Raw genomic sequence first — 57,671 nt, 5'->3', positions numbered from 1 at the left:
TAAAAAATCAAGTTTTTCGTTTCCGTTCCCTGCCAAACAGAGACTATTAAGTAGCGCCCGTCTTCGGTGACGCCGCCGCTAAATCCCCACTCTTTTTGGTCTGGTCGCTCGTAGATTAATATGTCTTCAGATTGGGGCGTACCAAGTTGGTGGTAAAACAGTTTTTGGTAATAATTAACGTCTTCGTGCTTGCTTTTTTCGTTAGGTTCGTCGTAGCGACTGTAAAAAAAGCCTTTGCCGTCGTGAGTCCAGGATGCTCCTGAGAATTTAATCCACTTTAAATGATCTGATAAATCTTCGCCAGTGGCCACATCGCGGACTTTCCATTCCTGCCAGTCGGAACCGGAAGTTGACAAACCGTAGGCCATAAGTTTGCCGTCTTCGCTGATAGCTACACCGCCCAAAGCAACGGTTCCGTCTTCTGAAAGAGTGTTGGGGTCAATTAATACTTTGGGTTCGCCGTCGAGGGATGTTAACGTGTAGAGTACGGATTGATTTTGCAGGCCGTCATTCTTGTAGTAGAAATAGCGGTCGCCTTCTTTGAAAGGTATGCCGTATTTCTCGTAATCCCAAAGTTGAGTCAGGCGCTGTTTGATTTTTTCCCGCGCTGGAATTTCGTTGAGGTAGGCAAAAGTGACTGCGTTTTGGGCTTCCACCCAAGCTTGGGTTTCCTCAGAGTCGGGATTTTCCAGCCACCTGTAAGGGTCTGATACTTTGACGCCGTGGTAGTCGTCTGTTTGGTCGATTTTGCGGGTTGTGGGGTAGGTGAAAGGTCGATCGAATTGGGTCATGATTTTTTACTCTCGGTAACTTTGTCCAGTTTAGCCTTTCGCGGCAGTGACAGGGGAGAGTCGCTTAATTGGGGATTTGAGATTTTATCCTAAATCTGGGTTAAATAAGTAACCCCACCTCAAAAAACATAAGACTTAGATACCTGAATCCTTTAAAATATTGGGTGTATAACATAGAAACTATCGCCAATAAAGACTATTTTAAAATGAGATATAATTAATGTGTTTTTTTCGGAATAAAGTGCTTCCCAAGAATGACTAAATTTCCCCATGACCAGTTTGCCAAAGAATACCTAAGAGAGTTATTGTCACCTCTAGGAGAAGTAGAAACAAGTAAAGATGTTTCTGCTCAAGTCCGAGAAATTGATATCTGGTTTAAACCCACTTCTGTATCCCCTGAATACGTAGAGAATTTAGGTTTATTAGGTCAAATGACTGCGACTGTGGCTGCGATCGAACCATTTCGCAATGCCGTCAATACAGAAGATATCTTCAGTTGTGTTGTCAAACTTTTAAATACTAGGGCAGAATTACTGCGCCGTGCTAATCGAGAAGAGCAACGTTTAGAATCTCAACAATTACCCAGGTTGTGGATTCTGACTCCCACTGCTTCGGAGGCTTTGTTAAGCAGCTTTAATTTTATGATTCCACAAGAGTCAGAAGGTTGGGGGAGGGGGGTTTATTTTCTATCGGAAGTTTGGCGAGTAGGATTGATAGCTATTCACCAGCTACCGAATGTTCCAGAAACGATGTGGTTGCGGATTTTAGGTAAGGGTAAAGTACAGCAAGGGGCGATCGCGGAATTAACAAGATTGCCTGTGGATAGTCCCTTACGAGCTAGTACGCTAGAATTATTGTACAACCTGCAAGCGAATCTGCAAGTAAATTTAGCAGCTAGTACCCCAGGAAATCAGGAAGATAAGGAGTTAGTTATGGCGCTCGTACCTCTGTTACAACAAAAAATAGATGAGGCCACACAACAAGGAAGAGAAGAAGGAAGAGAAGAAGCACAGCGGTTGATTTTGCAGAACTTTCTGCAAGTCAGATTTGGAGAGTTAGACGCTAAGACAATTGCCTTGTTTTCCTCTGTCTCGGCTTTACCTGTTGGTGAATTCACTATGTTGTTAGTGCAATTATCCACATTGCCAATCGCCCAAGCAGATAGACAACAAGTACAAACTTTAATCGCCGAAAATGTCTTGAGAAAGCGCTTTGGTCAATTAGAAGTAAACACCGTCAATCTCATCCCAAATTTGCTCGCATTGTCTCCAGAAAACTTATCGCTATTGCTGTCACAACTGCCGGATTTGTCAATAGAAGAACTAATGGCTAGATTAGAAAAATCTTCCCTTTGAGTAAAAAAAAGAGCGATTAAGCTGGATCAAGTTCTTGTGGAAAGTAGGGGTTGGGCGTCCCGCCCGCCCGAAAACACAATTTAGATGCGGGACAACTTATAACTAATCCAACTCCCTCCTTCCTTCCAAAGCACGAGCCAATGTAACTTCATCGGCATATTCCAAATCTCCCCCCATCGGCAAACCAAAAGCTATGCGCGTCACTAGGGTAAAAGGTTTTAATAAGTGACCGATATAAAGAGTAGTAGTTTCGCCTTCCACGCTGGGACTAATAGCAATAATTACTTCCTTAACCTTTTGCTGGCTGACGCGCCGCACTAACGGTTGAATGTTCAATTGTTCCGGGCCAATTCCATCCATCGGCGAGATAACGCCGCCAACAACGTGATATTTACCCATGTATTCCCGCGTTTTTTCTAAAGCGATTACGTCGCGGGATTCTGACACTACACAAATGGTATGACTGTCGCGGTTGGTATTGCGGCAAATTTCGCAAACAGGGTCAGCAGATAAGTGAAAGCATACTTGACAGAAACCTACTTGTTGTTTGGCATCAATTAAAGATTTAGCTAGGGCTTGCACTTCTTCTTCCGGCCTCTTCAAAATATGTAAAGCGAGCCGCTGGGCTGTTTTTGGACCGACTCCGGGCAAGCGCTGCAATTGTTCGATTAAACGAGCTAAAGGTCGAGTGTACATTAAAAATTGGCGGTAATTGGTAATATCATTTCTGGTTGATTCGCGACAATATAAATTGTGCGATGTAGGGGCGGGTTTTACCAACCATCTATGTTGAAAACTAAGTATATCATAAACCCGCCCCGCCCATACACTGAGGAATATTGACTAATTTACCCTCCACTAATTTTAGCTTTGTAGCCTAACTTTGTGATAATTTCTAGCAGCTTTTGCTTGTGTTCGCCTTGAATTTCGATTTCATTATCTTTGACTGTGCCGCCAGTACCGCATTGGGCTTTTAGCTGCTTGGCTAAAGTTGCTAATGTTTCGGGTTTTCCCTGAAAGCCGCTGATGACTGTAACTGTTTTGCCACCGCGTCCTTTTCGGGATGCTTCGATTTTGAGGTTTTGTTGATTGGGGGGAACTTCGGCAACTCCCCGTTGGAGGGCGGCGGAGTTGTCAACGTTGCCAAATTCGGAGTAAACTATTCGTTTGCCCTCGGTTGTTTTACTGTCAGAATCTTTGCGTTTGGATGCTGCCATAGGTTAAGATGCTTGAACTTTTTTTACGGGTATTTCTAGTTTTAGCGGATTGGGGTATGGTTGCGATCGCTCGGAATGCCATCTATCTTCTACTTATTGTATTAGCCCGTCAATCGATTTTAGATTTCAGATTTTAGATTTTAGATTAAAGAATTGAAGGATTGACCCCACGGATAGATTCGGGGGGCAAGTTTCTCGGATACAGGTTTTTTATTTCTGGACGGATGAATCTGGGGGCTTGTATCCTGGATGCTTTCGGTCAAGGGTTCAAGGAATTATAATGAAATTTGTTCGATCGCCTCAAGTCCACAACCGATTTGGTACGATCGACATCAAGCCTCTAGCTTACCCGCGAATCTAAAAAATCTAAAATCTAAAATCTAAAATCAAATGACAGTCACCCCCCTGCATCTCACCACCGAAACCAGCACTCAACGCCCCGACTCCCTCGGCAGATTTGGCCAATTCGGCGGCAAATACGTCCCCGAAACCCTGATGCCGGCTTTATTTGAACTAGAAGCCGCTTTCCACAAATACAGCAGCGAAGCGGAATTTCAACAGCAACTCCAACAATTACTCAAAGATTATGTCGGCCGCCCCAGCCCGTTGTATTTCGCAGAACGCCTCACCGAACACTACGCTAAAGCAGACGGAACTGGCCCGCAAATTTACCTCAAACGCGAAGATTTAAACCACACGGGTGCTCACAAAATCAACAATGCTTTAGCTCAAGCATTGCTGGCAAAACGTATGGGCAAAAAGCGCGTAATTGCTGAAACTGGTGCCGGTCAACACGGCGTTGCTACCGCCACAGTTTGCGCTCGTTTCGGTATAGAATGCGTTGTCTACATGGGCGTTCACGACATGGAAAGACAGGCTTTAAATGTGTTTAGAATGCGCTTGATGGGTGCCGAAGTGCGGCCGGTGGCGGCGGGTACGGGAACGCTGAAAGATGCGACTTCCGAAGCGATTCGCGACTGGGTGACAAATGTCGAAACAACTCATTACATTCTCGGTTCCGTAGCGGGCCCGCATCCTTACCCAATGATGGTGCGCGATTTCCATGCGATAATCGGTCAAGAAACGCGGGCTCAGTGTCAGGAAAAGTGGGGTGGTTTGCCGGATATTTTATTAGCTTGCGTCGGCGGCGGTTCTAATGCAATGGGTCTTTTTCATGAGTTTGTCGGGGAAGAAACTGTCAGATTGATTGGTGTTGAAGCGGCCGGCGAAGGCGTGGATACAGACAAACACGCTGCTACTTTGACTAAGGGAAGTGTGGGAGTTTTGCACGGGGCGATGAGTTATTTGCTGCAAGATAATGAAGGTCAAGTAATCGAGCCGCATTCAATTAGTGCGGGTTTGGATTATCCGGGTGTGGGGCCGGAACATAGTTATTTGAAGGATGCCGGCAGGGCTGAATATTATAGCGTAACTGATGCAGAAGCGCTGGGAGCATTTCAGCGGCTTTCGCAGTTGGAGGGGATTATTCCGGCTTTGGAAACTGCTCACGCGATCGCCTATTTAGAGACTCTGTGCCCGCAGCTAACAGGCAATCCGCGCATTGTGCTTAACTGTTCCGGACGCGGCGATAAAGACGTGAACACTGTAGCGAAGGTTCTGAATATCTAGGTTAGCGGAATGTGGGGCGATCGCTCTGTAGGAATTGGTAACAATTAATTGGTGTCAACTTAAGACTAAAATCCTTTGTATCTCTCGTTTGTATCGAAGTCTAGATCCCCCCTAGCCCCCCTTAATAAGGGGGGAACTGGAAGCGATCTTTTGTCCCCCTTATTAAGGGGGAGTAGGGGGTATGCGAGGGGGATCTAGAGGCTTATCCTCAGACGGTATACTCATACTACTTTTGGCATTAAGTTGACACTAATGGTAACAATTAACTTTATTTCTCGTTTGATTTCATGTCCAAAGGTTTGATTTCGATTTGCTTGGGATTGTTGACAATCCTGCCCAAGTGTGATACCTCCATTCCTACGCGATCGCTGCCACAAACATCCATGAATACTAATGTTGCTTCGAGTGCTATTACTGACTTAGAAAAAGCGGTTAACCAACAGATAAATCTATACCGAGCATCTAAAAAGTTGCCGCCGCTGAGTATCGATCCGCGAATCACTCAGATAGCCAGAATTCACAGCGAAAATATGGCTAAGGGTAAAGTAAGTTTCAGCCACGATGGATTTGAAGGGCGGGCGAAAGCAATTACTATTCCTTATCAAAGTGTAGCTGAAAATCTTGCTTACAATTTCGGCTACAGCGACCCGGTACGCAATGCTGTTGAGGGTTGGATTAAAAGTGACGGCCACCGCAAAAATATGGAAGGTCAGTTTAATGTGACAGGTATTGGGATTGCGAAAAATGCCAAAGGCGAGTATTATTTTACTCAGCTTTTTGTCCGCAGTCGGTAAGCGGAAGGAAGAAGGAAGAAGGAAGAAGGAAGAGGGAAGAGAGAAGAGGGCAGTCAACAGTCAACAGTCAACAGTCAACAGTTAACAGTCAACAGTCAACAGTCAACATTCAACATTCAAAAATTACTAATAATGGAATTTGCAGATTTTCAAGTGTGCGATCGTGATATCCCCGATTCTCTCTTATCTTATTATTTGACAGCAGAGGCGATCGCCGTTGATACGGAAACAATGGGTTTGCTGCCGTGGCGCGATCGCTTGTGTTTGGTGCAGTTGTGCAATCCCGAAGGTAAAGTTGCAGTGGTGCGGATTGCCAAAGGCCAGACAGCAGCACCGAATTTAAAGAAGTTAATGGAAGCTGAAAATATTGAGAAAGTATTTCATTTTGCGCGCTTTGATATGGCAACAATGCGTTACAATTTAAGTATTGACATTGCACCAGTTTTCTGCACCAAGCTAGCTAGTAAACTTGCTAGAACTTATACCAACAGACACGGATTGAAAGAATTAATTCTAGAACTCGAAAAGGTAGAATTAAATAAAACATCTCAAAGTTCCGACTGGGGAAATGCGACTAATCTTTCGGACGATCAACTAAATTATGCCGCTAATGATGTTCGCTATTTGCTGAGCGCTAAACAAAAGTTGACTGCTATGTTGCAGCGAGAAGAACGCTGGGAAATTGCACAGCAATGTTTTCAGTGTTTGCCAGTTTTTGTGAGTTTGGATTTATTGCAGTACAACAATGTTTTCGAGCACGGCTAATACCATTTTAGATTTTAGATTTTAGATTTTAGATTGGGAATGAATGATGACTACCAGGGTTTAGATGACGGGCATACAGTTGCATTCTTTTTGGGAAATTGTATAATATTGTGTCACCTCGCACAACTGCCATCAAATTGTTTTGTAGTGAAGACTTGAGTTATCATAAAACTCGCTTGGACTTGAGTCCTCACTACAAACGTAATTATTATTATTTGACCCGACTTGATGTGATATCAAATCCGGTAGCATTGGAATTATTCCTCTCTGTATTCTCTCCCTCTGCGTTCTCTGCGCCCTCTGCGGTTAAATCATTCCGATACAACCGGAAACGATATGAGTTAAAAAAAATTCAAAACAGTGATCTATTGCTGATTATGGCTAATCGAGATTATGTTCGTGCAGCAAAGCTTCAATTTGGTCGTCAACATTTCTAACCACCTGTTCCAAAGCGGGCAACCCCTCTAAAGGCACAGGAGAAAGGCGAGTTCGATCGCGAATTTGATTCACTTTCCGCTGCAATTCTTCGGCCAGCCGCAGCGCGTCCCGACTCAAAGTAGACAACTGCTGCTGCTGGTAAAACCTCAAAGCTGCCCCCCGCAAAACTTGCAGGGTGGCTTCTTCCTTGCCACCCACCGTCATTACCCGCAAGCGCAACAGCAAATGAGTGTTTTGATATATGCGCTCAACTTCGACTTGTTTGGGCTGTTCCACCGGGCAAACAGGCATATCTGTCAGCCGCTTCAACTCGTCAATGACCTCTTGGAAAAGGACGATATCGATACCTTCGAGCATCGATTTCAAAACGCCATCTTGACTCCAAAGAATGCGACCTTGGGACTGGTGCCGCTCAAAAAACAGGCGGCCGATACCCTCTCGCAGCACTCTACCGAGCAATTCTTCCAGCAGTTGGGGCGCGGGCAAAGTTGTCAAAACTTCGACTGGGCTTGACAAGTGCAAGGCCTCGACATTCAAAACCGATAGCTGTGTCGGTGTCGGGGGAACCTCAGCGATAGCAGGTTTAAACCGCTCAGGAGCGGCGGGCATCGAGGGTTCTGGCAAAGACAGCAGCGTTGCTGCATTGGGGCCTGAAGTTGCTGATGCGGGATTTTTGGGTGTTGGGGGTGCGGCGGTTTCTGTCTGGCTCGGTTCTCGGAGCTGGTTCCCGTGCAGCAAGTAAGCTGAGAGCATCGAGCGCTGAGTTTCCGAGGCAATTGGCTCTGTTGTGACTGAGCAATTCATGTAAGCTAAAATCCGCTGCACGTAGTCCAAGGCGGAGTCATCTTGGGCATCGACTACGCCCAATTTAAACAGATTACCTTCTAGAGATAAAGGCAAAACTTGATAGTAAAGGCAAGCTTCAAAGGGGACAACTGTATCGATTAGGTGAAATATTCGATCGGAGTCCATTGTAGCTGCGGAGTCTGTTGAAGATGTATATACCATTAGCTGCTTTGTAGTTGGAAGCGCGATCGAGCGCGACGCACCAACCTGATGCGATAAAATTAAACGCTGCAACTTCCCTGACGGAGGAATTGGCATAACAACCGGAAGCTTTTATTAAAGAAAAATCCTTAGTCCCAGAATTTTCTCGCTTCTGTATTGCAGCCTTAAATTCTACCTAAAGATTGAGAACTAGATGATGACTAGCGCAGTCTAGACCCACTATCATCGATCGCCCGATATTGATGCCCGTGGCTGGCAACAATAGAATTATATCTTTAATGCACAAGTATTAGAGATGCACCACAACCGATAATTTACGGGCAACCGCTGAATTTAGGATTGGTTAAAAAATCCTCAAAAGTCGATCGTGCTGTTAGTATCTTACCTCAGAGAGTGGGCTGTGATCGTCTCCGATCGCGATCGTCATGCCAGCGCTACAATATCTCGATCAATCTAACCTGATTTGATACAAGGGGCATCGCGCGGTTTTCCACGGTGAAACTCGGAGTCATCTGTTGCTGTGAGGGAATTGATTTGTAGCGGGGATTCTGAAAAATGCTACTGCCAATTAACAATTAGCAATTGCCCGCCACCCATTACCAATCTACTCGTTGCGGAGGGATTGAGCTGCTAAATAGAGTTTGCTCCACTCGCCGATGACTTGATTGGTTTTCAGCTTTAATTCAGATGCGATCGTCTCTACACTTTTCCCTGCTTTCAACGATTCTAGCAATTGCCGCTGCACCGGCGTGAGGTTTTCTAAATATTGCTGCCACTGAGCGGGAGTCAAGCCCAAACTGTGTTCTTTGAGCGAAGTTTCCAGCCAGTTGGCGACTAATTCCGGTGCTTGTTTGACCGCAAAAACCCGAATCGCGTGGTAACTGACTTTTTCTCGCAAGCGGTAAATTTGCTTGATCGGAACCTTCAAATCCTCGGCAATTGCCTCTTGGGAACGACCTTGCAGGTAAAGCTGCAGCCACCGGGAAGCCAGCGGATCGACTTCAGCGGCCAAGTAATTCTCAAATTCTTGTTGGACAATCTGCCGCTGAGTTTGCTGCTCTTCCCAAGCTTGATTTTCTCGATACTCGGACATCGCCTGTTCGTCTAGCAGACTAAGCGGTTCGTCTGTATCGTCGGGTAGAACCTGTTCCGACACCAGCCGCACCCAATCTCCCGCAGGCACTTGGGTCAACCCCCCCCGCTGAGCACGCCGCAGGTAGTTGACAAAACGGTACACCAGCAGCGGCTGGTTGCGGATCGGCCGCAAGCAGTATTCTTCTGTGCTCGCTAGCAGCAAAGCATTTCGCAGGCGTCTGTCTGAGGTGCATTCGGCTATCCAGGCGACTTGCTGCTGCAGGTAGCGATCGGAATTGAGCATTTCCTGAATCACTTCTTGCAGTACCTCCACCGCACTCCGCTGTCTGTCGCGACTCAGCGAAACCCACGCTTGGATTTTTTGCCGGAGCACAACCAAACCGCCCAGCCGCCCGATCAAGTTGCGGTAAGCTTTTTCTGGCGGTACTCCCAGATACCGAGAAATCAAAATTCGATATAAAAAGTCGATCGCCCCAGAGGCGACAGACAATTGAGTTGGGCTAAGAGTGTCAAATCTTTCGGGCTTGTCTCCCAACAGCCAGCGGACAACACTCTCGCGGGTGCTAGAATTTTCGTCCGGGCAATCTTGTTCAAGTCGTGACTTCCAATCTTGTGCCAGTCTTTCCGCCAAGGTCATGAGCTGTTGAGCTATTTGTCTTTCACCCCCGATTTTACGTGGTATCCTGGATTTTTGAGTATTTTTCAGATATTTGAGATATACGATCGCGCGATCGGATAAATTACCTTAAATTACCCTAAACAAAATTCCATTACGGTGCGATATGCCTAACTTTTTATTAGAACTCGGTACAGAAGAATTGCCCGCCTCTTTTGTCGTAAGCAGCGTCCAGCAGTGGCAGCGACTTGTACCTGCAACGCTGGCAGAAGAATCCTTGACAAATGACTCTATTAATGTATACGCTACTCCGAGGCGTTTGGCCGTTCTCGTGAAAGGACTGCCAGTTCAGCAATTAGATAGAGAAGAAGAGGTAAAAGGCCCACCCGCGAGTTCGGCTTTTAAAGATGGCAAACCGACGAAAGCAGCCGAAGGTTTTGCGAAAAAGCAGGGCGTAGAAATTGATGCTTTGGAAGTTCGCGCTACCGATAAAGGCGATTTTGTGTTTGTGCTCAAAAAGATTCCGGGGCGGATGAGTGCGGATATTTTGACAGAACTTGTGCCGCAGTGGATTAATAAGTTAGAAGGCAAAAGATTTATGCGGTGGGCCGACGGAGATTTGAAGTTTCCGCGCCCGATTCGATCGATGGTGGCACTGTTAGATGATACTGTACTGCCAATTACATTGGTGAGCGGTTCGGATACGGTCAAGAGCGATCGAATTTCCCAAGGACACCGGGTGTTATACACCCCCCCTACACCCCCCCTTGGCAAGGGGGGGACGGGGGGGGTTTCGATTCCCCAAGCCGAGGATTATGTCGAGTGTCTGCGGGCTGCTTGCGTGGAGGTCGATCGAACCCAGCGCAAAAATCAAATTAAAGCACAAGTAGAAGCCGCAGCAACAAAACAAGGCGGTTACGCCGACATTACCGAAGATTTGTTAGAAGAAGTCACCGACTTAGTAGAATGGCCAAACGCAGTTGTCGGTAAATTTGACGAGGAATTTTTGATATTGCCGCCGGAAGTAATCACCACAATTATTGTTACAAACCAGCGGTATTTCCCCATCCTCAAAAGCCCCGATTATCCCGAACTTCTGCCCTATTTCATTACAATTTCCAACGGAGAGCCCGCTAAAGCCTCGATTATTGCCGCCGGTAACGAGCGAGTAGTGCGGGCAAGATTGGCAGACGGTCAGTTTTTCTACAAAGCAGACTTAGTAAAGCCTCTAGAGGATTATTTGCCCAAGTTGGAAAAAGTTACTTTCCAGGAAGATTTGGGGACAGTGCGCGCAAAGGTCGATCGGCTGTGCAAGATTGCCAGTTTAATTGTCAATCAACTGCAAATCCCAGAGGAAGAGCAAGGTGATATAGCCAGAGCAGCCTTACTTTGCAAAGCCGACCTCGTAACCCAAATGGTTTACGAACTTCCCGAAATGCAAGGAATCATGGGGCAGAAATACGCCTTAGCAAGTGGCGAATCGGAAGAAGTAGCCACAGCGATTTTTGAACATTATTTGCCCAAAGGTGCGGGCGACAATTTGCCCCAAACTCTCACAGGTCAAGTTGTCGCAATAGCCGACAAATTAGATACATTAGTCAGCATCTTCGGTTTGGGAATGTTGCCGACTGGTTCATCCGATCCCTTCGCTTTGCGCCGCGCAGCCAATGCAATAACTAACATTATTTGGGCGGCTCAGTTGCCACTCAACTTGCACAAGTTGCTCGCAGAAGTTGTTGCAGAATTTACGGCAGCCCGCCCGCAAACCTCGGCGGAGTTGCTGGATCAGTTATACGAGTTTTTCTTGCAAAGAATTCGGACTTTGTTGCAAGAAGAAAAGAATGTAGATTACGATTTGGTAAATGCAGTTTTGGGAGAAAACGACCCAGAATATACTGAACGAGCATTGAGAGATTTGTTGGACGCACTGGAAAGAGCACTTTTCCTACAACAAATCCGCAATAACCAGACTTTGGATCTGATTTACGAAACAGTCAACCGTTCAACTCGTTTGGCGGCTCAAGGTGATTTGGATAAAGTTGAATTGGAACCGAAAACGGCGGTGAAACCGGAGTTATTTCAAAAGTCGTCCGAACAAGCTTTTTACGATGCAGTGGTGCAGTTAGTGCCGCAAACTCTGCTATCCAAACAAACTCGCAATTACCAGCAGTTAGTAGATAGTTTGACGGAAATTGCTCCGACTGTCAGCAACTTTTTCGACGGGCCAGAAAGCGTTTTGGTGATGGATTCTGACCCGGAAATTAAGCGCAATCGGTTGAATTTACTGGGTTTGCTGCGGAATCACGCGCGGGTGTTGGCTGACTTTGGGGCGATCGTAAAAAGTTAAAATTGACAAGATTTGAGTCCGCCTGGGATTGAACACCTCCGCTTCAGTCCGCCGGGGGTTGAACACCTCCGCTTCAGTCCGCCGGGGGTTGAAACCCCCGTCTCAAAGCGAAAGTCCTCGCTATGAGGACTGAAACCCTGACATACCATACTTTTCAGTCCGCTGGGGGTTGAAACCCCCGTCTCAAAGCGAAAGTCCTCGCTATGAGGACTGAAACGCATACATACCAAGCTTTTCAGTCATTTTTAACTGACTTTAGCTGTTAGACAGGGGTTTTCAACCCCTGGCGGGTCTGGGGAAAACGAGGGGGCCAGCGGGCAAACCAACTTGAGAAACGTACTTATTAAAAATCTCGATCAAAATAACATTAAAGCTTTCCAATTAGGCTTAATTGCCAATGAGTGATGGCAAACAAAAGGTTAAGATATAAACTTATAAAACCAGGTAAGTTCGCTCCATCACACACAACTTATGCCGATCGCTCATATCATTGGACTAGGAAAATCAGGAATTGCCGCCGCCAGACTGCTAAAACGCGAAGGATGGGAAGTAACGCTGAGCGATCGCTCATCTTCCCCAAATTTGCTCGAACAGCAACAGGAATTTGCTAACGAAGGCATTAAAGTTGAGTTAGGTCAATCTTTTGAACCAGTCGAATCTATAGAATTAATAGTAGTAAGTCCGGGCGTTCCCTGGGACATTCCAGCATTAGTGCGCGCCAGAGAGTTAGGCATTGAAACAATCGGAGAAATGGCTCTCGCGTGGCGTTACCTCAAATCTCCTTGGGTGGGAATTACCGGCACTAACGGCAAAACTACTACTACTGCTTTAATTGCTGCTATTTTTGCAGAGGCCGGGCTTTACGCTCCCGCTTGTGGCAATATTGGTTATGCTGCGTGCGAATTAGCTTTAGCAGAAAAACAGCCGGATTGGGTAATCGCAGAAATCAGCAGCTATCAAATAGAATCCTCGCCGTTTGTAGCGCCGCGCATCGGAGTTTTGACGACTTTGACGCCAGATCACCTCAGTCGCCACAAAACTTTAGAAAATTACTACAACATTAAAGCGCATTTGCTGAAAAAGTCTGAATTGCAAGTAATTAACGGCGACGATCCTTATTTGCGGCAGCAAGGAATTGACGTTTGGCCGGATGCGTGCTGGACGAGTGTGAAAGGTGAAAAAGAACTGTTGGGCGATCGCACTTTTGGAGCGTACATCGAAAACGGTTGGGTAATAGCTCAAACCGAGAAAATTCTGCCTGCTGATTCTTTGCGGATGGTGGGAGAACACAATTTGCAGAATTTGTTAATGGCGGTGGCGGCGGCTAATTTGGCGGGGATAGATAAAAGTGCGATCGCCCGGGCGATCGCTAAATTCCCCGGAGTTTCGCACCGCCTCGAACACATCTGCACTTGGGAAGGCATAGATTTCATCAACGACAGCAAAGCTACTAATTATGACGCCGCCCAAGTCGGGTTGGCTTCTGTAAGCGCACCGGCGATTTTAATTGCGGGCGGCGACGCCAAAGAAGGGGACGATCGCGCATGGATTGATACAATCAAGGCGAAAGCTGCTGGGGTGTTGCTAATTGGGGATGCGGCAGGTATTTTTGCCGATCGGCTCGAACAAGCAAATTACAACGCTTGGGAAATAGTCGAAACAATGGAACGAGCAATCCCGCGAGCAGCAGAATTAGGCAAACAAAATCATGCTAAAGTAGTGCTGCTTTCTCCAGCCTGTGCTAGCTTCGATCAATACCAAAACTTCGAGCAACGGGGCGATCATTTCCGCCAACTCTGCCTCGAATCCCTAGTTTAGAAATGTCATATCATTTCCGGTAACACCGTCAGGTGATGTTGACGGTTGACTGTTGACTGTTGACGCCGTGAACAGTCAACAGTGAACTCGAATTTACTATTCCGATGCTAACGGATTTGATATCATTGTTCGCTGTGTACAAATTAAGATTGTTCTACACAGCGAACACTAACAAAATTCAATCTGCGTTCATCTGCGTCTATCGGCTTACATCTGCGGTTAAAAATTAAAACCTCTGATTTTGGCCAATCTACTTTAACTAACAGTCTTCCAAATATCTTTAATTCTAGCCTGCTCTTCCCATTCTAGCTCCTGAAAAACTATCATTATTTCCTCATGAGTGTAATCAATAATGATTGCCGCCAAATGAGCAACGGTTTCCGCTTCCAGCATGACTGTTTTTAACTTTGCCATTGCCTCTTTATCCATTAGCACTAAACTTTGAATATTGACCTCACTTTCATTTTAATTTTCTCTGCAAATGTCTTTTAATTGGGTCTGAAAATCAGCAATCTGAGCAGCACTTATTGTATCAGAATGCGACGACGATATTTTAAATTCTTGTCTGCAAAGCTGAGGGCGCAATTTTTCATCAATCTCCAGAATCCGGTCTTCGGAAGCGACATTTTTTTGCAACAAAATTGCGATTTCTCTTTCCAGTTGGCGATTTCCTTGCTGAAAGAAATCTTGAGAGTTAGAACGAAACAAACCGCTATTGACTTGCTGAATTTGGCTGGTTGTCAGCGATTGAGCCGAGACAGCAGCCGGAAATCCCAAAGATGCTGCTAGCCACCAGCTAGAAATTATCTGTTTGAGAGTGCTGTTCATCACTGTCGGGAGGATTTTGTACCTCAGTTGGTTTCTCGTTTTCTGACTCGCTTACTAATTCATCTTCTCGTTCAAGTTTTTCTTGCCACTCGACAAGCTGCTGAAAAAGTTGCGGGTTAATTTCAAATACGGGTTTGTTGGTTTCTGACATATTGACTCCTAACATTTATTACATTTAACTGGTTCCCAGACTCTGCCAGGGAACCGCTGTCGAGAGGCTCTGCCTCGCTTTTTCAGCAGGAAAATTGGAGGCAGAGCCTGCGGATCTGCGTTACCAGGCAGAGCCTGGAAATGAGTAAAAAAACAATTATGTCGATCGGAAGTTACGCTCAAACCTTAAGCAGCGACATAATTATGCCAGTTAAAGACCCACCAAGCAAAACTAAAGTAGCTAAGGTACTAATGCCAAATCCTGCCGCTCTTTTTTCGGCAGCTTGATAGTAACCCCAAGCAAACAAAATGCGTCCAATTATCCAAACTGCACCGATACCTGCGCCCCAAATTGGGCTGATAAATTGCGAGAACAGCCACAGCGAGGGCAAAAATAGAATCATTTGCTCTAAGGTATTTTGCTGAACTCGCACCACTCGCTCAAAGTCGGGGTTTCCTGTCATCTGCGGGGGAGAAACTTTGTATTTGAATCTAGCTCTGCCGACGTTGATGGTAACAACGAAGTAGAGAATTAATGCTGAAACAGTAATTAGACTAGGCCAAAGTGTCGCGTTTGCTTCTGCGAGCATGATTCGGTATGATTGGGGTGGAGTATATATCTTGATTATAAATCAATTATTGCCGATCGCGTTATTCATCGCGATCTTGTCATTCAAGGCAGGGGATTTGATGCAACTGCTGGGTATTACTGGGGCGGCAATTGCTTTAGAGTTCTGGGACATCATCGAAAACTTGTGGGCTGGGATTTTGATTCTTTTGACTGCACCTGCACAGGGATACAAGCCCCCGACTCTTGTCGTGAGTAGCCCAAATTTTAGACTCTTATTCTACCTCCCAGATTCATCTGTGGAGTAAATTGAAAATCTCCCATCTAAAATATCGAGTCTAAAATCTAAAATCTAAAATTTGGGGAGTAAATCTAAAATCTAAAATCTCGAATCTAAAATCTAAAATCTAAAATCGACTAACCGCACCTGCATAGAGATACAAGCCCCCGATTAAGGAGATTATTTTGCTCAACAATATTCGAGACCGTCTTAAATATTTCACCAGGAGCAGGATTCCTCGAGAGCATTTAAAGCAAATACGAGTTGACTTGTTGGAAGAATCAACTCTAGATATTAACTATCTTGTCTTAATTCTCGGTTCCTGTATAATTGCCACCTTTGGACTGCTTGCCAACAGTGCAGCCGTCATTATCGGTGCTATGATCATTGCGCCTCTGATGTTGCCAATCCGAGGGTTAGCATTTGGAGCGGTAGAAGGTAACGTTATCATCTTCCGCAAAGGTTTAGTTGCATTAGCAGTCGGGACGGGGCTAGCAATTTTTCTAGCTTGTTTTTTGGGCGCTTTGGTACAAATTCCCGACTTTGGGAGCGAAGTTTTAGCTCGTTCTAAACCTACATTACTAGACTTAGGAATTGCGATCGCCGCTGGGGGAATCAGTGGCTATGCAAAAGTTCAGCCCAAAGTTTCTGCTACTCTGGCGGGAACTGCGATCGCCGTGGCTCTCATGCCACCAATTTGTGTTATAGGTTTAGGCTTATCTCAAGCTAATTGGTCGCTCAGTTTGGGAGCAAGCCTCCTGTATCTTACTAATTTGCTGGGAATTACTCTCTCCTGTATGCTAACCTTTTTGATGGCCGGCTACACCCCCCTGCATCGCGCCCGTAAAGCCATATTTTGGGCGCTAGCATTGACGGCTATACTTGTAATTCCTCTGGGCGTGAGTTTTGCGGAATTGATCGAGCAAGCGCAACTTGAAGCCAGTCTGAAGCGGGCTTTGCTTAACCGAACTATTACTTTTCAACGGGTGGAACTGATTGCAACTGATACTAACTGGTTGACGAAACCCCCGGAAGTGCGTCTGATTGTTCGCAGCAGCGAAGCTTTGACACCCAAACAGGTTCAGCTTTTAGAAGCATTTGTCGAAAAAGAAATGGGTCAACCATTTACCTTGATTTTTCAAGTGAGTCAAGTTGAAGAAGTGCGGCGATCGACGCTGAATAAGTCCCGCTCCAAACCGAATCCTTAACTATTTTATTCCTAATTATATGACCCCAGAAACTCTAATTAACCAAGTGACTATAGAGGGCAATCTGAAGCAATTTCTCTTAGTGCTATTAGTTTCCTTAAGTGTGGCGGTGCTGCCGCAAATATGGGGCTGGTTGCGCCAAATTCCCTACACGCTGCTTTTAGTAATTGTTGGGTTGGGTTTGGCTTTTATAGATGTGCGATTGGTGTCGCTCTCGCCAAAACTGATTCTGTTGATTTTTTTGCCACCTCTTTTGTTTGAAGCTGCTTGGAATTTGGAATGGCCTAAACTCCAGCGGGATTTAGTGCCGATCGCTCTTTATGCGGTTGTGGGTGTTGTTATTTCTGTTGCTGGCGTGGCTTTTGCTCTCAACCAAATAGCGGGAGTTTCTTTAGCGATCGCTCTGTTGGTAGGAGCTAGTATATCTGCTACAGATCCTGTTTCTGTAATTGCATTGTTCCGAGAACTGGGAGTTGAAAAACGCCTAGCTTTGCTGGTGGAGGGAGAGAGTTTATTTAATGATGGCATTGCTATTGTTGCCTTTAGTTTTTTGGTGGGATTCTCTCTAGGGACTGATGAAGTTGGCATCCCAATTCTGATTGCGCGTTTCTTAGCTTTTGTGGGAATTGGGGTTGTTGTCGGCAGTTTAATCGGTTTTGGAGTTTCTTATCTGACTCAACCATTTGATTTACCTTTGGTGGAGCAATCGTTAACCTTAGTTTCAGCCTACGGCACTTATATAATAGTTGAGGAATTGGGTGGTTCTGGGGTGATTGGTGTGGTGGTGATGGGCTTGATATTTGGAAATTTCGGCTCTCGTATCGGTATGCAACCCAGTACCAGACTTGCGGTAACACAATTTTGGAATTTTTTGGCGTTTTTTGTAAATTCGATCATGTTCCTGCTGATTGGCGATCAGATGAGGTTTGCTGATTTGGGAACGAATTTAGGAGTGATTGGCATAACTGTAGTGGCGATGTTTGTGACGCGAGCGATCGCTATTTTTGGTTTAGGATGGTTGAGCAATTGGTTAGGACACTGTGAAATTTCATTGCCCGATCAAACTGTAATTTGGTGGGGAGGATTGCGGGGTTCTGTCTCGATTGCTTTAGCTTTGAGCGTACCCCATGTTCTGCCCGATCGACCAAAAATTATTGCGATCGTGTTTGGTGTAGTTTTATTTACGCTGCTAGTACAAGGTTTAACCACCAAGGCGCTGCTGGAAAAACTGGGGTTGTTGAGCAACCAGGAGTTCCGCCAGGAGTATCTGGAGGCGATCGCCCAACGTGTTGCTCTCAATCGGGTTCTCAAGCATCTATCTGAAGTATCGAGTGATCGTAAAATCGAGCCTGAGTTTTCTAATCATCTCGTGAGTCAGCTTCAAGAAAAATTAAACTTGCTGCAAGCAGAAATCAATCAAATGTACGATCGATCTCCTGAACTGCGGCAGATGACTATCCACAAACTCGAAGGGGATTTGGAGGCAATAGAGGCTGATACTTATGCTGAATTTGTGCGATCGGGTCAATTGAAGGAGCTGCCTGTTTCTGTGTTGCAGCAATGTTTTAAAGAGCGGAATGAGACAATTGTTTCTTAATCGGATGTTTGTAGGGATAATCCCCGTGATTGTCCCGCTGATGTGGAAATTTTGCGTAAGTCCTAAAACCATCAATTTTTTCGTTGGTTGTTAGATTCCGTGTTGGTAATCAAAAACAGTCCGAATTGTTGAGGGGCGGACATGGTATAATTCCTGATATTGTAGGGTTCGTTAGCCTACGATAATTTGAATATGAGCTAGATCATAGAAAGATTTGGGAAAATTTGGCAAACTGAGAGTAAGATTAAATAGGAGGTCAATTTAATGACCAATACTGCTCTCAATTTTAAGACTGCACCGGGACATGAAGTTCTGGCCGCGGCGGGTAAGAAAATGCTGAGGCCGGGGGGGAAATTTGCTACGGAACAGTTATTTGAATGGGCGGATTTTCAGCCTGGGGAGACTGTTTTGGAGTTGGCTGCTAGTTTTGGATATAGTTCGATCGCCCTTGTTGAACGTTTTGGCGTAAAAGTAGTGGGAGTTGAGAAAAATCCCGACAGTGTGGCCCGCGCTCGTGCTAATGTTGCAGCAGCAGGTTTGAGCGATCGAGTGGAAATTGTGGAAGGAGATATTTTTCACTTGGATCAGATTTCCCAACAGTTTGATTGGGTGTTGGCTGAAGCTATTCTGACAATGCAGTCGCCGTCGGGGAAAGCTAAAATTGTATCGGGAATTTGCGATCGCTTAAAACCAGGCGGCAAGTTTCTCTCTCACGAACTTTTAGTTAAAAACCGAGAATCAGAAATTCACAAAGCTTTATCAGAAGTGATTCGCGTCAATTCAACGCCTTTGTCTGAGTCTGGCTGGATTGCTGTTTACCAAAACGCAGGTTTGCAAGTAGAAAAGTGTCAAACCGGGGCGATGGGGCTCCTCAACTTGTCGCGAATGCTGCAAGATGAAGGGTTTGTCGGTACTGTGCGGATTTTGTGGAATATATTAAGTCGATCGCAAATTCGCGATCGTATCTTAGCAATGCGCCGAGTTTTCCAGCATTACCAACAGGATTTAGGCTACATCGTTATCTCTGCCAAAAAACCATCTTAACCGACTCAATCGATTTTCGATTTTCGATTTTTGATTTTCGATTGAAGAAAGTGAATCCACTGATAAATCCGAGGGTTCCTGACTAAATTAATCGATTTTTGATTTTCGATTGAAGAAAGTGAAGCCACTGATAAATTCGAGACTTGTGACCAAATTAATTAATTGTCAAAAACTATGACTACTACTCTTTTACCGCTACAATCTTCAGCAATCCAACTCCGAGACGCAATTGAATATCCCGCCGCCGGAGTGCTGAACAAAATTTTAGTCAAAGACAAGAATTGTCAGTACAGTTTATTTTGTCTGGCAGCAGGAACCGAAATTTCGGAACACTCTTCAGCAAGGAATGCCACAGTTAATGTACTCGAAGGAAAGGGTATTTTGACTCTTGAAGGCAAGGATATTGTTTTGGAACAGGGGGTATTTGTCTTCATGCCCGGTCAAGCTCTTCACGCTTTGAAAGCCGAAGAAAATTTGGCGTTTATTTTGACACTTTCCGAGGCGAATTAATTTCCTCAATATTGCTTGGGGGGCGGGTTTCATACTTGCCTAAAATCAATAATCTCATAAACCCGCCCCGATTCACAGATTGTGGGGGCGGTTTTATATAGTGAGTAGCAGTCAAATATTGTTTGTGAAACCCACTCCTACAAGAATGGGGATTTTAACATTTAGTCTATTTCATCTCCAGAGGCGATATCCTCCAACTTTTCCCAATCCAATACAATAATTTTACCGCCTCGACTATAGGATACAAACGGCTTCATTTTCTTAAATAACCGCACGCATTCTTCGTAGGTAATGCCAATACTGCGAGCGATTTGATAGTAGGGAAAACGTTTTTCTAAACATACACTATTATCCGCAATCTTCGTACCTTGCTCCACGCCAAAGTAATGAATAAATCGGGCTAGTCGCACGATCGCCCTTTCCGATACCAAACCGTGCACAGTCTCGTGCAGTTGCTGCAACCGCTGATTAAACACCGCCAATATTCGCAAGGCAATCTCAGGATTTTCCCGAATTGCTGCTAGCAAAACTTCCCGTTCTGTGGTAAGAACTTCCACATCAGTTTCTGCAGTCACCGTTGCGGGGGCAATGCCGTTGCCTAGCAAAGCAGGTGCAGCAAAAATATCTCCCTGAAATAAAGTGCGGAGAATTGTTTCTTTGCCCGCCGCCGCTGTTTTTGCAACCCGCAGAGAACCGCTCAAAAGAGTGTATAATTTTTCGGGTATGCGATCGCCCTCATACATCACAACTTCTCCCTGTCGGTAAGTCCGAATAGCTGTATGTTCTTGCAATCGCTCTAATTCAGTTTGGTTTAAGCTGGCAAATATTCCAATTTTAGCCAGTTGCTCAACAGTTGATTTCATACCTTTAACTCTACCCGATCCGAGTCCATTGAGAGTATAGTAACGGTGAATTCAGAATATATCGAGACAAGCAGAGCCATCTACGAAAATGCCGACCCAGAATATCGGCGATATTATTTTGATGAGATAGCGGGCGGATTTGTGCTCGTCCACCAAGACCATAATCTTAATAATTCCGAAAGTTTTGTCGCTGAAGTTTTGGCTAAAATGGGAAAGAGAGTTAGACTTTTGAGCGAGCAAGCACCGTCTGGAACGAAAACTCCAGATGCTGAGATTGACGGTCAAATTTGCGAATTTAAGGAATTAACAAAAGAGTCGAGTAATTTAAAAAATAGAGTACAAGAAGGCTTTGGAAAAGCCAAAAATCAAAGTGCAAATGCAGTCATTTTTCACGTAAATATAGAAATTTACGACATTCGAGAGATAGACGAAGGCATCAGGCAAGCAATATATTGGGATGTTAAGCATCTCATGCAAACTATCATTTTGGTTTTCAACAACCAATCTGTTCTAAAAATTACTAGAGAGGAATGGGAAAATGGGCAGCGTTTTTCAAGAATTTGAAGAAATCGTAAATAGCGGTATAAAAAATAATATGCCGCGGGATGCAAGATTGATTATTGTTGGAGAGATCCTCTACGCAGTAACTCGGGACGAACTAACCAATAAAGAAGGTTGGCTGCTAGAAAATATGCTCGGAGGCAGAGAAGAATGGGAAAAGGGGCTAGAATATGCTATTTTTGGAGACCCAAAACACGGACACATAGCGCCACCCCTAACTATCTCCGATCAACCTCTGGTTATCGCAGGCAAAACTTTTCATTCTCGCTTGATGACGGGGACGGGAAAATATCGCAGTATTGCAGAAATGCAGCAAAGCGTCAACGCTAGCAGGTGCGAAATTGTTACCGTGGCTGTGCGGCGAGTGCAAACAAATGCTCCCGGCCATGAAGGATTGGCAGAGGCTCTCGATTGGACTAAAATCTGGATGCTGCCAAATACTGCAGGTTGTCAAACTGCGGATGAGGCTATTAGAGTAGCTCGTTTAGGGCGGGAAATGGCGAAACTTTTAGGGCAAGAAGACAATAATTTTGTCAAATTAGAAGTGATTCCCGATGCTAAATATTTGCTGCCAGATCCGATCGGCACTTTGGAAGCTGCAGAACAATTAGTCAAAGAAGGTTTTGCCGTTTTGCCCTACATCAATGCCGATCCCCTGCTGGCAAAACGCCTCGAAGAAGTCGGTTGTGCGACAGTCATGCCTTTAGGTTCGCCCATCGGTTCCGGGCAAGGGATCAACAATGCTGCCAACATTCAAATAATTATTGACACGGTAAATGTTCCTGTGGTTGTCGATGCGGGAATCGGAACGCCCAGCGAAGCAGCCAGAGCAATGGAAATGGGAGCCGATGCACTCTTGATTAATTCCGCGATCGCCAATGCCCAAAATTCCCCGGCAATGGCAAAAGCAATGGGAATGGCAGCAGAAGCGGGGCGGATGGCGTACTTAGCAGGCAGAATGCCGATCAAAGATTACGCGATCGCCTCTTCCCCCCAAACAGGCACTGTCACATCCAAATAAATTCCTGAATTTTCCTGGGCGCTTTTTTGGTAGAGTTGTAAGCATCAAAAATATTAAGGATTGTGACTGATGCCTTACATCAAAGATGACGATGGACGCCTGAACAACTTTGCTAAAGAGCCGAAGGTGTATGAAGCCGTACCTCCCAACAAAAATCAGCAACGCAACTACATCATCATGGGTATTGCAGCAGCCATGTTGGTCGCTGGTTTGGTGTTTGTGGCTGCCTCCGTCTGAAAACTGGGCTGAGACTCAAAGCTGCTTCAAATCGCAATTTTAAATAATCCTTCGAGAAACCATGTTTTCCTTTCCCAAGGAAACATGGTTTTTGTGTTTCAATAAAAGCAGGTAGTTGCGACAATCCTGAAGCGTGCCGAGCGAGCTGGAAAGCTAAATAAGACAAGCATAAATTTGGTGTTTTCCTCTTGGCTGTCGGGTTCAGGGACTTGGGTTGCACTTAATCACACTGGTTCGCCGCCCACATAAAATTGCCAATTGAAAATCTACAATCCTTTAGTCATCATCGGTGCGATTGACAATCAAGCATCCAGGATACAAGCCCCCGGATTCATTCCGAAAGCCGACTCAGGATCCAGAAATAAAAAACCTGTATCCGATAAAGGAGCCCCCGAATTTATCCGTGGGGTCAAGGCTTCAATCTAAAATCTAAATTCTAAAATCTAAAATCGATTGACTGCCTTCGGGGCTTAGTTGTGAGGTATGAGCGATCGAGATTTCAACTCTCAACTCTACAATCTACAATCCAAAATCTAAAACCTAAAACCTAAAATCTAAAATCTAAAATCGGCTGATCCTGATGTCTATTCCTTCCCAAAAAGTTTCTAGCTCAAACAAGCTGATCTATCAACGCTTGAAACAGGCGATCGACCTCAATTTACGCCGTCAAATTTTTATTGCCGCCTGCGACGACTTGTGCTTGCGGGACTGTCTGGCAGCCCGCTTGCAGACAGAATTAGCCGCAGAGAGCGCAGGCTCAGATCCTCGCTCCCCGATCAACTACCCGCGATTTGTCAGTTTGGAACTCGACTTGAGCGATCCAAATCCTTGGGCTTCGATCGCCGCGTGGCTGACCCAACACCCACCGCCGCAAAACAGAGGCAGCTACAGCCCTTTGCCGGGATTTCAAATTATCGGGGCAGAACACCTGACCAGGCAGTCAGCAGCCGTGCAGTGGTCATTCCTCAGCTATTTGAGGGACATCGAAGCAAACCTGCAAATGTGCGAGTCTACTCTGTTGCTGTGGGTGTCGCGTCCCTGGCTAAGTTCGATCGAACAATCGGCCCCGGAATTTTGGCACTGGCGAACCGGAGTATTTGAGTTTGAAGGCGAACCAACTCCAGCTAAGGAAGACTTCGGGCACTTTGATGACTTCGGGAACTCAGGAGACTTGCGAAACCTGCGGGACAGCGGAGACTTTGGCAACAAACTTTTAATCCCTTCTTTGTCTGGACAATCCCCAATTCCCGACGAACAATTCCCAATTTCCTATCCCCCGTCCCCAGCGTCGGATTCTAAATCCGTCCCATTGGCAGATGATGAACAATCCCCAATTTCTCATCCCCCGTCCCCAGCGCCAGATTCTAAATCCGTCCAACTGGCAGATTTGGTGCTAGCAGCGGCTTCTGAGGATTTGGAAGCCGAAAATAATCCCGCATCAGAGGAGAATTTTCTGCCGCTGCAAACCCTGCAATACATCGAACTGCTGCAAGAACATCAGTGTTGTTCCGAAGCATTGGCTTTGGCTTATCACGGTTTGGGAAATTACTACCGCGATCGCATTTTGGGCGGAGACATTTCAGAGCAAAACCTGACAATCGCCATTCGCGCGATCGAACAAGTGATTGCGTATCTCGAAGTTGACGCCAACTCGCAGCAAAATCAACCACTAACTGAGGAATGCGCGCGGCTGATTGCTCAATTGACAGAAAACTTAACTCAGTACGCCCAGGAGTCCAACAGCCTACCGCCAATTTCCGATCTGCTTAACGATCTCGGCACTCTCTACTGGATGCTATCGCGCGATCGCACCAATGCGCTCAACGCCTCAGATCCGGTATCCTGTCTTGAACGCAGCATCGCCCTCTACCTTGAAGGTTTGAACCGAACAGATGCCGAAACCGTACCCCAAACCCGCGTTAGATTAAACAAAAATTTGGGAATCGCCTCTGCCGATTTAGCCCGCTATCGAGACAAGACAGAGAACTTGCAGCACGCAGTTGCAGCTTACCAACAAGCGCTGCTGGATCTAGACCCCGCCGAGGAACCTCAGCAGTACGCTGCTGCTCAGAATAATTTGGCGACAGCATACTGGAATTTAGCTCAAGATGGTGAGCCGATCGTATATCTCAAAAGTGCGATCGCAGCTTACACCCAAGCCCTCTCCTGTTACAGTCCCGAACGAGAACCCCTCAACTATGCCGGAGTACAAAACAACCTCGGTACCGCCTGCTGGAACCTCGCCCAGCACGAACCCTCAGAACCCCTGCTAGTCAGGGCGATTTCCGCCTACCGCGAAGCATTGAAATACCGCACCCGAGAATTAGTACCCGCAGCAGCCGCCGCCACCTACAATAATCTCGGTACTGCTTATTGGCATTTGGCTAACCAGTTTCAGCAGAAACGAGCGCGGACGGAATCATTGCAGCAGGCGATTACGGCCTACGAAGCCGCCCTGGATATCGCCGGAGAGATCGATCGCACCCAACTCACCTTTGACGCCTTGGCCGCCCGCAACAATCTCGGACTAGCCCACTATCAACTAGCCACCGACCCAGATTTCGCCGCTAACAAAGTCGCACAGACAAGCCATCTAGAAGCAGCACTGCACCACCAGTTGCAAGTGTGTGCCGAATGGGGACAACATCTCAATGACAAAGGGTTAACATATGGGGATAAACTCAACTTGCAAGCCGCGGCAAACTCCCAAGCTGCTGATTCTCGGCAAACAGCATTGAGCTATATTGTCAAAACGATTAGAGCTTTCTATAGTGAATGTGGGCTGCCAGGCCAAAATTTAGCCTTATCCAAAGTTCCTGGAGATTTATTGCCTGAAATTTTGCGTAGGTTATAAATAGGGCTATAACTATTAAAAGCTCAATGTTTTCGAGATTTGTATCCAGTTTTCTATTATTATGGCTGAATATTCTTGCCTAATTCTTCAAGCAAACTTGTGGTCATGGCCCCTGTAAAAATCCTTGTGGTTGATGACGACCCGGCAATCCGAAATTTAATTCACCGTTTTTTGAGCCAGCAAGGTTATCAAGTTGAGTCTGGCGAGGACGGTCAGACTGGTCTGGAATTATTTGAGCAACTCAATCCTGACTTAGTAGTTCTAGATGTAAATTTACCTGATACAACTGGTTACAAACTGTGTCAAGAAATGCAAAGACGCACGGGCGTGTTTGTGTTGATGCTGACTGCCCGAACCGATGAAGCTGACAAAATGAAAGGGTTTGCCGAAGGTGCTGACGACTACATTACTAAACCTTTTAGTCTTGTAGAGATTGGAGCTCGCGTTGCAGCAATTTTGAAGCGCAAACGCATTGTTACTCCCGCCGAACAACAAACTCTTACTTTTGGAGAGCTACTAATAGATCCGGTTCGCCGCGAGGTAATTCTCGGCAGTCAGATAGTTGCTTTGACTGCTTTAGAATTCGACCTGCTGTACTGTTTGGCCAGCAAACCAGGTCGTGTGTGGAGGCGATCGGAATTGCTGCATGAAGTGTGGGACTACGAGTATGTAGGAGCCGATCGCGTGGTGGATGTCCATATAGGTCAAATTCGCCGCAAAATTGAACCAGATGCCACTCAAATTTCGATGATTCAAACCGTCCGGGGGGTGGGTTACAAGTTTGAACCCACAACCTAGTAACATTCGGCATTGGGCAGCGGATATGAAGGCAGAAGGCTGTAGGTGCGGGTTCACCAATATCTCGGATTAACATACTCGATATTGGTAAACCCGTCCTCCCCACACAATCATTCAGATCGATCGAGTATCTGATTGTTTGTTCTGCAAATACTCGCCCACTTCTCGTGCACGCTCAAAACCCCTTCGCACGCAATCTCCCAAAGCCACGCCGCCAACGTAGTTGCTGCACAAATACACCCCCGGCAAAGATTTTAAGCCCTCATCGATTTGTTGCAGGCGATCGAAATGCCCCAAATTGTACTGAGGAATCGCCCGCTTCCACAGCTTCACCGCTAAAACTTTCGGCTGTGGAACATTTGGTTTCAGCAAAATCCGAGATACATCTCGGTGCACTTCCCGAACGATTTCTTCTGAGTCGAGATTGCCAATTCCCCAATCAGTAGCCCCGCCGATGTAACTCGTGAGAGTTTGCCAACCAGCAGGCGCGCGATCGGCAAATAAACTTGATGTCCAAATCGTCCCCAGAGTGCGAATGCCCTGTCCCCTCGGAATTAAATTTCCAAAACCTACTAATTTACCCTTGATATCAGACTGCGGATATGCTAATACAACGCAGGCAACCGTAGGATAAGTAAAAGCTTGTAAAGCATTGCTAACTTCCGGTTGCAGAGGCTGCAACAAATCGGCTGTAACATAAGCGGGCGTTGTCAAAACCACGCTGCGCGCCTCAACTTGTTGCTGCCCGTCGGGCGTGGAGAATTCAGCAATGTAAGTTTCGCGTTCTGTGCGCTGGAGGCGAGTCAGGTGCCAGTTGAGTTTCACTCGATCGCCCAATTCAGCAGCGATCGCCTCTGGCAAAGCCTTCAACCCCTGTTTAAACGAACCCAACTCCCCCGGCTTAGTTTTAGGAACATTCGGGTCTGCGGGCATTTTCTTCGGTCTGTTTTTAGCAGAAAGCAGCGCCCCCGCCACTAGCCCGCCACCCAGATCCGCCATCTTTGCTACCCTACCAAAAGCCGCCGCCGCGCTAAGTTGTTGCGGATCGCCCGCATAAACCCCAGAAACAAAAGGTTCCACCAACCGCTGCATCACTTCCGTACCGAGATGACGGCGGAAAAATTGAGAAACAGTTTCCTCGTTACCCTGCTGCGAAAGTCCAGCGCCCATTGCCGGCGCGACAAACCCCAAAGCCCCGAACAACGCCCGCAGTTTTCCCGGAAAACTCAGTAACTGAGACTGAATCATCGCCGGTGGAGTCATCGGCACCGGTTGCAGCTTTTTTTGCCAATAAACAAAACGAGGCAATTTGCGATCGGCCAAAATCAACTCTTGCTTCAATCCCACATCCACAGCCAACTTCATCAATTCCGGCGTCGGCGAAAAACTGTTCGGGCCCTCCTCCCAGAGAAACCCTTCGGCTGTCACAGTGGTGATGTTCCCGCCCACACGTCCCTGACTCTCAGCGACTAAAATCTTCAGCGGCGATGCACTCGTTGCTTCCTTGTGAAGTGCGTGCGCCAAACTCAAACCGCTAATACCCGCACCCACAATTAAGGTATCTAATAGTTCCATATTACATAGAAAAATATCGCAATCTTTATGTTACATGGCTTTGCACGGCTTGCGTTCTTTGCTGGGCGTACTCCCAAACCGCTTTCAGATTACCGAATTGGGAATTGGGAATTGGGAATCGGTAAGCTGTCCGGCATTTCTTAAGCATTTTTCTCGCAGGTTGTGGATTAACCTCTGCCCACCTCCCCGTCTCCCCGTCTCTCCATCTCGCTTTTGTATCCGCTGGGTCTGGTTTAAAAAAAGAGTATCTGCTGTTATTAAGCTCTATTCCCAAAAATACTATTTCTTTAAAATTTTTGTATGATAGGGAACAGCGCCGAAAATTGCACCGGGAAACGCAGCAGTACAGTGCCCAAAAAGATTTGAGTGGGTTAAACTTATATGTTGCACCATTCTCAATTAGCCTTTTATGAACAGGCAAGATGCCTGTTCCACAAAATATAAATTTTATTGTGGAACAGGCATCTTGCCTGTTGCTGACAAGGGTGCAAGATTTCAGTTAAACTAACTTTAGGAAAATTTTACAGCTTAAGCAAGTCAGCACCCCGCTCTGAAGATATGGGGCTTTATGCCCTAATCAAAAGAGAGAGTTGACTAGCTATCGTCTTAACTGATTAGATTATCAAAAATATGGGTGTAGGCCCACGCTGCTATGCGATCGCGCGTGAAAAATTTGAAACGGTAATTGTTCCGTTGAAAGTAGATCATAAAAGTACCAAGTGACGAAGTAGCCCCCTGTAGCAATAATCAATATTCAAGGCGGTTAAAACTGCCTGATGAGTGTTTCCTCGATCGGTCTTTAGACACGAGGTTTCCACAATACTAAGCTTTTCTCATGAAAAAATACCCATGCAGGAAGTTATCAACTCGTTTCAGTCTTTTTTCTCTAACTCTGTTGATGCTTTCCTAGAGTGCGATCGACAGCAAAATTATTTATCGATCAATCCTATTGCTGCGGCTTGGATGGGATTGGAGCCTGCTGAAATACTCAACAAAACTAATCAGGAATTATTGAAATTATATCCTAATAATCCGGCGGTAAAAAATATAATTTCGCAGATTGATTCCTGCCTGCAACAAGTATTTATAACCGGGGAAAAACGGCTGGCAATTCATGAGGTGACAACGGCAGACGGCGGGATTAAAATTTACGAAACTGCTTACACGCCAGCGGTGGATGCCTCTAGCAAGCAGATGCGGGTTTTGGGCATCGGTAGAGATATCACCAGGCACTACCGCTGGCAGCAGCAGAAAACTCAAGAGTTACGCCGATCGAACCATTTACTGTGGTTGAATGCAGCTAACAGTCCGCTGGCAATGGTGGGCTGGGATGAAGATTTTCGGATAGTTCAGTGGTCGAAACGTGCCGAAGAAATCTTTGGCTGGACGTGCGATGATATGATGGGCAAGCAGTTCGGCGATTTGGCTTTGGTTTGCGAAGAAGATAGAGAGGCTGTAAGCGCGATCGAGCTTGAACTAGCCACCGGCAACGGCAATACTTCAATTAACCGCAACTATACTAAAAGCGGACAGGTAATTTGGTGTCGCTGGTTCAACTCGATTATTCGCAGCGGCGACACTTTTACTGTGCTTTCTTTGGTGGAAGATATCACCGATCGCAAACGGTTGGAAGCAGAAAAAGCCCAAGCTTCTCGCCTCACAGCAATGGTAGCCGATGTGGGTATTGCCCTCACCAGACACCCTCAAGATATCCTGCTTCCCTGCTGCGAGGCAATGGTGCGAAATCTCGATGTTGCTTCGGCTGAAATTTGGACTTTCAACTCTCAACATAATGTTTGGGAATTGCAAGCAGCATCGGGCATCTACAGTCGCACAGGCGATCGGGCTAGATTTATTGAAAGTAAGGTTAACTCGATCGCCAAACAGCAAAAACCGGAATTTGACTGCGGATTTGAACTGAACAATTTTGGACTCCCAGAGGAAGAATCCGCAAAAGCAACAGAGGCGCAAAATTCCCAAGTAGCAATTATCAACAGCAGTCAAAATCCGACAAATTGCCCAATCCCCAAGCAAATTCTCACCTTTGCCGGCTACCCTTTGATAGTCGAAGAACGGCTGGTGGGAGTCATGGTAATTATCAGCCGCCAGCCGCTGACAGCACCTTTTCAGGAAACTTTAGCATCGGTTGCTGATGTCATTGCTTTAGGCATCGAACGCAAGCGTGCAGAAGCCGAATTAACATCAGCTAGAGGTTTCCTCAATTCCGTAGTAGAAAATCTGCCGGTGGGTGTTTTTGCTAAAGATGCTTCTTCGCTGAAATTTGTGCTGTGGAATAAAGCGGGAGAAACGATCGCAGGTGTTACCTCTCAAGAGGCGATCGGCAAAAATGACTACGATATTTACCCCAAAGAACAAGCTGATGTTTTTACTGCTCAAGACAGGGAAATATTGACAGGTGATCACAACCAATCTAATGTTAAAGACATAGCCGAAGAGCCGATACAAACTCGCCACAAAGGTATGAGAATACTGCACACCCGCAAAGTGCCAATTCTCGACGCTGCAGGCCGTCCTCAGTACGTTTTAGGGATTACTGAAGATATTACCGAACGCAGGCAGGTAGACGAAAGCGTGCGCCTCTACGACCAAATTGTCGAGAATATGCAAATTGGTTTGTACGTCTACCATTTAGAAAAGATAGACGATGACAGCACTCTCAGGGCGATCGCCTCTAATCCTGCAGCTACCCTATTTACCGGATTAGAAATGGCTGATGTTTTGGGAATGACAATCGACGAGATTTTTCCCCAACTGCGATCGAAAAACATTCCCCAAGCATTTGCTTCGGTAATTCGCACCCAGAAAGCCGTAGAACTTGAAGATATTGACTGCGATGAAGGCGGCCGCATAACTCGCGCTTTTTCTATTAAAGCTTTTCCATTACCCAACAACTGCGTCGGTGTTGCTTTTGAAAACATTACTGCTCGCAAGTGCCTAGAACTAGAACTGCAGGCGTCTTTGGAAAAAACCGAACGTTCCGAACAACTACTGCGTACAGTAATAGACAAAACCAGCGACTGGATTTTTGCCAAAGACAAAAATTTTCGCTATATTCTGGTCAACAGGAGTTTCGCTCAAGCGATCGGCAAAACAGTCGAAGAGATAATTGGTCAATCTGATTTAGAATTAGGATTTTCAGAAGAGTTCGTGTTTGGGAATTCCGCCAAAAATATCCGAGGCTTCCGCACAGACGACTCGGCTGTACTGGCCGGCGAAATTATCCACAATCCCTGCGATCCGGCAACTATTGCGGACGGTTCAGTACATATTTTTGATACCCAAAAACTTCCTCTGCGCGACGCTGAAGGTAATGTATTTGCAGTGCTAGCTTTCGCTCACGATATTACAGAAAGACATGAATCGGAAGCAGCTTTACGTAGAAGTGAATCAAGATTTAGGTCTTTGGTAGCTAATATTCCCGGAGTGGTTTATCGCTGGAAGTGCGATTTTTCGACTAATTTTATTAGCGATGCCGTTTACTTATTAACTGGCTACCCAGCGGCAGATTTTATTTGGATTTTGGACAGGAGAGGCCGGACTTTTGCTAGTATTATTTACCCGGAAGATTTGGCAAAAGTAGAAGCAACTATTCGGAAAAGCATAGAAAACAAAGAGTCTTATAACTTGGAATACCGCTTGCTAGCAGCAGACGGCACGGTTAAATGGGTGTGGGATAAAGGTTCTCCTGTGTTTGACGCAGAGGGAAACGTTTGCTATTTGGACGGGGTGATTTTTGATATTAGCGATCGGTACTACGCCGAGGAAGCATTGCGCCAAAAAACTTTAGAGTTAGAAGCAGTTTTTCGCGCTTTGCCTGATTTGTATTTTCGACTAGATGCTGACGGTATAATCGTGGATTATTTGTCAGGAACTTCATCGAGTTTATACGTGCCTCCCGAACATTTTATGGGTCAACGAATGACAGATGTATTGCCACACAATGTCGCCTGCCAATTTGCCCAAGCAATCTTTGAAGTTTCCGAAACAAGAAATTCCATCGATATAGAATATTCGCTTTCCATGTCGGAAGGAGAAACAACTTATGAAGCCCGACTGTTGCCGTTTAATTCTGATCAGATTATTATTCTAGCCCGCAATATTACCAAGCGCAAACAAGCCGAAGCTCAATTAAAACATAAAAATCGCCAGCTAGAGCAAACATTGAAACAATTAGGCAGGACTCAAGCTCAACTAATTCAAGCGGAAAAAATGTCTGGTTTGGGACAGCTAGTGGCGGGAATTGCTCACGAAATCAATAATCCTGTCAGTTTTATTTACGGTAATATCACTTACGCTAGTGAGTATGCCAAAAACTTGCTGGAACTGTGCAGTTTGTACCAAGCACACTACCCGGAACCTGTTGCGGTTATCCAGGATTTGGCAGCAGAAATAGAACTAGAATTCATGAAAGAGGATTTCCCGCACCTGCTGACTTCAATTCAAACGGGAGCTGATCGGATTCGCCAAATTGTTCTGTCTTTACGCAACTTTTCCCGCCTGGAAGAATCAGATCTTAAGCGTGTTAATATTCACGAAGGAATAGACAGTGCTCTGTTAATTTTGCAACACAAAATTAAAGAAAATGGCAGAAATCGTCATATTCAAATAGTTAAAGAATATGGGAAACTGCCGCAGATACAGTGCTACGTGGGACAGTTAAATCAAGTGTTTATGAATATTTTAAATAATGCTGTTGATGCTTTAGCGAATGTCAGGAATAGGAAGTTGGAATTAGCGAGTTATTCGGAAGAGGAAGGGCAAGATTTTGCTAGTTTACCTTTAAGTTGCGACACATTGCCGTGGATTCGGATTCGCACGGAGGTGTTAGAGAATAATCGGGTTGCGATCGTAATTTCCGATAACGGGTGTGGAATGGCAGAGTCTGTTAAGCGTCGGGTATTTGACCCGTTTTTTACTACTAAACCAGTAGGCAAAGGTACAGGTTTGGGACTGTCTATCTCCTATCAGATTGTGGTGGAAAGACACGGAGGGACGCTGCAGTGCATTTCCGCGCCGGGAGAGGGAACTGAATTTGCGATCGAGATTCCAATTCGGCAGAGGTAATGCGTCATTGGTAATGGGTAGTTGCACGAGAAAAATGATAATCTAATTAAAGGTTCTAAAAGTCAGGAATATTAGCATGGTATACAAAAGCATACATACTTCTAGTGCCGTTGCAAAACACATTAAAGAAGAAGAAGATGATGATTCCTATGTTGACTATTTTTATGACGATCCGGGGGCTCCGCCGGGAACTCTCGACTTAGAACCCGATGCGCCGCCTCCGGAGATTGTATTAATTGACTATTGCGAAACAGCCGCAACTCGTGCCAAATTAGCAAATCCTCAAAAAGCTGCTGCGTATTTAGATACAGTATCTGTTTCTTGGGTTGATATGTTGGGATTAGGAAACAAAGAAACCTGGCGACAAATGGGCGAAGTATTTAATTTGCACCTAATGGCTCAGGAAGATGTTGTTAATGTTCCCCAGCGACCGAAAGTGGTAGACTATGAAGAACACATTTTAATCATTGCTTGGATGGTGATGCTGCATCCAGAATCAGATACTTTTCATAAAGAACAAGTAAGTTTGATTTTGGGCAAGCATTACTTGTTAACTGTTCAGGAAGAACCGGACTATGATTGTTTTGAACCAGTGCGCGATCGCATTCGTAAAGGACAAGGAATGATTCGCAAACACGGAGCAGATTATCTAGCTTATACTCTGTTAGATTCGATTATAGATGGATTCTTCCCTGTATTAGAAGTTTACGGAGAGCGCATTGAAGAATTAGAGGATGAAGTGGTGGTGAACCCCACCCGCAAAACCCTGGAAAAAATCTATAAAATCCGGCGAGAATTGCTGACTCTGCGCCGCGCCATTTGGCCGCAGCGGGATGCAATTAATGTTTTGATTCGAGATAGCAGTGATTTGATTAGTCCAGAGGTGCGAATTTACCTGCGCGACTGTTACGATCACACGGTGCAGGTGATGGATATGGTGGAAACCTATCGAGAGTTGTCTTCTGGTTTGATGGATGTTTACTTGTCTTCGGTTGGTAATAAAATGAATGAAATCATGAAGTTGCTGACGGTGATTTCGAGTATATTTATTCCTCTAACCTTTGTGGCGGGAGTATACGGGATGAATTTCAATACAGAGAAATCGCCATTGAATATGCCGGAACTGAATTGGTATTTTGGCTATCCGCTGTGTTGGGCTGTTATGGTAGGAATCGCCTCTGGTTTAGTTTACTTTTTCTGGCGGCGCGGCTGGTTTGATAATTTTTCTACTATCAAAGATGACTCATTAAAGTAACCGAATTGAAGATGTGAGATGGGGGATTAAAGATTGAAGAATTCAAAATCCTGTTAGGTGAAAAAGTTTCCTGCCCCTAGTTGAATCCGTGCGGTAAATCCTGGCATGATAATTGCCAACTTTTGTGCCCCCTGATTCATCCGTGAGTGATTTTAAGGGGAGTTGCAGGGAAATTTAATTGTTGGGCAGGCTTTCGGGCACACCGTACAAGAGTTTGAATAAACTGAGATGTTGCACCATTGTCAAGAACAGGCTTTCCGGCCTGTTCCACAAAAAATAAACTTGATTGTGGAACAGGCCGGAAAGCCTGTTCATAAAAAGCTTATTGACAATAGTGCCAGATGTGAGAATAAACACAAATGTCCAAGTTAAGTGGGCGACAAGTTAAAATATTCAATCTCAAATCCCAAATTGATTGACGAACGATCGCGTACAATAAATCTGGGGAAAAAGTAGGCGCAGGCGGTTGCGGATGAGTCAAAGCTTGTCTGAGGAAAGTCCGGGCTCCCGAAAAACCAAACTTGCTGGGTAACGCCCAGTGCGAGCGATCGTGAGGATAGTGCCACAGAAAGATACCGCCAATTAGTCATTAGTCAGCAGTCATTGGTCATTAGTCAGTAACTGAGGATTTTTGACTGGGAAGCAATAACTAATTTGGTAAGGGTGCAAAGGTGCGGTAAGAGCGCACCAGCAGCATCGAGAGGTGCTGGCTCGGTAAACCCCAGTTGGGAGCAAGGTCGGAGGGACTATGGTTGGTTTTTTACCAGTTCCGTTTTTTGGTACCGCTTGAGGCGTCTGGTAACAGGCGCCCCAGATAGATAACTGCCCTCGAAAACTGCTTGCAGTTGAGAGAACAGAACCCGGCTTATGTCCGACTTTTTCCCCCCCATTTAATTAAAATTAGCGCTTGGAAATCAGGTCAACAAATCTTTTCAACCTGTTTTATGTTTGGAAAGGTGTGCACTGCATACCCGGAGGAAGATTTTGGGTAAGGTGCACCATAAGCAACCGGAGGAATATTTAGTTTTTCAACTAATTTTTTTATTAATATGAATCTGATACCAGTTAAAAAAAATAATGCCACTTTTGAAAACCGCCCAACCCGGATAGTCATCCGCGATTCCCACTTCTAAAATCTAAAATCTAAAATCTAAAATGGTATGATTTATCCGGGTCGCCAAAAGCAACTTGAAACATTAATTCAAAAATTGGGACTGACGAAGAATGCTTCGATAAAATGGCATCTCCTAGATTTAGCTTTGACTCATGCGAGCGCGTCAGCTAAGGCAAATTATGAGCAACTAGAGTTTGTCGGCGATGCAGTTGTGCGGCTGGCTGCGTCGGAATTGTTGTTTGAGATTTATCCTGACTGTACAGTGGGGGAATTTGCTGCTATTCGATCGATCTTGGTGAGCGATCGCATTCTTGCTAAAATCGCTGAAAGTTACGGGTTCGATCGCTATTTAATTGTTTCCAGCAGCGCCGCCTCGGACAAAACAGGCGCTGAACCCCGACTGGCTGATGCTTTGGAAGCGGTACTGGCTGCGCTTTATTTGAGTACCCAGAGCTTAGAATTAATTCGCCCTTGGCTAGATTCTCACTTTCAACGCTTAGCCACAGAAATCCGCAGCGATCCTGCCCGCCAAAACTACAAAGCTGCTCTCCAAGAGTTGACTCAAGGCAAATACAAAACTTTGCCCAAATATAGCGTGCAAGAAACCGGGACAGTGCAGGGCGGAGAGGATCGTTTTACCGCAGAAGTTCACATTCAGGGAAAGTTGGTAGCAGAGGGAAAAGGTCGATCAATCAAAGCGGCAGAACAAGCAGCGGCTCAGGTAGCTTTCAATAAATTAGTTGACAGTTGACCGTTGACCGTTGACCGTTGACTGGTGTTATCAGTTATTGGTTATTTGTTACCAATAACCAATAACCAATAACCAATAACCAATAACTACTGCCAACAGTCAACAGTCAACAGTGATTTTTTTGAGTTAAAACATAGATAATAATAACAAAATATGCTATAATTGCTGTGCGATTTTTGAAATTATAATTAATGAAAATCGGAATAGCTGTATTGGGTGCAGGTCGCTGGGGAGTTAACCTAATTCGCAACTTTCTCGAACATCCCAACAGCCAAGTTTTAGCGGTGGTAGACCCGAATCGAGATTCATTGGCGGCCGTTCAAAAACAGTTTGATCTTGATGCCTCGGTGATTCTAGCTACCGATTGGTCTCAAGTGCAAGCCTTGCCGGGACTGCAAGCTGTGGCGATCGCCACTCCAGCTTCCACACACTACACCCTCGCAGCAGCAGCGCTGAAACAAGGCTACCACGTCTTAGCAGAAAAACCCCTCGCCCTCAACCTGACTGAAGCAATAGAACTCTGTCAATTAGCCGAAAAACAGCAGCGGCAACTCTTCGTTGACCACACTTATCTGTTTCATCCAGCAGTCGATCGAGGCCAAAGAATTATTCAACAACATCAACTCGGAAAATTGCGCTACGGTTACGCCCAGCGCACCCATTTTGAACCGGTTCGCCATGACGTTGATGCCCTTTGGGACTTGGCCATTCACGATATCGCTATTTTCAATACTTTGTTGGAACAAACGCCAATTGAAGTAAGGGCGATCGGCACTGTTTTTCCGAAGGAAGAAGGAAGAAGGAAGAAGGAAGAAGGAAGAAGGAAGAAGGAAGAAGGAAGAGGGAAGAAGGAAGAAGGAATAAATCAAGACGCAGCAGAAATTGAAAATCAATTTGCTCCTTCACTGCTGACTACTAATCCTGCAGAAGGACTAGCAGATTTAGTTTGGGTAACGCTCACCTATCCCGACGGATTTCAAGCATTTATTCACCTGTGCTGGCTAAATCCCGACAAACAACGGCGCTTAACAGTTGTTGGCAGTTTGGGAACCTTGATTTTTGACGAAATGTCGCCCGAAACTCCCCTGATTTTGCAGCGCGGCCATTCAGATTGCGGGGGCGAAGAGAATAACTCTTTTGAAAGTGCCTTAGCGTTAGCGAAGCGATCCGAAGGAAAGCCCGCCCCTACGGGGGCTACGCCAACGAAGAGGATCGCGCCGCAGCCAACAAGCCTCAGACACCGCGAAGTTTTGAGTTTAGAACAAGTAGAACCGCTGAGGAGAGTGTGCGATCGCTTCCTCAATTGCGTGCAAACAAATACCCCCTGTCTTACCTCTTCGGGCGCCGCCTCCGTCGAATTAATCCGCATTCTCAGCACTTTGAGCAAATCTCTCGAACTCGGCGGACAGCCCCTAATACCATTTTAGATTTTAGATTTTAGATTTTAGATTTTAGATTTTAGATTGGGAACATCACTCCTCAAGTTTTGAAATTTCCCTTTTCCGTTACTAAGTCCGGGCTGTGAAAATAAAAACTTGACTGCTGATTCACCGGCAAAGAAATCATCACCGTAGTACCTTGATTCACGCCCGCGCTGTGCAGGGTAATGCTTCCGATCATAGATTCCATTATCCTTCGCGAGATAGCCAACCCCAAACCGTTACCGCCAAACCTGCGAGTTGTAGAACCATCAGCCATCACAAAAGGTTGAAACAATTTCTGCTGGTGCTCGGGATCGATACCAATTCCCGTATCTTTAATTGTCACCACCACCCAATCGCTTTGACCGCTGGGGCCCGTCGTACTTTCAGCACTGCCGTTAAAACTACCAGAATTAGTCCTCGATTCTAGCCGCACAGATATATTAATGCTGCCCGACTCTGTAAACTTAACAGCATTGCTCAAAACATTTAAAAACACCTGTTTTAGCTTCTCTGGGTCGGCATGAACAATAATCGGATCATGAGGATCTGGCAAACTTAACTTCAAGCCTTTTTCCTCAATTTGAGCCGCTTGCAAATCAATCGCGTCTTCAAGTACCTGGGTAATGTCAACTACTTCTAACATCATGGAGAAGGTGCCGGATTCTATTTTAGCAATGTCCAAAATATCATTAATAATATTGAGCAATTGCATGGACGAGTCGTGGGCCCGCTGTAAAAATTCCATTTCTTCATCTCGGTCATCGCAGTAGCCGTCCCGCACAATTTGAATAAAACCAATAATCCCGTTGAGCGGCGTTCTCAATTCGTGAGAAATATTCCCCAAAAATTCATTTTTTAATTGATTCGCAACTTGCGCTTCTTTGGTTGCAACTTCCAATTCTTTAGCCCAGGATCTAAGGCGCTGCACCATGCTGTTGAGTGCTTCTGATAGTTGATTAAATTCCCTAATTTGGAAATCTTGGGGCACTGTTTGCGACGCTTCTGTATCTACTTTCATCGCGTAGTCTCTCAGTTTTTCCACAGGACGCGCCAAGTCGCGAGACAGATATAAAGTCGCGATGATACTAGCAGCAACCAAACCTACAATTAAATTAAATAAAACTTGCTGAATTTCTTCCAAACCTGACAGAGCGTAATCTAAACGAGAGACAGCTAAAATAATCCACTTGCTGTTCTCCTGTGTGGTTGAAGGACTCGGAATAGCGGCGTATCCTGCTAGCAACTCTACACCATTTCTTTCAAAGGAAAATAGGTGGAGAAAAGCTGTTCCGCCGGCGATCGCCCTTCTGACAATACTTTTTAGTCGAGCGGCATCTGCCTCTTGGTCAATATTGCGGCCCACGCGGTTGACATTCGGGTGCGCCAAAATCGTCCCATCTTGGTCGATCGCCACCGTATAGCCGGCTAAAGAACCCTTGGGAGCGCTGGTTTGCACAGGCAAGGCCGACTGCAAACTCAAAGCATAACTCAACTGCAGGGTATTGCCCCGACGAATGTAAACAGGAGCGCTCAACACCAAACTCGCTTGGCTATCGGAGCCTTCTTTACCCGCATCAGGAAAATCCTCAGCCCCCAAAGCCACCTTCTGATCGTTTGCTGTCCCCTGTCGCTGCGGAGGTAAGGACAGACTGATGTAAACGCTCTTGTCGTCCAGCAGCGTTTGCTGCTGCTGTACGGGTGGCCAAAATTTTGCCGGCAACGACTGAATCGGCTGCTGCCCGCAAGTGCTTGCTATCACTTGATTTGTCTTTAAATTAGTCAATTGCAAGCAATCAACCTGCGCTGGCAACCGCTGCCCTAATTGGGCGATAAACTTTTGATAATCCTTCGGATCTACCGACTGCAACATCGAGCTTTCCGAAGCGCCGATCAGATTCGACTTCAGCGATTTCGCCCACTGTTCAATAGTGTCTGCTTTTCTGACTGCACTTTCTGTCAAGTTTTGACGAGCAGTTTCCAGAAGCGTCGAGCGTGCCTTGCGATAGGTAACATACTCCCCCACCAGTAGAACAGGTACGCTGAGCAACAAAATCCGCGACAGTAAAATACGGCGAAAGGAGGATTGACCTAACTTAACCATAGGAAATATCTAAATTAAGGTGCAACACCCAACAGCGACCATTACAGTGAAATAAACCAGACCGAAAGCATGAATCTGTCTAGGGGGCTCTGCTGACTGGACAACACAGCTTCAGAACAACATTTAAACACAATTATAGAAGCCACTGTAGTAATCTCGATTCTAAGTGTGTGGATCAAAAGATGCTCAGCAATTTGTTTTACAAATGCCTGTGATTTCAGTCACACTTCCCTTCTCAATTCTCGGAACGACTGACACCCGATCGCCCCAAGGCACATTTTTCTGGCTGGAAAAAGCGTCGGGTGGACATACCGCAGTTGCTTGAAGCTAGAATCGCATAGATGCACTCGCCCCCAATTAACAGGCAAAAAGTTCGGTTTCCGGCTAGTGTACAGAGATAATTCTTGCTCGATCGGACTTTTTCTTTCCCAATGCCTTCGAGAGATGGGGCAGAGAGGGGCGATGCGAGATTTGGCACCCTGTCAAAGATTTCTTTTGCCATCCGATTGATTCAGTGACAATAATTCACCGGTCAAACAAAAAGAATGAGACGATCGAGCTGCCGATCGACTCTGACAACCCTAATGTGGGGAACCTTGGTCCAAACAGTGCACCCACACTCCGTAAATTCGCGGTCTCGGCAATAATCTCCATAGCTTAATCGATGAAAAAAAACTTTAGCAATTATACGTATTATTACACAAACAACCGTCCGAGATATCATCACGCTTATTTGATATCTCCCCTTTTAGAAATGCTGGCGACACTTCAGCAGACCAGCAAGACAAAACTCCGAGTTTTGGATCTCGGCTGCGGCAATGGCAGCCTCAGTCACGTTATCGCAGAGCACGGCTGCGAAGTTGTCGGGGTTGACACTTCTGCGCCCGGAATTGCCATCTCCCGTCAAAGTTTCCCCGATTGTCAGTTTATCGAAGCCGATATTTACGACCTTCCAGATATCGATATTCTCAACTCATTTGATGTTGTCTTAGCTATTGAAGTAATCGAACACTTGCTTTATCCTAAAGAACTAGCAAAAACTGCAAAAAGATGCCTCAAGCCGGGAGGAAGATTAATTATTTCCACACCATATCACGGCTATTTAAAAAATCTGGCTTTAGCGGTGTCTGGCAAACTAGACAAACATTTTACCGTTCTTTGGGATAACGGTCACATTAAATTTTTTTCAGTAGAAACGCTGACCAAGTTATTAACATCTGAAGGATATACCGACATAAAGTTTAAATTTGCTGGTCGGTGTCCCTATCTTTGGAAATCAATGTTATGCTCTAGTAAGTTTTCAGGATAACCTGAAAACTTATGAGTTGTGAGTAGTCAAGAAATTAAGTTTCTTGACTAGAGCACCAGGCCTCATAAAAAGTAAAAAATAAGTTTCACTAAAAAAGTAAAATGACTGTTGGCGTTTGGATATTAGGCGATCAACTGTGGCAGAACCAAGCTGCTCTCAACCTCACAGATGATAAATGCTCCCTACCGATAATTTTAATTGAATCTTGGCAGCACGTTCAACAGCGGCCCTACCACCAACAAAAATTAGTATTAATTTGGTCGGCAATGCGGCACTTCGCTAAAGAATTGCGCGGCAGTGGATGGCAAGTTACTTACACAAAATCGGAGGATTTTGAAGCACCTCTCAAAGCTTGGATACAAGCTCACAATATCACCGAAGTGCGGGTAATGGCTCCGAACGATCGACCTTTTTTACAGCTCGTTCAAAACTTGCAACTCCCCTGTCCAATAACCCTAATTCCCAACAATCAATTCCTCTGGACACAAACAGAATTCAAAGATTGGGCTTCAAGCCGCAAACGTTTGTTAATGGAAGACTTCTATCGAGCCAGCCGCCAACGTTTTCAAGTTTTAATGGATAGCAGCAATAAACCTGTGGGAGGGAAGTGGAATTTTGACAAAGAAAATCGTCAGCCACCCAAAGGAAAACTGGATACACCGAAACCTCTCTGGTTTGAACCGGACGCCATAACTCAAGAAGTTATCGCACAAGTTAAATCTCTATCTTTCCCAACTTACGGAAGTATTGAACCTTTTCGCTGGGCGGTTACACGAGAGCAAGCATTGCAAGTATTAGATAATTTCATCGAACAGTGTCTCCCCGCTTTTGGCCCTTATCAAGACGCGATGGTAACGGGGGAGGAAACAATGTGGCATTCCCTAATTTCTCCGTATCTCAATATTGGATTACTTCATCCTTTAGAAGTTATTCAAGCGGCCGAAACAGCCTACCTCGAAAAAAACTTAAATTTAAACGGCGTCGAAGGTTTTATCCGCCAAATTCTGGGGTGGCGAGAATACATTCGCGGTGTGTATTTTTACGTGGATGCTGATTATTTTGAGAAGAATTGGTTCAACCACACTCAGCCGCTGCCGGAGTTTTTTTGGGACGCTAGTAAAACAGATATGAACTGTTTGCGCCAAGTTTTAACTCAAGTCGAAGGCAGCGGTTACGCGCACCATATCCAGCGGTTGATGATTTTGAGCAATTTTGGTCTAATTGCGGGAATCTCGCCCCAGGAGCTAGAAAAATGGTTCCACAGTGCGTTTGTGGATGCCTATGACTGGGTAATGCAGACTAATGTGCTGGGCATGGGTTTGTTTGCTGACGGCGGTGTGTTGGCGTCGAAGCCCTATGCTGCTTCTGCCAATTACATTAATAAAATGAGCGATTATTGTCGGGGGTGCAAATTCGATCGCACAGTGCGATCGGGCGAAAATGCCTGTCCCTTCAACTTCTTCTACTGGGATTTCCTAGCGCGCCACCGGGAAAAACTTCAGTCGATCGGTCGCATGAGCTTTATCTTAGCCAATCTCGACAAAATGCCGCCAGCAGAATTGGCAACCATCCGCCAAAAAGCAGCAGAGTGGCACTTAGTCAGTTGACTGTTGTCAGTTGTCAGTTGTTAATCCTTGGCAGTGGCTAATAACAAATAACCAATAACATTAATCAACAGTCAACAGTCAACAGTCAACAATGCCCCATGCCCAATGCCCCATGCCCTTAACATTAATCAACAGTCAACAGTCAACAGTCAACAGTCAACAATGCCCCATTCCCCATGCCCCATGCCCTTTGCAATTCTTATTTTTTCCCTGACTTTTCCCTAAACATTCCACAGCGTTTCCACAGGCAAGTCTGAGGTTTTCCACAGATCCGACAAAGTTTTCCACAGAAATTAACGGCACGGTAGCATCTTGCTGCGGAATTGGGGATTTCCTTAACTTGCTGCCTAATTCCTCATAAACCCCCCAACACATAAAGATATGTAACAAAAAAGGCTCTGAAAAGCTGATTATTTGGTAAACCTTTTTTTTATCTAAAGGACTTTGTAATATTTCGCAACATTGACAAACCCACCCCCTCATAGCGCACAATGATGCGACCGACCTAAAAAAAAGCGCTCTGATTTCGGCCGTCCCTGCACCTGTATCCGGCCGAAGGGGGGGTTCTGTTTTCAATTTATTAGCGAGACTAAAAAAAATGATGAACCCAACAGTCAGTATTTTTGCTGAAATTCCCGAAACGCTGCACGATTCTCTCAAAACTTACCTGGAAACCCATCCCGAATGGGATCTAGACCGAGTATTTTGCGCGGCCCTGTCGCTGTTTTTGTTGCAGAATGCCGATAGCGGTACGCCTGAAGCTTCGCGCAGTTATCGCCAAGCTGCGAGAGTTTATCTCGAAACTCTGTTTCAATCTCCTCAAGACTTGCACAGCAACAATGTAACTCCGTCGTCTTAAAGGATCAGGGGAGAGGGGGAGACGCGGTTTCTGGGAAGGATTTTAGTTGACCGAGAGGGCGCCCACTGCATAGGTGTCAACTTAAGCTTAAAATCCCTGAGAACTATCGCTTATAGCTTAATGTTGCGCCCCATTGCATCTCCCTTAAGAAGCAGGCCGGTTTCATTCTCATGAAAATCAGGCTTTTGTAGGGGTAGTGCTACCCCTACTCCCCGTGCCTACCCCCTCCACGGACGAGGGAATCGGTGTTTCAAATATCGGGGCAACCACGGGGGGATTGCCCCTACAAGAGAATGAAAAATCCCCCCGGACTATCAGGGGATGCCGGGGGGATAAACTGCCTTAATCGTCAAACAGTAGACGGGTAGTACATAAGACGCGCTTGTTTACACGCATGGTGCTTATGGTTGAAAACTACATCATGCCCATGCCGCCCATGCCGCCCATGCCGCCCATGCCGCCCATGCCGCCCATGCCGCCCATGCCGCCCATGTCGCCCATGTCGCCGCCGGCTTTTTTCTTCTCGGGTTTTTCGACAATCACAGCTTCAGTGGTCAACACCATGCCAGCAATGGAACCGGCATTTTGCAAAGCCGATCGCACTACCTTAGCCGGGTCAATAATCCCGGCGGCAATCATATCTTCGTACACGTCGGTGAGAGCGTTGTAGCCAACGTTGAACTCGCTCGCCCGCACTCGTTCGATGACGATCGAACCTTCAACGCCGGCATTATCAGCGATTTGACGCAAAGGTGCTTCCAAAGCTTTCTTCACCAAGTCAGCGCCTACTTGTTCTTCGGTGTCTAAAGTATGTGCGATCGCATCTATTTTTGTAATCAGGTGAATTAGGGTCGTGCCACCTCCGGCAACGATACCTTCTTCCACAGCAGCTTTAGTAGCGTTCAGAGCGTCTTCAATACGCAATTTACGGTCTTTGAGCTCGGTTTCGGTAGCTGCGCCGACTTTAATTACAGCGATGCCGCCGGCGAGTTTGGCGATGCGTTCGGTTAGCTTTTCCTTGTCGTAGTCGGAATCCGTCGCTTCTAGCTGCTTGCGGATTTGCTCGATCCGTTTTAGCACGTCAGCTTTGTGTTCTTCGCCAGCAACAATGATCGTGTTTTCTTTGTCGATCGTAATTTTGCGGGCGGTACCGAGCATTTCTAGGGTTGCGGTATCGATGCTGAGTCCGACTTCTTCGGAAATCAGTTGACCGCCGGTGAGCACGGCGATATCTTGAAGCATAGCTTTGCGTCGCTCCCCAAAACCAGGAGATTTCGTTGCTGCGATGTTCAATACGCCGCGGGCTTTGTTGACTACCAGAGTTGCCAAAGCTTCGCCTTCAATATCTTCGGCGATAATTAGCAGCGGTTGACCTGTGCGGGCGATTTTTTCGAGAACTGGAATTAGTTCTTGAATCGAGCTAATTTTTTTGTCGGTAATCAGGATGCGAGCGTTTTCGTAATCAACTTCCATGCGATCGGTGTTGGTGACGAAATACGGAGAAAGATATCCGCGATCGTACTGCATCCCTTCGACAACTTCCAATTCTGTTGTCAGAGATTTCGACTCTTCTACAGTAATTACGCCGTCTTTGGTGACTTTTTCCATTGCTTGGGCAATCATGGCGCCGACTTCTTCGTCGTTACCGGCGGAGACAGTGGCGACCTGAGCAATGGCGCTGCCTTCGACGGGTTTCGCCAATTTCTCGATTTCCAGCACCAAGTGGGCGATCGTTTTTTCAATACCCCGACGCAGCGCGACTGGGTTTGCGCCTGCTGCGACATTCTTCAAACCTTCGCGAATGAGGGATTGAGCTATAACCGTTGCGGTTGTTGTGCCGTCGCCTGCGATATCTTTAGTTTTGGAGGCGACTTCTTGAATTAAGCGAGCGCCAGCATTTTCCAGGGGGTCTTCGAGTTCGATCTCCCTAGCAACGGTGATACCGTCGTTAACAATTTGAGGACTGCCGTATTTCTTTTCCAATAGGACGTTCCGGCCTTTCGGGCCCAAGGTGATGCGGACAGCATCGGCGAGTTGATTGACGCCGCGTTCTAGGGCCCGGCGAGATTTGTCGCTAAATGCAACTATTTTTGTCATGTTTGTCTCCAATCGCTTACATTAGCAAATTTAGCACTCTCTGAGTCTGAGTGCTAAGTTGATCGATTTTTGATTGTAGCGCGCCTCAACCGTGTGGGGGATTGGGGGGGCGGATGGGAGATTTGGGCGAGCTCGTTCCGGGTGGCTAAGGACAGGGCAATGCCGTGTCCCCACATATCTCGTGTCGCCACAGATATAATAATGTGGTTTGTTACATATCGATATACTCAGGTTTTGGTTCAGGCCTAAACCCAACTTTTATGGCGCGTCATCCCCAAGCAGAATTTTTATTCAAAATTTCTTAACTTGTGTTTTCGGTCATCTACCTTTCGATAGAGCTTCTATTATTTTTTCAAACTTCTACCTTCTATAGCAACCACGCCCGACAATGATGACGTTCTTAATTGCTGAAACATGAGCTGAAGATTGCGCCTTCCTTCTTCCTTCTTCCTTCTTCCTTCTTCCTTCAGCATCCATCCGTTACATCCGTTACAAAATCCGCTGCCGAACCTTCTTCCTTCTTCCTTCTTCCTTCTTCCTTCTTCCTTCTTCCTTCTTCCTTCTTCCTTCTTCCTTCTTCCTTCTTCCTATGGCTCGTTATTCTCGACTGCAAAAACTCGGCTCTTATATGCGCCCGCACTGGAAACCAACCTTCTGGGGCGTTTTTTCGCTATTAGTTGTCAATGCTGTGGGCGTTTACATTCCCCTGCTGATTCGGAATTCAGTTGACACTCTCCAAGTGGCGACTAAATTTGACGAAGTTTTCAACTTCGTGGCACTAATTCTGATTCTCGCCTCAATTATGTGGGTGATTCGGATGGCGTCGCGGATTTTGCTGTTTGGCGTCGGGCGTCAAGTGGAATTTGATCTCAAACAGCAAATATTTAATCATTTATTAACATTAGAACCATCTTATTTTGCAGCCAATACGGTAGGAGATTTAATTAACCGCGCTACTTCCGATTTGGACAATATTCGGCGCTTGGTGGGGTTTGCGGTACTCAGTTTGGCGAATACAGCTTTTGCTTATGCTTTGACTTTGCCGGTGATGCTGGGGATTAATGTACGGCTGACGCTATTGGCGATCGCAGTTTATCCTTTAATGCTGGTTTTGGTACAGTTATTTAGCGACAAACTTCGCATCCAACAGTTAGCCGTGCAAGAGGAATTGTCGGCGATGAGCGATTTAATTCAAGAAGATATGAGCGGGATGTCCGTAATTAAAATCTACGCTCAAGAAGAAAACGAACGCCGAGCTTTTCGCAATTCCAACGCGCAGTTGCTATCAGCCAATTTGGAATTAGCAAAAACTAGAAACTTTATTTTTCCGCTGCTAGGCGGTTTGGCAAGTATCAGTTTGTTGGTGCTGCTTTCTGCTGGTGGCGGGGCAATTGCTAATGGTCAAATTAGTATTGGCGATTTTGTGGCGTTGCTGATTTATGTCGAGCGTTTGGTGTTTCCGACGGCGCTGTTGGGTTTCACAATTACTGCTTACCAGCGGGGAGAAGTGAGTGTCGATCGCATCGAATCAATTCTGACGGTGGAACCGCAAATTAAGGATGCTGCGGGTGCAGTTGAACTGGCAACTCCAGTCAAAGGCGAAATTGCGGCTCGCCATCTAAATTATACTTATCCGGCTGCTAAGACACCCGCGCTTAAAAATGTTGATTTTACCATAAAACCGGGCGAAACTGTCGCAATTGTTGGGGCGATCGGCTCAGGAAAATCAACTTTAGCTAATGCACTGCCACGCTTGCTAGATATCGATCCGGGTCAGTTATTTGTAGACGGACAGGATATTACCGAGGTAAAATTGACCGAATTGCGCGGGGCGATCGCCTACGTTCCGCAAGAAAGTTTTCTGTTCGGCACTACCATCAAGAATAACATCCGCTACGGAAACCCTTTAGCGGAACAGCCGGAGATAGAAGCCGCAGCAAAACAAGCGCAAATTCACGCCGAAATCCTCAACTTTCCGCAGGAGTACAAAACAGTTGTCGGCGAGCGCGGCATTACTTTATCCGGCGGACAGCGGCAGCGGACTGCACTTGCTCGCGCTTTGTTAGTTGACGCCCCCGTGCTCATTTTGGATGACGCTCTTTCTAGCGTTGACAATCAAACTGCTACCGACATTTTGCGAAACTTGGCAACGGGAACCGATCGCAAAACAGTAATTTTTATCTCGCATCAAATGTCAGCGGCGGCCAGTGCCGATCGCATTTTTGTGATGGAGAAAGGAGAAATAGTTCAGAGTGGCACTCACGTTGAATTGGTAGGGCAAACAGGGCTTTATCAGTATTTGTGGAACCAGCAAAAATTAGAGGAATTGCTGCATTGACAAGTGACAGATACTTTGAGTCATCTATACTTAAGCTGTTAGTCATTTAAATTTATTGCCTCAACCCCTTGCAGTATGGGGTCTGGCCCACAAATAGTGCAGTTTGAATGTCGAACAGCTTAGACCCTAGATAAGTAGATTGGTCAGGACTTACGCAAGTACGCTATATATAGAGTGCATCTCAAAAACAAACACTACGAATCGAAAACTGTCAGGGTCGAAAATACAGAGTATCTGACAAGGGCGTGCTTGTCGCGATCGCTTTATTAGATTTATTAAGCGACCGCTGCTCTTTCTGAGCACGCTACATATAGCGCAATACGGTTCAGTTAAGAGCAATCTGACTTCTAAAAGATGCCTGTATTTCCCATAAAATGGTGAGGTTAAATTCGTCGGACAGCGTTAACTGAACCGTATTGACATATAGCGTGCTTGCGTAAGTCCTGTGGGAGTCGGAGTGATTTCGGGGATGACGGAATTGTTACATCTCTTTACATTTGGGTTGGGGACAGCTCGTATTCATGCTTACCTTCTATTGTATGTTATGCAAGCTTTTTACTTGTTCTGCTTGCTTCAATAAATCTGCCTGGGAGTGGCGGTTTCGTTACATTTCTTTACATCCTGTCCTATTTTGTCCGTATCCCGGCTTTACCCCTAAAGGGGATATTTAAGCCGGATTTGGTATAATCGCGTGTTTTATTTCACGGCGATCGCTGAAATATTTTTCAGAAAACTAATGCTAGGAGCAAAAAAGAATTCGCCTCCTTTCATCGTGACAAAATTATAAAAATCGAACGGTACTTTCTCGTCCTTCCCCCACTCTTTAGGCCACGCTTGCCCTTCAATTTGTTTTTTTCCTTGACCTGCAATGCCGTCCAAGCCAGTTGTATAGTTGACAAAATGCTGATTATTCGCCCAGTTTTTTTGCATAGCGACCTCTGGGTACTCGACCTTACCAGCGATTTAAACATTCCCGTATTCGTTGCTATTTCGCGCTGCAATGACCGCGAAGAAGAAAATATTATTATGGGTTTCGGGGCACATTTTGACCCGCAAATAGCTTTGCTACGGGCCTTAACCGAACTGAATCAATCGCTGCCTGCTGCGTTTTTTGGCATACTCGATCCAAAAAGTGCCGATCGCGATCGCGACAGAGAAGCGATCGAATGGTGGAAGAGCGCAACAGTCGCTCAACACCCCTATTTGTTGCCAGACAAAACAGCCCCCTCAAAAACACCCGCAGACTATCTCAAACAGTGGAGCGACGATATTTATACAGACGTAATGAACTGCGTAGAAATTGCCCGAATAAACGGATTAGAAACAATTGTTTTAGACCAAAGCCGCCCTGATTTAGGCTTATCCGTTGTTAAAGTAATTGTACCCGGACTGCGGCATTTTTGGCCGAGATTTGCCCCTGGTAGGCTCTACGATGTACCCGTTAAAATGGGCTGGCTAGCTGAGCCTTTGACTGAGGAACAATTGAATCCCCTACCAGCTTTTTTCTGAAAGTTTGTCAAATTTAAAAAATCTCAATAATCTTATGTTGAAGCCCTATCAAATTATCGATGCAGATTGCCACGTTTTAGAGCCGATTGACCTATGGAAAAACTACCTCGAACCAGCCTTTAAAGACCGAGCTCCATCGCCAGAACTGAAAGTTGATGGTCAACCGATTTATCAGAAGATAACCCGCCAACACCAAGAGGAAGGGCTGAAAGTGGCAATCCGGGATTTCACTAGCTACGGAATCGATCGCTACGATCCTGCTTCTCAAGTAAAGGCGATCGCGAAAATGGGAGCTGATATCGCATTTTTGTATCCCACAATGGGACTGTGGCTGCTTGCCGTCGATACAATGGATGCAAAACTGGCAGGTGCATTTACCCGCGCCTACAACAATTGGCTGCGAGACTTTTGCAGCTATGACCCCCAAATTCTTAGAGGAGTTGGTGCGATTAATCTCCACGATCCCGAAGAAATGGTGCCAGAAGTGCGCCGCATCGCAGAATTTGGATGGAAAGCCGTGTTTTTGCGCCCCAACCCAGTCAAGGGACGGCTGCTTTCCGACCCCGCTTACGAGCCATTTTGGAGCGAATGCGAGCAGTTGGGGATTGCCGTTAGCCTCCACGAAGGCACTCATTCCCAACTGCCAACCACCGGATCGGATCGGTTTAACACCCGGTTTGCCATGCACGCCTGTTCGCATCCAATGGAACAGATGATGGCGCTGTTGGCCCTCATCGAAGGAGGAGTGTTGGAACGCCATCCCCAACTCAGAGTAGGTTTTCTGGAGTCTGGTTGCGGCTGGCTACCCTACTGGCTGTGGCGGCTCGATCGCGAGTATTGCGACCTTGGCTGGGAAATCAAAGATCGTGTTAAAATGAAGCCCTCAGAGTATTTTCGCCGTCAGTGCTTCATCTCATTTGAACCTTCTGAGCCTTATTTAGCTGAGACAATTGACTACATCGGCACCGATAATCTGATCTTCGGTTCTGATTTCCCTCACATCGATCATCACCCAGATATTATCGGGGAAGTTGTAGCGTTGAGCGATCGCCTATCCGAAAAAACCGTAAAAAAAATCCTCTGGGACAACCCCTTTCGCTTTTACGGACTTGATGGTCAAAATTTGTAGGGCCAAACCCCCCGTAGTTGCCCCAATGCCGAAAACACCTATTTCCTCCCTTAGTCAAGGGAAATCGGCACGGGGGAACAACCATACAAAATCCTCATTTTCCTGAGAATGAAACAGATGTCTCTATACGGATAATGAAGTAAGGAACAAATCAATGACGCTCACAATTTCCGGCTACCAAATTACCCAAGCAATTTACGAAACTGCCAACTCACTAATCTATCGCGGATGCAGCCCAACAGATAACCAGCCCGTTATCCTCAAAGTGCTCAAACAAGCCTATCCGCCGCCGGAAAAAATAGCCTGGTTCAAGCGGGAATATGAAATCCTCCAAAAATTGAATTTGGCGGGAGTCGTAAATCCCTTAAACCTGGAAAGCTACCAAAATCGCTGGGTAATCGTACTGGAAGATTTTGGCGGCGAATCCCTCCAGCAGTTAATAAAGAGTCAGCCCTTCACGCTGAGCGAGTTTTTGTCTCTTGCCCTTCAGATTGCAGACATCCTTGCTCAAGTGCATCAGCAGCAAGTTATACACAAAGATATTAACCCTTCTAACATTGTCTTTAATCCCAAAACTGGACAATTAAAAATTATTGATTTTGGTATTTCTACAGTTCTCTCGCGAGAAAATCCAACGCTGCGAAACCCGAATGTTTTAGAAGGAACGCTCGCCTATATCTCGCCTGAACAAACAGGACGAATGAACCGAGCGATCGATTATCGTACAGATTTTTATTCGCTCGGAGCAACTTTCTACGAGTTGCTAACAGGGCAATTGCCTTTCCAGATTGACGATGCGATGGAGTTAGTGCATTCGCACATTGCCAAACAACCTATCCCACCTCACCAACTCAACGCAGATATTCCCCAGCCTCTGTCAGAAATTGTTATCAAGCTGATGGCTAAAAATGCCGAAGACCGCTATCAATCGGCTTATGGCGTTAAGGCAGATTTAGAGGAATGTTATAGGCAATGGGAGCGATCGCAGCGCATCGAGCCTTTCCCTCTAGGTCAGCAGGATTTTTCCAGCAAATTCCAACTTTCGCAAAGGTTATACGGACGAGAGCGAGAAGTCGAAATGCTACTCGCCGCCTTCGATCGAGTCGCAGGCATACAAAAAGATGAAAATCCCCAATCGCAAATCCCCAATCGCAAATCCCCAATTGAAATGATGCTGGTAGCGGGATATTCTGGTATCGGCAAGTCTGCTTTGGTACAGGAAGTTTACAAGCCAATTACGCGGCAAAGCGGGTATTTTATCTCTGGAAAATTCGACCAATATCAGAAAGATATTCCCTATGCCTCGCTGGTACAAGCCTTTCGCTCTTTAGTGGCGCAGTTGCTGACCGAAAGCGAATCTCAGATAGTAGCGTGGCGCGAAAAATTGTTAGCAGCTATTGGTGAGAACGGTCAGTTAATCGTTGCGGTCATTCCCGAATTGGAATTGATTATTGGCACTCAACCAGCCGTCCCCGAACTGGCTCCAGCAGAAGCCCAAAATCGCTTTAATTTAGTGTTTCAAAACTTCATTCTGGTGTTTACTCAGCCGGAACATCCAATGGTGATGTTTCTGGACGATTTGCAATGGAGTGATGGCGCTTCTTTAAAATTAATTCAACGGCTGATGACAGGCTCAGAAAGTCAATATTTGTTTGTTATTGGCGCGTATCGGGATAACGAAGTGAGCGATGCTCATCCCCTAATGCTGACACTGGATGAGATTCGTCAAGCTGAGGGAATTGTTAGTCAAATAACCTTAAAACCATTGGAGTTATCTGATGTCAGTCAGTTGATTGCCGACTCTTTCAACTATGACTTAGAAACGGCTATGCCTTTGGCAGAATTGGTGCAGACCAAAACCAATGGCAATCCCTTCTTCATTAATGAGTTTTTGAAATCTCTGTACAGCGAAGGACTGCTGAAGTTTGATTTTCAGCTTGGGGGCTGGCAGTGGGACTTGCAGCAGATTCAAGCGCAGAACATCACCGATAATGTCGTAGAGTTGATGGCGGGCAAGGTGCAGAAGTTACCGCTTTCAACGCAGCAAGCTTTGAAGCTAGCTGCCTGTATTGGCAACCAGTTCGATCTCCAAACGTTGGCCATTGTCTCTGAAAAATCGCCGCGAGAAATAGCGATTGAGTTGTGGGAAGCGATCGCAGAAGGTCTGATCTTACCCCTCAGCGATGCCTACAAGTTGATAGAACTTGACGTGCAGGGGTTAGCAGAAGAGATAGAAGTTGAGTATAAATTTGCCCACGATCGCATTCAGCAAGCCACCTATTCCCTCATTCCCGAAGCAGACAAAAAAGTTGTGCATTGGCAAGTGGGGCAACTGCTGCTACGGAATACACCGCCCCAGAAGCGAGAACAAAAAATATTTGATATCGTCAACCAACTAAATCAAGGGCGCGATCGCATTTCCTGTCAAGCCGAGCAAGACGAGCTAGCTCAGCTTAACCTGACAGCAGGCAAAAAAGCCAAGGCATCAGCAGCCTATCAACCCGCCTTCAATTACTTGCAAGTTGGCTTGAGCTTATTAGAAGAAAATAGCTGGGAATGCCAGTATGAATTGATTCTAGCGCTGCACGTAGAAGCCGCAGAAGCAGCTTATCTCAGCGACAACTTCCAGCAGATGGAGCGATTAGCTTCTGTAGTGAAAAATCGCGCCAAAACTGTACTCGACAAAGTAAGAATCTACAGAGTAACCGTACTGGGTTATGCAAACCAGCATCAACTACCAGAAGCAATGCGTAGCGGACTCGAAATTTTAGCTCAGTTGGGGATCGCGCTACCGGAAAACCCAAGTTTAGCAGACATCGGACAAGCTATAGAAGAAACAAAAGCGGCTTGGCTAGGCAAGCAAATTGAGGATCTCATTGACCTGCCAGAGATGACAGATCCTGAAAAGCTGGCAGCAATGGATCTCCTGTTTGATGTCATACATCCAGCCTATGACGGCAACCCTGGACTCTTCACGCTGTGCGCCCTGCAAATGGTCAATTTATCGGTCAAATATGGCAATACGCCTCTATCCGCTCAAGGTTATGGATCTTACGGAATAGTTCTGTGTGGTGTCGTCTTCGATATAGAGTCTGGCTATCAATTTGCGAAACTTGCATTGAAGCTGGTAGAGAAATTTAATAGCAAAAAAATTAAATCGGCGGTGATATTCTTAGTTTATTATTTTTCGGTAATTTGGAAAGAACACTTCAGAGAAATACTTAAACCTTTTTTAGAAGGATACCAAAGTGGCTTAGAAACAGGAGACTTGCTATTTGCTGCCTTTAATGCTTACGGCTATTCTTGTCATTTATACTGGATTGGCAAGGAACTGGTCGAGGTCGAACGGGAAATGGGCAAATACAGTCAGGCAATATCCAATATCAATCAGAATCTAATTCTGACTTATCTCAACAGATATTGGCAAGTCGTCTTAAATTTGAGTGGAAAATCAGAAAACACCTGTCGATTAATTGGCGAAAGTTATGACGAAGTAAAGATGTTGCCAAGGATGCAGGAAAACCAAGACAGATACGGAATTGGTGACTTGCATTTACACAAACTTATCCTCTGTTATTTATTTGGAAACTACGGCGAAGCCCTGAAAAATGCGGCAATTGCAGAAAATTATTTAGATGCTATGTTAGCTACGTCATCTGTCGCTATTTTCCATTTCTATCATTCTCTAGCACTGCTGGCAGTATTTGCTGATACTCCAGAGTCCGAAAAAGAGGCTTTTCTTGAAAAGGTTGCTGCCAACCAGGAAAAAATGAAAATGTGGGCGGGTTACGCTCCTATGAATTACCTGCACAAATATTACCTCGTCGAAGCGGAACGCGCCCGAGTTCTGGGCAACTATAAAGATGCCAGAGAATATTATGACTCTGCTATCTCCTGCGCCCGCGAAAATGAATATCTCAACGAAGAAGCTCTCGCCTACGAACTCGCGGGACGATTTTACCTCTGGCGCAACCAAAGCCACGTTGCTGGTCACTATCTCCAAGATGCTCGCTACGCTTACCAGAGTTGGGGCGCCCTTGCCAAAGTCAAAGACTTAGAAGCGCGATATCCTCAGTTTCTCACCTCAACAACTAGCTCTACGAAAGTCACCAAAACAACCATTTCCACTACAGGCAGCAGTTCCGGCGAAGGGCTAGATTTAGCCACAGTCGTGAAAGCTTCTCAAGCTATTGCAGGGGAAATTGTCTTAGATCAATTGCTCGCTAAATTGACGAACCTCATCCTCGAAAATGCCGGGGCGCAAAAAGGCTTCCTCATTCTCTCCGACAACGGACTTTTAAAAATTCAAGCACAAGGAGAAATCGAGCGCGAAGTCCAAGTGCTGCAATCTCTTCCAGTTTCTAGCAGCGAAAATCTCCCCTTGGCGATAATCAATTATGTCGCTCGCACGCAAGAAAATGTGGTTTTAAGCGAAGCCACGCGCGAAGGGATTTTTACCACAGATCCTTACATTATCGCCCACCAACCCAAATCAATCTTGTGTAGCGCCATCGTTAATCAAGGCAAACTCATCGCCATTCTTTACTTAGAAAATAACATCGCGATCGGTGCTTTTACACCAGAACGCCTGGAAGTTGTGAAAATCCTTTCTTCTCAAGCAGCTATCTCCCTTGAAAATGCCATTCTGTATCGCACTTTAGAACAAAAAGTCGATGAACGCACTGCCCAATTAGCATCAGCCAACCAAGAAATCACGGTGCTTAACGAGCGTCTGAAAGCTGACAATATCCGAATGAGTGCTGAGTTAGACGTAACGCGCCGACTGCAACAAATGATTTTGCCGAAAGATGGCGAACTCAGTAATATTCCCGGACTTGATATTTCTGGCTTTATGGAACCTGCCGACGAAGTGGGTGGCGATTACTACGATGTACTACAATACGGCGATCGCATCAAAATTGGCATCGGCGACGTAACGGGACACGGATTAGAAAGCGGCGTTTTAATGATTATGGCGCAAACTGCCGTGCGGACGCTAATGGTGAACAATGAAACTGACCCCGTGCGATTTTTAAATGCCATCAATTGCACTCTTTATGACAATGTAAACCGCATGAATTGCGACAGAAACCTCAGCCTTTGTTTGCTCGACTATGAGGAGGGGACTCTGCGCTTGAGCGGACAGCACGAAGAGGTGATTGTAGTGCGGTGTAGCGGCGAAGTGGAACGAATCGATACGATAGATTTAGGCTTCCCGATCGCTTTAGACTCAGACATTGCCGATTTCATTCTATCAACTGAGGTCCACTTAAATCCGGGAGATGTGGTGGTGCTTTACACTGACGGAATTACAGAAGCGAAAAATGAACAAGGCTTGTTATACGGTGTGGAACCACTGATAGAATCCATCTGCCGAAATCGCGATCGCACTGCGGTCGAAATCCGCCAAGCTGCGATTGATGACTTGCGCCATTACATCGGCGAACAAAAAGTGTTTGATGATATTACCTTAGTGATACTTAAGCAGAAGTAGCCTCGGCGGGGAGACTGGGCTGTTTCATTCTCGGCTCATTCATCAAGTCATGGAGGCAGCTATTCCTTACCGTACAGATTGGGTGATTGAAAATGCGAGCCAAGAAGGCCTAAAAATAGCGAAGCTGTCATCAATGCGCTATATATAGCGTCATTGCGTAAGTCCTGTTGGTGCAAATAAACTGGTCACGAGGAGGGCGGGTTTTGCCAGAATAACAGGCTGCTAGCATAGCTCCCGGTTAAACCCGCCAGACCCATCTAATGTTTATTTGTAACCACCTACTTAACTAGGAAAGTTACTGTTAAAATTTATCCCACTAGCTGCATCCCTAATCATAGGATTTTGGTGAGAAAAAAGCAACCAAATTTATTGCCAACCGATTTTAATTAGCTATATTACTCAAGGGAATTTCTTCTGGTTGATGAAACAATTTAATCGATTGCAGACTATCTGAAGCAGCATCCCAAAGAATGAATTGGAAGCAGTCAGGAATATCGCGAATTGTCAGGGATTTTGAATTAGCAAGCAGGTGAATATTAGCATTGTGACAAGCCTGAAGATTATAGTTAGGTATTCGCTCAGAGAGATGATGAATATTGTGGTAAGCAATATCAGCAGAAAACCAATTGAGAATAGTCGGTAATTTTAGGTAACTACTGCCTTCAATTGCGCCCAGAAGATAGTCCCAACCTTCGGATTTATGAGCGTAGGAACCGTCAAAATTATGCTGAACAAAGAAAATACAGATAAATATCGCTGCAGAACAGGTCATGACAATTGAGTAAACACTCCAGAAAAAGCCAAACCCCAGTAAGTTGCTCAGATAAATCCAGCTACCAACAACACACATATTGTTGAACAGTAAATCCCAAAATTCAGCCGTCGTATACCAATGTTTGGATTTATAAGAAGCAATGATTGCAGATAAACCCATGCCAAAATCTTGGTTGAGACAAGCAAAAATATGTCGGATAAAACCTGTAGTTCCCAATATCAGCGCGAGTCTTGGCTTAATAATTAGATAGAAAAAACCACCGGGAAACAGCATCAATGGGTGTCTGAGTAACTGATACATCTTTTGGCTAAATGGACTTAGCGCCGCAAATTTTTCGGTGGATATCAACGCCGAAGGGCCGCGGTACATATCCCAATTACCATTATGTTTGTGGTGATAAGCGTGCCCCCTCGACCAGGGATACTGAGGAATCGCATTGATGATACCTAGCAGAAAACCCATAATGCGATTGACTTTTTTGGAACTAAAAAGAGAATAGTGTCCGCAATCGTGCATCAAAGAGAAACAACGTCCTGAAAAAAGTGTCATTAACACCATTATCGGCGGCAGCAGGAATACAGAAATGGCAGCCGCTTTAAAGGCTAAAAACCATAAAAATGTATAAGGAATCACTGTATTGAGTATTTGGCAACTAGCTTTCAAGTTGTTGCTCTTCATATAAGGAGCTAGCACAAAATCCGACTTTTTGATCGCGTTTTTCATTCAGTATATCTATGGTGTGTGGATAAGTGCTTAGCTTACCATCACAGTTGCGGGACAGGGTGCATCTCAGTTTGGCAAATACATCAAATTGAAAGTTGACCATTGAGATAAGCACAGCGAAGAGCAAGGATAGA

General features: G+C 45.7%; 44 protein-coding genes and 1 other RNA gene (1 of these 45 running past the window's edge). 27 read left to right on the top strand and 18 right to left on the bottom strand.

The features are described from left to right. A protein-coding gene (locus QUA83_RS05555) for a prolyl oligopeptidase family serine peptidase (RefSeq protein ID WP_333292027.1) crosses the window boundary here: on the bottom strand, positions 1 to 791 show its start. It extends 1,303 nt beyond the left edge of the window; the window shows 791 of its 2,094 coding nt (coding positions 1-791); its start codon is at positions 789 to 791; its stop codon lies off the left edge, out of view. Positions 792 to 1,045: 254 nt separating this feature from the next. On the opposite strand from QUA83_RS05555, the gene QUA83_RS05550 reads away from it, so the two are divergent. Continuing rightward, positions 1,046 to 2,146: a flagellar assembly protein H gene (locus QUA83_RS05550; RefSeq protein WP_333292026.1), complete on the top strand. Its 1,101-nt coding sequence runs from the start codon at positions 1,046 to 1,048 to the stop codon at positions 2,144 to 2,146. A gap of 102 nt (positions 2,147 to 2,248) precedes the next feature. Here the strand turns inward: QUA83_RS05550 and recR are convergent, their stop codons facing one another. Both recR and QUA83_RS05540 read right to left on the bottom strand, forming a co-directional pair. Continuing rightward, a complete protein-coding gene (gene recR / locus QUA83_RS05545; protein ID WP_190744271.1) occupies positions 2,249 to 2,842 on the bottom strand; it encodes a recombination mediator RecR in 594 nt (197 codons plus the stop codon). A 152-nt stretch (positions 2,843 to 2,994) separates the two neighbouring features. After that, entirely contained in the window at positions 2,995 to 3,363 is a 369-nt protein-coding gene (locus QUA83_RS05540; protein ID WP_333292025.1) for a translation initiation factor, read from the bottom strand. Positions 3,364 to 3,753: 390 nt separating this feature from the next. Between QUA83_RS05540 and trpB the strand changes: the two genes are divergently transcribed. The 3 genes from trpB to QUA83_RS05525 all read left to right on the top strand — a co-directional run bounded on the left by trpB (position 3,754) and on the right by QUA83_RS05525 (position 6,551). Continuing rightward, positions 3,754 to 4,992 carry a tryptophan synthase subunit beta gene (gene trpB / locus QUA83_RS05535; RefSeq protein ID WP_333292024.1) on the top strand — a complete coding sequence of 413 codons (1,239 nt, stop codon included), beginning with the start codon at positions 3,754 to 3,756 and terminating at the stop codon, positions 4,990 to 4,992. 287 nt (positions 4,993 to 5,279) lie between these two features. Beyond that, the gene (locus tag QUA83_RS05530; protein WP_333292023.1) at positions 5,280 to 5,786 is read left to right on the top strand and encodes a CAP domain-containing protein; all 507 of its coding nucleotides are present in this window, start codon (positions 5,280 to 5,282) and stop codon (positions 5,784 to 5,786) included. Positions 5,787 to 5,918: 132 nt separating this feature from the next. After that, positions 5,919 to 6,551, top strand: coding sequence for a ribonuclease D (locus QUA83_RS05525; protein WP_333272517.1), 633 nt, complete (start codon positions 5,919 to 5,921; stop codon positions 6,549 to 6,551). A 381-nt stretch (positions 6,552 to 6,932) separates the two neighbouring features. On the opposite strand, the gene QUA83_RS05520 is transcribed toward QUA83_RS05525, so the two are convergent. Further along, complete coding sequence (locus QUA83_RS05520) at positions 6,933 to 8,093, bottom strand: hypothetical protein (protein ID WP_333292022.1); 1,161 nt, start codon at positions 8,091 to 8,093, stop codon at positions 6,933 to 6,935. 508 nt (positions 8,094 to 8,601) lie between these two features. Continuing rightward, a complete protein-coding gene (locus QUA83_RS05515; RefSeq protein ID WP_333292021.1) occupies positions 8,602 to 9,729 on the bottom strand; it encodes a HetZ-related protein 2 in 1,128 nt (375 codons plus the stop codon). Positions 9,730 to 9,874: 145 nt separating this feature from the next. Between QUA83_RS05515 and glyS the strand changes: the two genes are divergently transcribed. Next, complete coding sequence (gene glyS, locus QUA83_RS05510) at positions 9,875 to 12,055, top strand: glycine--tRNA ligase subunit beta (RefSeq protein WP_333292020.1); 2,181 nt, start codon at positions 9,875 to 9,877, stop codon at positions 12,053 to 12,055. Positions 12,056 to 12,526: 471 nt separating this feature from the next. Continuing rightward, positions 12,527 to 13,873, top strand: coding sequence for a UDP-N-acetylmuramoyl-L-alanine--D-glutamate ligase (murD, locus tag QUA83_RS05505; protein ID WP_333292019.1), 1,347 nt, complete (start codon positions 12,527 to 12,529; stop codon positions 13,871 to 13,873). A gap of 255 nt (positions 13,874 to 14,128) precedes the next feature. Here the strand turns inward: murD and QUA83_RS05500 are convergent, their stop codons facing one another. The 4 genes from QUA83_RS05500 to QUA83_RS05485 form a co-directional block, all read right to left on the bottom strand. Further along, positions 14,129 to 14,302 carry a hypothetical protein gene (locus QUA83_RS05500; RefSeq protein ID WP_333292018.1) on the bottom strand — a complete coding sequence of 58 codons (174 nt, stop codon included), beginning with the start codon at positions 14,300 to 14,302 and terminating at the stop codon, positions 14,129 to 14,131. Between the two features lie 36 nt (positions 14,303 to 14,338). Beyond that, positions 14,339 to 14,701: a hypothetical protein gene (locus tag QUA83_RS05495; protein ID WP_333292017.1), complete on the bottom strand. Its 363-nt coding sequence runs from the start codon at positions 14,699 to 14,701 to the stop codon at positions 14,339 to 14,341. Next, positions 14,670 to 14,852 (bottom strand): hypothetical protein, encoded by a 183-nt coding sequence (locus QUA83_RS05490; protein ID WP_333292016.1) that lies wholly within the window; start codon positions 14,850 to 14,852, stop codon positions 14,670 to 14,672. The genes QUA83_RS05495 and QUA83_RS05490 overlap by 32 nt, the downstream gene beginning before the upstream one ends. Positions 14,853 to 15,030: 178 nt before the next feature. Continuing rightward, the gene (locus QUA83_RS05485; RefSeq protein ID WP_333085194.1) at positions 15,031 to 15,441 is read right to left on the bottom strand and encodes an MAPEG family protein; all 411 of its coding nucleotides are present in this window, start codon (positions 15,439 to 15,441) and stop codon (positions 15,031 to 15,033) included. 530 nt (positions 15,442 to 15,971) lie between these two features. Here QUA83_RS05485 and QUA83_RS05480 point away from each other — a divergent pair. From QUA83_RS05480 to QUA83_RS05465, 4 genes are all read left to right on the top strand, one after another. After that, complete coding sequence (locus QUA83_RS05480; protein ID WP_333292015.1) at positions 15,972 to 16,907, top strand: DUF389 domain-containing protein; 936 nt, start codon at positions 15,972 to 15,974, stop codon at positions 16,905 to 16,907. Positions 16,908 to 16,926: 19 nt separating this feature from the next. Beyond that, positions 16,927 to 18,504, top strand: coding sequence for a sodium:proton antiporter (locus QUA83_RS05475; RefSeq protein ID WP_333292014.1), 1,578 nt, complete (start codon positions 16,927 to 16,929; stop codon positions 18,502 to 18,504). A gap of 264 nt (positions 18,505 to 18,768) precedes the next feature. Continuing rightward, entirely contained in the window at positions 18,769 to 19,548 is a 780-nt protein-coding gene (locus QUA83_RS05470; RefSeq protein ID WP_333292013.1) for a class I SAM-dependent methyltransferase, read from the top strand. Between the two features lie 174 nt (positions 19,549 to 19,722). Then, positions 19,723 to 20,058, top strand: coding sequence for a cupin domain-containing protein (locus QUA83_RS05465; protein WP_333292012.1), 336 nt, complete (start codon positions 19,723 to 19,725; stop codon positions 20,056 to 20,058). A 161-nt stretch (positions 20,059 to 20,219) separates the two neighbouring features. Here QUA83_RS05465 and QUA83_RS05460 read toward each other — a convergent pair whose 3' ends face one another. Next, on the bottom strand, positions 20,220 to 20,921 hold the full coding sequence (locus QUA83_RS05460; protein WP_333292011.1) for a Crp/Fnr family transcriptional regulator: 702 nt from the start codon (positions 20,919 to 20,921) through the stop codon (positions 20,220 to 20,222). Positions 20,922 to 20,966: 45 nt separating this feature from the next. Here QUA83_RS05460 and QUA83_RS05455 point away from each other — a divergent pair, with 45 nt between their 5' ends. The 5 genes from QUA83_RS05455 to QUA83_RS05435 all read left to right on the top strand — a co-directional run bounded on the left by QUA83_RS05455 (position 20,967) and on the right by QUA83_RS05435 (position 26,392). Further along, positions 20,967 to 21,485, top strand: coding sequence for a CdiA C-terminal domain-containing protein (locus tag QUA83_RS05455; protein ID WP_333292010.1), 519 nt, complete (start codon positions 20,967 to 20,969; stop codon positions 21,483 to 21,485). Then, complete coding sequence (locus QUA83_RS05450; RefSeq protein WP_333292009.1) at positions 21,460 to 22,503, top strand: thiazole synthase; 1,044 nt, start codon at positions 21,460 to 21,462, stop codon at positions 22,501 to 22,503. The genes QUA83_RS05455 and QUA83_RS05450 overlap by 26 nt, the downstream gene beginning before the upstream one ends. A gap of 69 nt (positions 22,504 to 22,572) precedes the next feature. Continuing rightward, entirely contained in the window at positions 22,573 to 22,740 is a 168-nt protein-coding gene (gene psb34, locus QUA83_RS05445) for a photosystem II assembly protein Psb34 (RefSeq protein WP_015177107.1), read from the top strand. A 580-nt stretch (positions 22,741 to 23,320) separates the two neighbouring features. Next, a complete protein-coding gene (locus QUA83_RS05440; protein ID WP_333292008.1) occupies positions 23,321 to 25,594 on the top strand; it encodes a hypothetical protein in 2,274 nt (757 codons plus the stop codon). A 105-nt stretch (positions 25,595 to 25,699) separates the two neighbouring features. Next, positions 25,700 to 26,392, top strand: coding sequence for a response regulator transcription factor (locus QUA83_RS05435; RefSeq protein ID WP_333036365.1), 693 nt, complete (start codon positions 25,700 to 25,702; stop codon positions 26,390 to 26,392). Positions 26,393 to 26,506: 114 nt separating this feature from the next. On the opposite strand, the gene hemG is transcribed toward QUA83_RS05435, so the two are convergent. Then, on the bottom strand, positions 26,507 to 27,967 hold the full coding sequence (gene hemG / locus QUA83_RS05430) for a protoporphyrinogen oxidase (protein WP_333292007.1): 1,461 nt from the start codon (positions 27,965 to 27,967) through the stop codon (positions 26,507 to 26,509). 849 nt (positions 27,968 to 28,816) lie between these two features. Here hemG and QUA83_RS05425 point away from each other — a divergent pair. The 5 genes from QUA83_RS05425 to QUA83_RS05405 all read left to right on the top strand — a co-directional run bounded on the left by QUA83_RS05425 (position 28,817) and on the right by QUA83_RS05405 (position 37,599). After that, positions 28,817 to 33,052 carry a PAS domain-containing protein gene (locus QUA83_RS05425; RefSeq protein ID WP_333292006.1) on the top strand — a complete coding sequence of 1,412 codons (4,236 nt, stop codon included), beginning with the start codon at positions 28,817 to 28,819 and terminating at the stop codon, positions 33,050 to 33,052. A 76-nt stretch (positions 33,053 to 33,128) separates the two neighbouring features. Further along, positions 33,129 to 34,307 carry a magnesium/cobalt transporter CorA gene (gene corA, locus QUA83_RS05420; RefSeq protein ID WP_333292005.1) on the top strand — a complete coding sequence of 393 codons (1,179 nt, stop codon included), beginning with the start codon at positions 33,129 to 33,131 and terminating at the stop codon, positions 34,305 to 34,307. Between the two features lie 449 nt (positions 34,308 to 34,756). Further along, positions 34,757 to 35,190: RNase P RNA component class A (gene rnpB / locus QUA83_RS05415), an RNA gene on the top strand. A 277-nt stretch (positions 35,191 to 35,467) separates the two neighbouring features. Continuing rightward, complete coding sequence (gene rnc / locus QUA83_RS05410) at positions 35,468 to 36,172, top strand: ribonuclease III (RefSeq protein WP_333292004.1); 705 nt, start codon at positions 35,468 to 35,470, stop codon at positions 36,170 to 36,172. A gap of 191 nt (positions 36,173 to 36,363) precedes the next feature. Continuing rightward, a complete protein-coding gene (locus QUA83_RS05405; protein ID WP_333292003.1) occupies positions 36,364 to 37,599 on the top strand; it encodes a Gfo/Idh/MocA family oxidoreductase in 1,236 nt (411 codons plus the stop codon). A gap of 52 nt (positions 37,600 to 37,651) precedes the next feature. On the opposite strand, the gene QUA83_RS05400 is transcribed toward QUA83_RS05405, so the two are convergent. Together QUA83_RS05400 and QUA83_RS05395 are read right to left on the bottom strand one after the other, a co-directional pair. Further along, complete coding sequence (locus tag QUA83_RS05400) at positions 37,652 to 39,697, bottom strand: ATP-binding protein (protein WP_333292002.1); 2,046 nt, start codon at positions 39,695 to 39,697, stop codon at positions 37,652 to 37,654. Positions 39,698 to 39,932: 235 nt separating this feature from the next. Beyond that, complete coding sequence (locus QUA83_RS05395; protein ID WP_333292001.1) at positions 39,933 to 40,199, bottom strand: hypothetical protein; 267 nt, start codon at positions 40,197 to 40,199, stop codon at positions 39,933 to 39,935. A gap of 162 nt (positions 40,200 to 40,361) precedes the next feature. Here QUA83_RS05395 and QUA83_RS05390 point away from each other — a divergent pair, with 162 nt between their 5' ends. The 3 genes from QUA83_RS05390 (at position 40,362) to QUA83_RS05380 (ending at position 43,472) form a co-directional block, all read left to right on the top strand. Further along, a complete protein-coding gene (locus tag QUA83_RS05390; RefSeq protein ID WP_333292000.1) occupies positions 40,362 to 41,006 on the top strand; it encodes a class I SAM-dependent methyltransferase in 645 nt (214 codons plus the stop codon). 101 nt (positions 41,007 to 41,107) lie between these two features. Next, positions 41,108 to 42,613, top strand: a complete 1,506-nt coding sequence (locus QUA83_RS05385) for a cryptochrome/photolyase family protein (RefSeq protein ID WP_333291999.1) — start codon at positions 41,108 to 41,110, stop codon at positions 42,611 to 42,613. Positions 42,614 to 43,214: 601 nt separating this feature from the next. Next, the gene (locus tag QUA83_RS05380) at positions 43,215 to 43,472 is read left to right on the top strand and encodes a DUF2811 domain-containing protein (protein ID WP_050813024.1); all 258 of its coding nucleotides are present in this window, start codon (positions 43,215 to 43,217) and stop codon (positions 43,470 to 43,472) included. 414 nt (positions 43,473 to 43,886) lie between these two features. On the opposite strand, the gene groL is transcribed toward QUA83_RS05380, so the two are convergent. Both groL and QUA83_RS05370 read right to left on the bottom strand, forming a co-directional pair. Beyond that, positions 43,887 to 45,569: a chaperonin GroEL gene (gene groL, locus QUA83_RS05375; RefSeq protein WP_333291998.1), complete on the bottom strand. Its 1,683-nt coding sequence runs from the start codon at positions 45,567 to 45,569 to the stop codon at positions 43,887 to 43,889. A 466-nt stretch (positions 45,570 to 46,035) separates the two neighbouring features. Further along, complete coding sequence (locus tag QUA83_RS05370; RefSeq protein ID WP_333291997.1) at positions 46,036 to 46,182, bottom strand: hypothetical protein; 147 nt, start codon at positions 46,180 to 46,182, stop codon at positions 46,036 to 46,038. Here QUA83_RS05370 and QUA83_RS05365 point away from each other — a divergent pair. Continuing rightward, a complete protein-coding gene (locus tag QUA83_RS05365; RefSeq protein WP_333291996.1) occupies positions 46,159 to 47,907 on the top strand; it encodes an ABC transporter ATP-binding protein in 1,749 nt (582 codons plus the stop codon). The genes QUA83_RS05370 and QUA83_RS05365 overlap by 24 nt on opposite strands. A gap of 696 nt (positions 47,908 to 48,603) precedes the next feature. On the opposite strand, the gene QUA83_RS05360 is transcribed toward QUA83_RS05365, so the two are convergent. After that, positions 48,604 to 48,837: a hypothetical protein gene (locus QUA83_RS05360; RefSeq protein ID WP_333291995.1), complete on the bottom strand. Its 234-nt coding sequence runs from the start codon at positions 48,835 to 48,837 to the stop codon at positions 48,604 to 48,606. Here QUA83_RS05360 and QUA83_RS05355 point away from each other — a divergent pair. The 3 genes from QUA83_RS05355 (at position 48,832) to QUA83_RS05345 (ending at position 56,039) form a co-directional block, all read left to right on the top strand. After that, positions 48,832 to 49,416, top strand: a complete 585-nt coding sequence (locus QUA83_RS05355; RefSeq protein WP_333291994.1) for a YcaO-like family protein — start codon at positions 48,832 to 48,834, stop codon at positions 49,414 to 49,416. The two genes, QUA83_RS05360 and QUA83_RS05355, sit on opposite strands and share 6 nt — an antisense overlap. Positions 49,417 to 49,450: 34 nt before the next feature. Next, the gene (locus QUA83_RS05350; RefSeq protein WP_333291993.1) at positions 49,451 to 50,545 is read left to right on the top strand and encodes an amidohydrolase family protein; all 1,095 of its coding nucleotides are present in this window, start codon (positions 49,451 to 49,453) and stop codon (positions 50,543 to 50,545) included. Between the two features lie 154 nt (positions 50,546 to 50,699). Further along, complete coding sequence (locus QUA83_RS05345; RefSeq protein ID WP_333291992.1) at positions 50,700 to 56,039, top strand: AAA family ATPase; 5,340 nt, start codon at positions 50,700 to 50,702, stop codon at positions 56,037 to 56,039. Between the two features lie 382 nt (positions 56,040 to 56,421). Here the strand turns inward: QUA83_RS05345 and QUA83_RS05340 are convergent, their stop codons facing one another. Together QUA83_RS05340 and QUA83_RS05335 are read right to left on the bottom strand one after the other, a co-directional pair. Continuing rightward, the gene (locus QUA83_RS05340; RefSeq protein WP_333291991.1) at positions 56,422 to 57,492 is read right to left on the bottom strand and encodes a fatty acid desaturase; all 1,071 of its coding nucleotides are present in this window, start codon (positions 57,490 to 57,492) and stop codon (positions 56,422 to 56,424) included. Beyond that, the coding region (locus QUA83_RS05335) for a hypothetical protein (RefSeq protein ID WP_333291990.1) at positions 57,467 to 57,671 on the bottom strand (205 nt) is incomplete at its 5' end. The genes QUA83_RS05340 and QUA83_RS05335, both read right to left, overlap by 26 nt.

Origin of the sequence: Microcoleus sp. K1-B1 (assembly GCF_036704705.1) — a bacterium.
GTDB lineage: Bacteria > Cyanobacteriota > Cyanobacteriia > Cyanobacteriales > Microcoleaceae > Microcoleus.
This window is presented reverse-complemented; position numbering and strand designations above follow the sequence as displayed.

Excerpts from the sequence above, each read along its gene's own strand:
- QUA83_RS05550 (WP_333292026.1), top strand. The coding sequence starts at position 1,046 with ATGACTAAATTTCCCCATGACCAGTTTGCCAAAGAATACCTAAGAGAG.
- recR (WP_190744271.1), bottom strand. The coding sequence starts at position 2,842 with ATGTACACTCGACCTTTAGCTCGTTTAATCGAACAATTGCAGCGCTTG.
- QUA83_RS05540 (WP_333292025.1), bottom strand. The coding sequence starts at position 3,363 with ATGGCAGCATCCAAACGCAAAGATTCTGACAGTAAAACAACCGAGGGC.
- trpB (WP_333292024.1), top strand. The coding sequence starts at position 3,754 with ATGACAGTCACCCCCCTGCATCTCACCACCGAAACCAGCACTCAACGC.
- QUA83_RS05530 (WP_333292023.1), top strand. The coding sequence starts at position 5,280 with ATGTCCAAAGGTTTGATTTCGATTTGCTTGGGATTGTTGACAATCCTG.
- QUA83_RS05525 (WP_333272517.1), top strand. The coding sequence starts at position 5,919 with ATGGAATTTGCAGATTTTCAAGTGTGCGATCGTGATATCCCCGATTCT.
- QUA83_RS05520 (WP_333292022.1), bottom strand. The coding sequence starts at position 8,093 with ATGCCAATTCCTCCGTCAGGGAAGTTGCAGCGTTTAATTTTATCGCAT.
- QUA83_RS05515 (WP_333292021.1), bottom strand. The coding sequence starts at position 9,729 with ATGACCTTGGCGGAAAGACTGGCACAAGATTGGAAGTCACGACTTGAA.
- glyS (WP_333292020.1), top strand. The coding sequence starts at position 9,875 with ATGCCTAACTTTTTATTAGAACTCGGTACAGAAGAATTGCCCGCCTCT.
- murD (WP_333292019.1), top strand. The coding sequence starts at position 12,527 with ATGCCGATCGCTCATATCATTGGACTAGGAAAATCAGGAATTGCCGCC.
- QUA83_RS05500 (WP_333292018.1), bottom strand. The coding sequence starts at position 14,302 with ATGGATAAAGAGGCAATGGCAAAGTTAAAAACAGTCATGCTGGAAGCG.
- QUA83_RS05495 (WP_333292017.1), bottom strand. The coding sequence starts at position 14,701 with ATGAACAGCACTCTCAAACAGATAATTTCTAGCTGGTGGCTAGCAGCA.
- QUA83_RS05490 (WP_333292016.1), bottom strand. The coding sequence starts at position 14,852 with ATGTCAGAAACCAACAAACCCGTATTTGAAATTAACCCGCAACTTTTT.
- QUA83_RS05485 (WP_333085194.1), bottom strand. The coding sequence starts at position 15,441 with ATGCTCGCAGAAGCAAACGCGACACTTTGGCCTAGTCTAATTACTGTT.
- QUA83_RS05475 (WP_333292014.1), top strand. The coding sequence starts at position 16,927 with ATGACCCCAGAAACTCTAATTAACCAAGTGACTATAGAGGGCAATCTG.
- QUA83_RS05470 (WP_333292013.1), top strand. The coding sequence starts at position 18,769 with ATGACCAATACTGCTCTCAATTTTAAGACTGCACCGGGACATGAAGTT.
- QUA83_RS05465 (WP_333292012.1), top strand. The coding sequence starts at position 19,723 with ATGACTACTACTCTTTTACCGCTACAATCTTCAGCAATCCAACTCCGA.
- QUA83_RS05460 (WP_333292011.1), bottom strand. The coding sequence starts at position 20,921 with ATGAAATCAACTGTTGAGCAACTGGCTAAAATTGGAATATTTGCCAGC.
- QUA83_RS05450 (WP_333292009.1), top strand. The coding sequence starts at position 21,460 with ATGGGCAGCGTTTTTCAAGAATTTGAAGAAATCGTAAATAGCGGTATA.
- psb34 (WP_015177107.1), top strand. The coding sequence starts at position 22,573 with ATGCCTTACATCAAAGATGACGATGGACGCCTGAACAACTTTGCTAAA.
- QUA83_RS05440 (WP_333292008.1), top strand. The coding sequence starts at position 23,321 with ATGTCTATTCCTTCCCAAAAAGTTTCTAGCTCAAACAAGCTGATCTAT.
- QUA83_RS05435 (WP_333036365.1), top strand. The coding sequence starts at position 25,700 with ATGGCCCCTGTAAAAATCCTTGTGGTTGATGACGACCCGGCAATCCGA.
- hemG (WP_333292007.1), bottom strand. The coding sequence starts at position 27,967 with ATGGAACTATTAGATACCTTAATTGTGGGTGCGGGTATTAGCGGTTTG.
- QUA83_RS05425 (WP_333292006.1), top strand. The coding sequence starts at position 28,817 with ATGCAGGAAGTTATCAACTCGTTTCAGTCTTTTTTCTCTAACTCTGTT.
- corA (WP_333292005.1), top strand. The coding sequence starts at position 33,129 with ATGGTATACAAAAGCATACATACTTCTAGTGCCGTTGCAAAACACATT.
- rnc (WP_333292004.1), top strand. The coding sequence starts at position 35,468 with ATGATTTATCCGGGTCGCCAAAAGCAACTTGAAACATTAATTCAAAAA.
- QUA83_RS05405 (WP_333292003.1), top strand. The coding sequence starts at position 36,364 with ATGAAAATCGGAATAGCTGTATTGGGTGCAGGTCGCTGGGGAGTTAAC.
- QUA83_RS05400 (WP_333292002.1), bottom strand. The coding sequence starts at position 39,697 with ATGGTTAAGTTAGGTCAATCCTCCTTTCGCCGTATTTTACTGTCGCGG.
- QUA83_RS05395 (WP_333292001.1), bottom strand. The coding sequence starts at position 40,199 with ATGGCAAAAGAAATCTTTGACAGGGTGCCAAATCTCGCATCGCCCCTC.
- QUA83_RS05390 (WP_333292000.1), top strand. The coding sequence starts at position 40,362 with ATGAAAAAAAACTTTAGCAATTATACGTATTATTACACAAACAACCGT.
- QUA83_RS05385 (WP_333291999.1), top strand. The coding sequence starts at position 41,108 with ATGACTGTTGGCGTTTGGATATTAGGCGATCAACTGTGGCAGAACCAA.
- QUA83_RS05380 (WP_050813024.1), top strand. The coding sequence starts at position 43,215 with ATGAACCCAACAGTCAGTATTTTTGCTGAAATTCCCGAAACGCTGCAC.
- groL (WP_333291998.1), bottom strand. The coding sequence starts at position 45,569 with ATGACAAAAATAGTTGCATTTAGCGACAAATCTCGCCGGGCCCTAGAA.
- QUA83_RS05365 (WP_333291996.1), top strand. The coding sequence starts at position 46,159 with ATGGCTCGTTATTCTCGACTGCAAAAACTCGGCTCTTATATGCGCCCG.
- QUA83_RS05360 (WP_333291995.1), bottom strand. The coding sequence starts at position 48,837 with ATGCAAAAAAACTGGGCGAATAATCAGCATTTTGTCAACTATACAACT.
- QUA83_RS05350 (WP_333291993.1), top strand. The coding sequence starts at position 49,451 with ATGTTGAAGCCCTATCAAATTATCGATGCAGATTGCCACGTTTTAGAG.
- QUA83_RS05345 (WP_333291992.1), top strand. The coding sequence starts at position 50,700 with ATGACGCTCACAATTTCCGGCTACCAAATTACCCAAGCAATTTACGAA.
- QUA83_RS05340 (WP_333291991.1), bottom strand. The coding sequence starts at position 57,492 with ATGAAGAGCAACAACTTGAAAGCTAGTTGCCAAATACTCAATACAGTG.